General features: G+C 56.3%; 58 protein-coding genes and 1 tRNA gene (1 of these 59 only partly in view). 34 read left to right on the top strand and 25 right to left on the bottom strand.

From position 1 onward, the window contains the following. From ACT3RT_RS09970 to dkgB, 18 genes are all read left to right on the top strand, one after another. Positions 1-510, top strand: partial view of a beta-ketoacyl synthase chain length factor gene (locus tag ACT3RT_RS09970; RefSeq protein WP_485901931.1) — the 3' portion only. Its footprint begins 207 nt before the window's first position; 510 of the gene's 717 nt are visible here — the last part of the coding sequence; its start codon lies beyond the left edge, outside the window; it ends in the stop codon at positions 508-510. Further along, positions 507-1,286: a lysophospholipid acyltransferase family protein gene (locus tag ACT3RT_RS09965; RefSeq protein WP_353501109.1), complete on the top strand. Its 780-nt coding sequence runs from the start codon at positions 507-509 to the stop codon at positions 1,284-1,286. Before ACT3RT_RS09970 ends, ACT3RT_RS09965 begins: the two co-directional genes overlap by 4 nt. A 25-nt stretch (positions 1,287-1,311) precedes the next feature. After that, positions 1,312-1,569 carry a phosphopantetheine-binding protein gene (locus ACT3RT_RS09960; protein ID WP_353501110.1) on the top strand — a complete coding sequence of 86 codons (258 nt, stop codon included), beginning with the start codon at positions 1,312-1,314 and terminating at the stop codon, positions 1,567-1,569. Positions 1,570-1,578: 9 nt separating this feature from the next. Next, on the top strand, positions 1,579-1,833 hold the full coding sequence (locus ACT3RT_RS09955) for an acyl carrier protein (RefSeq protein ID WP_353501111.1): 255 nt from the start codon (positions 1,579-1,581) through the stop codon (positions 1,831-1,833). Next, positions 1,787-2,404: a hypothetical protein gene (locus tag ACT3RT_RS09950; RefSeq protein ID WP_496202910.1), complete on the top strand. Its 618-nt coding sequence runs from the start codon at positions 1,787-1,789 to the stop codon at positions 2,402-2,404. Before ACT3RT_RS09955 ends, ACT3RT_RS09950 begins: the two co-directional genes overlap by 47 nt. Further along, positions 2,371-3,759: an AMP-binding protein gene (locus ACT3RT_RS09945; RefSeq protein ID WP_496202909.1), complete on the top strand. Its 1,389-nt coding sequence runs from the start codon at positions 2,371-2,373 to the stop codon at positions 3,757-3,759. Before ACT3RT_RS09950 ends, ACT3RT_RS09945 begins: the two co-directional genes overlap by 34 nt. Next, a complete protein-coding gene (locus ACT3RT_RS09940; protein ID WP_353501114.1) occupies positions 3,756-4,097 on the top strand; it encodes an ApeI family dehydratase in 342 nt (113 codons plus the stop codon). The genes ACT3RT_RS09945 and ACT3RT_RS09940 overlap by 4 nt, the downstream gene beginning before the upstream one ends. Then, the gene (locus ACT3RT_RS09935; RefSeq protein ID WP_496202908.1) at positions 4,088-5,815 is read left to right on the top strand and encodes a glycosyltransferase family 2 protein; all 1,728 of its coding nucleotides are present in this window, start codon (positions 4,088-4,090) and stop codon (positions 5,813-5,815) included. The genes ACT3RT_RS09940 and ACT3RT_RS09935 overlap by 10 nt, the downstream gene beginning before the upstream one ends. Position 5,816: 1 nt before the next feature. Continuing rightward, complete coding sequence (locus tag ACT3RT_RS09930) at positions 5,817-6,260, top strand: acyl-CoA thioesterase (protein ID WP_496202907.1); 444 nt, start codon at positions 5,817-5,819, stop codon at positions 6,258-6,260. Continuing rightward, positions 6,257-6,862 carry an outer membrane lipoprotein carrier protein LolA gene (locus ACT3RT_RS09925; RefSeq protein ID WP_496202906.1) on the top strand — a complete coding sequence of 202 codons (606 nt, stop codon included), beginning with the start codon at positions 6,257-6,259 and terminating at the stop codon, positions 6,860-6,862. The genes ACT3RT_RS09930 and ACT3RT_RS09925 overlap by 4 nt, the downstream gene beginning before the upstream one ends. Continuing rightward, positions 6,852-9,158 (top strand): MMPL family transporter, encoded by a 2,307-nt coding sequence (locus ACT3RT_RS09920; protein WP_496202905.1) that lies wholly within the window; start codon positions 6,852-6,854, stop codon positions 9,156-9,158. Before ACT3RT_RS09925 ends, ACT3RT_RS09920 begins: the two co-directional genes overlap by 11 nt. Further along, the gene (locus ACT3RT_RS09915) at positions 9,155-9,721 is read left to right on the top strand and encodes a DUF3261 domain-containing protein (RefSeq protein WP_496202904.1); all 567 of its coding nucleotides are present in this window, start codon (positions 9,155-9,157) and stop codon (positions 9,719-9,721) included. The genes ACT3RT_RS09920 and ACT3RT_RS09915 overlap by 4 nt, the downstream gene beginning before the upstream one ends. Before the next feature lies 1 nt (position 9,722). Then, positions 9,723-10,895, top strand: coding sequence for a beta-ketoacyl-[acyl-carrier-protein] synthase family protein (locus ACT3RT_RS09910; protein ID WP_496202921.1), 1,173 nt, complete (start codon positions 9,723-9,725; stop codon positions 10,893-10,895). Then, positions 10,892-11,380: a hotdog family protein gene (locus tag ACT3RT_RS09905; RefSeq protein ID WP_485901914.1), complete on the top strand. Its 489-nt coding sequence runs from the start codon at positions 10,892-10,894 to the stop codon at positions 11,378-11,380. The genes ACT3RT_RS09910 and ACT3RT_RS09905 overlap by 4 nt, the downstream gene beginning before the upstream one ends. Next, positions 11,377-12,108 carry a 3-ketoacyl-ACP reductase FabG2 gene (locus ACT3RT_RS09900; RefSeq protein WP_496202903.1) on the top strand — a complete coding sequence of 244 codons (732 nt, stop codon included), beginning with the start codon at positions 11,377-11,379 and terminating at the stop codon, positions 12,106-12,108. The genes ACT3RT_RS09905 and ACT3RT_RS09900 overlap by 4 nt, the downstream gene beginning before the upstream one ends. Then, positions 12,105-13,334: a beta-ketoacyl-ACP synthase gene (locus tag ACT3RT_RS09895; RefSeq protein WP_353501122.1), complete on the top strand. Its 1,230-nt coding sequence runs from the start codon at positions 12,105-12,107 to the stop codon at positions 13,332-13,334. The genes ACT3RT_RS09900 and ACT3RT_RS09895 overlap by 4 nt, the downstream gene beginning before the upstream one ends. Before the next feature lie 2 nt (positions 13,335-13,336). Then, complete coding sequence (locus tag ACT3RT_RS09890; RefSeq protein ID WP_496202902.1) at positions 13,337-14,020, top strand: 4'-phosphopantetheinyl transferase family protein; 684 nt, start codon at positions 13,337-13,339, stop codon at positions 14,018-14,020. A gap of 129 nt (positions 14,021-14,149) precedes the next feature. Then, entirely contained in the window at positions 14,150-14,953 is an 804-nt protein-coding gene (gene dkgB, locus ACT3RT_RS09885) for a 2,5-didehydrogluconate reductase DkgB (protein WP_353501124.1), read from the top strand. Between the two features lie 58 nt (positions 14,954-15,011). Here the strand turns inward: dkgB and yafC are convergent, their stop codons facing one another. Further along, positions 15,012-15,911: a DNA-binding transcriptional regulator YafC gene (gene yafC, locus ACT3RT_RS09880; protein ID WP_496202901.1), complete on the bottom strand. Its 900-nt coding sequence runs from the start codon at positions 15,909-15,911 to the stop codon at positions 15,012-15,014. A gap of 106 nt (positions 15,912-16,017) precedes the next feature. Between yafC and ACT3RT_RS09875 the strand changes: the two genes are divergently transcribed. Next, entirely contained in the window at positions 16,018-17,193 is a 1,176-nt protein-coding gene (locus ACT3RT_RS09875; RefSeq protein ID WP_353501126.1) for an MFS transporter, read from the top strand. Positions 17,194-17,433: 240 nt separating this feature from the next. Further along, entirely contained in the window at positions 17,434-18,243 is an 810-nt protein-coding gene (locus ACT3RT_RS09870; protein ID WP_353501127.1) for an endonuclease/exonuclease/phosphatase family protein, read from the top strand. Between the two features lie 78 nt (positions 18,244-18,321). Here the strand turns inward: ACT3RT_RS09870 and mltD are convergent, their stop codons facing one another. After that, positions 18,322-19,707, bottom strand: coding sequence for a murein transglycosylase D (gene mltD, locus ACT3RT_RS09865; RefSeq protein WP_353501128.1), 1,386 nt, complete (start codon positions 19,705-19,707; stop codon positions 18,322-18,324). A 70-nt stretch (positions 19,708-19,777) separates the two neighbouring features. Next, positions 19,778-20,533 carry a hydroxyacylglutathione hydrolase gene (gene gloB / locus ACT3RT_RS09860; protein WP_496202900.1) on the bottom strand — a complete coding sequence of 252 codons (756 nt, stop codon included), beginning with the start codon at positions 20,531-20,533 and terminating at the stop codon, positions 19,778-19,780. A gap of 43 nt (positions 20,534-20,576) precedes the next feature. On the opposite strand from gloB, the gene ACT3RT_RS09855 reads away from it, so the two are divergent. Further along, positions 20,577-21,311 (top strand): class I SAM-dependent methyltransferase, encoded by a 735-nt coding sequence (locus ACT3RT_RS09855; protein WP_486031908.1) that lies wholly within the window; start codon positions 20,577-20,579, stop codon positions 21,309-21,311. Here the strand turns inward: ACT3RT_RS09855 and rnhA are convergent. Further along, on the bottom strand, positions 21,308-21,775 hold the full coding sequence (gene rnhA / locus ACT3RT_RS09850; RefSeq protein ID WP_437341988.1) for a ribonuclease HI: 468 nt from the start codon (positions 21,773-21,775) through the stop codon (positions 21,308-21,310). The genes ACT3RT_RS09855 and rnhA overlap by 4 nt on opposite strands. A gap of 69 nt (positions 21,776-21,844) precedes the next feature. On the opposite strand from rnhA, the gene dnaQ reads away from it, so the two are divergent. Both dnaQ and ACT3RT_RS09840 read left to right on the top strand, forming a co-directional pair. Continuing rightward, on the top strand, positions 21,845-22,594 hold the full coding sequence (dnaQ, locus tag ACT3RT_RS09845) for a DNA polymerase III subunit epsilon (RefSeq protein WP_485901898.1): 750 nt from the start codon (positions 21,845-21,847) through the stop codon (positions 22,592-22,594). A gap of 123 nt (positions 22,595-22,717) precedes the next feature. Further along, a tRNA-Asp gene (locus ACT3RT_RS09840) sits at positions 22,718-22,794 on the top strand. A 135-nt stretch (positions 22,795-22,929) separates the two neighbouring features. Here the strand turns inward: ACT3RT_RS09840 and ACT3RT_RS09835 are convergent. The 4 genes from ACT3RT_RS09835 to ACT3RT_RS09820 form a co-directional block, all read right to left on the bottom strand. After that, the gene (locus tag ACT3RT_RS09835) at positions 22,930-24,228 is read right to left on the bottom strand and encodes a c-type cytochrome (RefSeq protein ID WP_496202899.1); all 1,299 of its coding nucleotides are present in this window, start codon (positions 24,226-24,228) and stop codon (positions 22,930-22,932) included. Beyond that, a complete protein-coding gene (locus tag ACT3RT_RS09830) occupies positions 24,225-26,504 on the bottom strand; it encodes a molybdopterin cofactor-binding domain-containing protein (protein WP_496202898.1) in 2,280 nt (759 codons plus the stop codon). The genes ACT3RT_RS09835 and ACT3RT_RS09830 overlap by 4 nt, the downstream gene beginning before the upstream one ends. Beyond that, a complete protein-coding gene (locus tag ACT3RT_RS09825; RefSeq protein ID WP_353501133.1) occupies positions 26,501-26,974 on the bottom strand; it encodes a (2Fe-2S)-binding protein in 474 nt (157 codons plus the stop codon). Before ACT3RT_RS09825 ends, ACT3RT_RS09830 begins: the two co-directional genes overlap by 4 nt. Positions 26,975-27,199: 225 nt before the next feature. Then, positions 27,200-28,708, bottom strand: coding sequence for an NCS1 family nucleobase:cation symporter-1 (locus tag ACT3RT_RS09820; RefSeq protein ID WP_496202897.1), 1,509 nt, complete (start codon positions 28,706-28,708; stop codon positions 27,200-27,202). Between the two features lie 188 nt (positions 28,709-28,896). On the opposite strand from ACT3RT_RS09820, the gene ACT3RT_RS09815 reads away from it, so the two are divergent. The 3 genes from ACT3RT_RS09815 to puuE are packed head-to-tail and all read left to right on the top strand — an operon-like array spanning position 28,897 to position 31,350. Continuing rightward, on the top strand, positions 28,897-29,631 hold the full coding sequence (locus ACT3RT_RS09815) for a GntR family transcriptional regulator (RefSeq protein WP_496202896.1): 735 nt from the start codon (positions 28,897-28,899) through the stop codon (positions 29,629-29,631). After that, complete coding sequence (gene hpxA / locus ACT3RT_RS09810) at positions 29,631-30,398, top strand: allantoin racemase (protein WP_496202895.1); 768 nt, start codon at positions 29,631-29,633, stop codon at positions 30,396-30,398. Before ACT3RT_RS09815 ends, hpxA begins: the two co-directional genes overlap by 1 nt. Continuing rightward, the gene (gene puuE, locus ACT3RT_RS09805; protein WP_496202894.1) at positions 30,391-31,350 is read left to right on the top strand and encodes an allantoinase PuuE; all 960 of its coding nucleotides are present in this window, start codon (positions 30,391-30,393) and stop codon (positions 31,348-31,350) included. The genes hpxA and puuE overlap by 8 nt, the downstream gene beginning before the upstream one ends. Positions 31,351-32,020: 670 nt before the next feature. On the opposite strand, the gene hpxZ is transcribed toward puuE, so the two are convergent. Genes hpxZ through ACT3RT_RS09785 form a run of 4 tightly spaced genes read right to left on the bottom strand, consistent with a single transcriptional unit; the run spans position 32,021 to position 35,625 of the window. Beyond that, complete coding sequence (hpxZ, locus tag ACT3RT_RS09800; RefSeq protein WP_496202893.1) at positions 32,021-32,404, bottom strand: oxalurate catabolism protein HpxZ; 384 nt, start codon at positions 32,402-32,404, stop codon at positions 32,021-32,023. Between the two features lie 19 nt (positions 32,405-32,423). Next, a complete protein-coding gene (locus ACT3RT_RS09795) occupies positions 32,424-33,824 on the bottom strand; it encodes an AtzE family amidohydrolase (RefSeq protein ID WP_496202892.1) in 1,401 nt (466 codons plus the stop codon). Further along, positions 33,821-34,018, bottom strand: coding sequence for an oxalurate catabolism protein HpxX (hpxX, locus tag ACT3RT_RS09790; RefSeq protein ID WP_485901880.1), 198 nt, complete (start codon positions 34,016-34,018; stop codon positions 33,821-33,823). Before hpxX ends, ACT3RT_RS09795 begins: the two co-directional genes overlap by 4 nt. A gap of 20 nt (positions 34,019-34,038) precedes the next feature. After that, positions 34,039-35,625, bottom strand: a complete 1,587-nt coding sequence (locus tag ACT3RT_RS09785; protein ID WP_496202891.1) for a gamma-glutamyltransferase family protein — start codon at positions 35,623-35,625, stop codon at positions 34,039-34,041. 152 nt (positions 35,626-35,777) lie between these two features. Here ACT3RT_RS09785 and ACT3RT_RS09780 point away from each other — a divergent pair, with 152 nt between their 5' ends. The 7 genes from ACT3RT_RS09780 (at position 35,778) to hpxK (ending at position 42,303) form a co-directional block, all read left to right on the top strand. After that, positions 35,778-36,617 carry a MurR/RpiR family transcriptional regulator gene (locus ACT3RT_RS09780; RefSeq protein WP_496202890.1) on the top strand — a complete coding sequence of 280 codons (840 nt, stop codon included), beginning with the start codon at positions 35,778-35,780 and terminating at the stop codon, positions 36,615-36,617. Between the two features lie 282 nt (positions 36,618-36,899). Then, positions 36,900-37,691: a transporter substrate-binding domain-containing protein gene (locus tag ACT3RT_RS09775; RefSeq protein ID WP_353501143.1), complete on the top strand. Its 792-nt coding sequence runs from the start codon at positions 36,900-36,902 to the stop codon at positions 37,689-37,691. A 21-nt stretch (positions 37,692-37,712) separates the two neighbouring features. Continuing rightward, positions 37,713-38,378, top strand: coding sequence for an amino acid ABC transporter permease (locus tag ACT3RT_RS09770; protein ID WP_353501144.1), 666 nt, complete (start codon positions 37,713-37,715; stop codon positions 38,376-38,378). A gap of 2 nt (positions 38,379-38,380) precedes the next feature. Then, positions 38,381-39,031, top strand: a complete 651-nt coding sequence (locus ACT3RT_RS09765) for an amino acid ABC transporter permease (protein ID WP_154146353.1) — start codon at positions 38,381-38,383, stop codon at positions 39,029-39,031. After that, positions 39,031-39,780 (top strand): amino acid ABC transporter ATP-binding protein, encoded by a 750-nt coding sequence (locus tag ACT3RT_RS09760; protein WP_034787872.1) that lies wholly within the window; start codon positions 39,031-39,033, stop codon positions 39,778-39,780. The genes ACT3RT_RS09765 and ACT3RT_RS09760 overlap by 1 nt, the downstream gene beginning before the upstream one ends. A gap of 43 nt (positions 39,781-39,823) precedes the next feature. After that, positions 39,824-41,062: a pyridoxal-phosphate-dependent aminotransferase family protein gene (locus ACT3RT_RS09755; RefSeq protein WP_496202889.1), complete on the top strand. Its 1,239-nt coding sequence runs from the start codon at positions 39,824-39,826 to the stop codon at positions 41,060-41,062. Then, positions 41,062-42,303, top strand: coding sequence for an allantoate amidohydrolase (hpxK, locus tag ACT3RT_RS09750; protein ID WP_496202888.1), 1,242 nt, complete (start codon positions 41,062-41,064; stop codon positions 42,301-42,303). The genes ACT3RT_RS09755 and hpxK overlap by 1 nt, the downstream gene beginning before the upstream one ends. A gap of 44 nt (positions 42,304-42,347) precedes the next feature. On the opposite strand, the gene ACT3RT_RS09745 is transcribed toward hpxK, so the two are convergent. From ACT3RT_RS09745 to ACT3RT_RS09685, 13 genes are all read right to left on the bottom strand, one after another. Then, positions 42,348-43,619, bottom strand: coding sequence for a glutamine amidotransferase-related protein (locus tag ACT3RT_RS09745; protein ID WP_496202887.1), 1,272 nt, complete (start codon positions 43,617-43,619; stop codon positions 42,348-42,350). Positions 43,620-43,785: 166 nt separating this feature from the next. After that, positions 43,786-44,559 carry an amidohydrolase gene (locus ACT3RT_RS09740; protein ID WP_496202886.1) on the bottom strand — a complete coding sequence of 258 codons (774 nt, stop codon included), beginning with the start codon at positions 44,557-44,559 and terminating at the stop codon, positions 43,786-43,788. Next, positions 44,547-45,707, bottom strand: a complete 1,161-nt coding sequence (locus ACT3RT_RS09735) for a pyridoxal phosphate-dependent aminotransferase (protein WP_496202885.1) — start codon at positions 45,705-45,707, stop codon at positions 44,547-44,549. Before ACT3RT_RS09735 ends, ACT3RT_RS09740 begins: the two co-directional genes overlap by 13 nt. Positions 45,708-45,831: 124 nt before the next feature. Beyond that, positions 45,832-46,644, bottom strand: coding sequence for a prepilin peptidase (locus ACT3RT_RS09730; RefSeq protein WP_485901864.1), 813 nt, complete (start codon positions 46,642-46,644; stop codon positions 45,832-45,834). Between the two features lie 21 nt (positions 46,645-46,665). Further along, a complete protein-coding gene (locus ACT3RT_RS09725; protein WP_496202884.1) occupies positions 46,666-47,694 on the bottom strand; it encodes a type II secretion system F family protein in 1,029 nt (342 codons plus the stop codon). Continuing rightward, entirely contained in the window at positions 47,678-49,207 is a 1,530-nt protein-coding gene (locus ACT3RT_RS09720; protein WP_485901861.1) for an ATPase, T2SS/T4P/T4SS family, read from the bottom strand. The genes ACT3RT_RS09725 and ACT3RT_RS09720 overlap by 17 nt, the downstream gene beginning before the upstream one ends. After that, complete coding sequence (locus ACT3RT_RS09715; protein ID WP_496202883.1) at positions 49,204-49,698, bottom strand: hypothetical protein; 495 nt, start codon at positions 49,696-49,698, stop codon at positions 49,204-49,206. The genes ACT3RT_RS09720 and ACT3RT_RS09715 overlap by 4 nt, the downstream gene beginning before the upstream one ends. Next, complete coding sequence (locus ACT3RT_RS09710; protein WP_496202882.1) at positions 49,680-50,507, bottom strand: hypothetical protein; 828 nt, start codon at positions 50,505-50,507, stop codon at positions 49,680-49,682. The genes ACT3RT_RS09715 and ACT3RT_RS09710 overlap by 19 nt, the downstream gene beginning before the upstream one ends. A 6-nt stretch (positions 50,508-50,513) precedes the next feature. After that, positions 50,514-51,074, bottom strand: coding sequence for a hypothetical protein (locus tag ACT3RT_RS09705; RefSeq protein ID WP_496199491.1), 561 nt, complete (start codon positions 51,072-51,074; stop codon positions 50,514-50,516). Next, the gene (locus ACT3RT_RS09700) at positions 51,071-52,540 is read right to left on the bottom strand and encodes a type II and III secretion system protein (RefSeq protein ID WP_496202881.1); all 1,470 of its coding nucleotides are present in this window, start codon (positions 52,538-52,540) and stop codon (positions 51,071-51,073) included. The genes ACT3RT_RS09705 and ACT3RT_RS09700 overlap by 4 nt, the downstream gene beginning before the upstream one ends. 18 nt (positions 52,541-52,558) lie before the next feature. After that, complete coding sequence (locus ACT3RT_RS09695; protein WP_353501156.1) at positions 52,559-52,969, bottom strand: TcpQ domain-containing protein; 411 nt, start codon at positions 52,967-52,969, stop codon at positions 52,559-52,561. Between the two features lie 24 nt (positions 52,970-52,993). Further along, positions 52,994-54,565 carry a type II secretion system protein gene (locus ACT3RT_RS09690; protein WP_496202880.1) on the bottom strand — a complete coding sequence of 524 codons (1,572 nt, stop codon included), beginning with the start codon at positions 54,563-54,565 and terminating at the stop codon, positions 52,994-52,996. Positions 54,566-54,627: 62 nt separating this feature from the next. Further along, positions 54,628-55,305 (bottom strand): type IV pilus major pilin, encoded by a 678-nt coding sequence (locus ACT3RT_RS09685; RefSeq protein WP_353503910.1) that lies wholly within the window; start codon positions 55,303-55,305, stop codon positions 54,628-54,630. A 503-nt stretch (positions 55,306-55,808) separates the two neighbouring features. Between ACT3RT_RS09685 and ACT3RT_RS09680 the strand changes: the two genes are divergently transcribed. Next, positions 55,809-56,279 carry a YehS family protein gene (locus ACT3RT_RS09680; RefSeq protein WP_353501158.1) on the top strand — a complete coding sequence of 157 codons (471 nt, stop codon included), beginning with the start codon at positions 55,809-55,811 and terminating at the stop codon, positions 56,277-56,279. The last annotated feature ends 4 nt before the right edge of the window (positions 56,280-56,283 follow it).

Genomic DNA, 56,283 nt, shown 5'->3' with positions numbered 1-56,283 from the left:
ACTCATCAGGTAGATGCTGCAATTTTCACCAGCCAGCACGGTGAATTGGAGAAAACATTTAAAATTCTGCAAACCCTGTCGCGAGAAGGGGAGGTATCGCCAACCGATTTCTCCACCTCGGTTCATAATACGGCGGCAGGTTGGTTGACCATTATTAGTAAAAAAGCCTTACCTATCACTTCTCTGGCTGCCGGGCTAGATAGCTTCCAACAGGGGATGTTAGAAGCACAGGCCATGCTACTTACCGGTATGGAGCGCGTGCTGCTTATTGATTTTGACGGTCTGGTTCCTGACCTCTACTCACCGCCAAGTGGAGAGCCTTTCTATCCTTACGCCGTGGCGCTATTGCTGGCAAAGGGGGATGCTTTCAGTTGCCAATGGCAGGGGAGTGACAATGGAGATGAGGCACTGCCGCAAAGTTTGCAGTTTTTACGCTATTGGCTGCGCGATCAGAACGAATTTTGGGTTAACGCGGGCGCTCATCGCTGGGCTTGGAAGCGCCGCTCGTGAATGAAACTTATCAGAAAGCACATTGGCTAAATCGCGTTTGGCGCTGGACAGCCACCGGCTTCTTTTTTGGCATTTTCGGAATTGGCGGATTAGCACTCTCCCTAATCTGGTTTAGTCTGTTGCGGCTATTTATCCGCCAGCCTGAGAAATTGCATCGCCTGACGCTGCAGAGCATCCGCTACAGCTTCCGCTTCTTCTTGAGCGCGCTGCGTGGCGTTGGCGTGTTGGACTATCGCTTTATCGGCATTGAGAAGTTTGAGCAGGACGCCGGATGCCTAGTGGTTGCTAATCACCCCAGCCTGCTTGATTACGTGTTCCTTGCGTCCTGCATGCCGCGCTGTGATTGCATTGTGAAACAGGCTTTGTTGAGTAATCCGTTTGTTCGCGGCGTGATCCGCGCAGCTGGCTATCTGGTTAATGCCGGTTCGGAGGAGTTGATGTTAGCCTGCGAAGCGCGTTTAAAGATGGGGGGCACGCTGTTGGTGTTCCCGGAAGGGACGCGAACCGTTGTCGGGAAGCCGATGGCGTTGCAGCGAGGCGCCGCCAATATCGCGCTCAGAGCACATTGTGATATCAGGGTGGTGCGTATCTCCTGTACCCCGCCCATGCTGACCAAACAGGGCAAATGGTATAACATTCCGCCGACTAAACCGCAGTTCATTATTTCTGTAGAAAACAAGTTCAGTGCCGATAAGTTCATTGATGAACACGACCTTTCTCCTGCTTTGGCAGCGAGACGTTTGACGCACCATTTACGGTCAGAGTTGACGCGGTAGTCATTAAAATAACGAGAAATAAGTCATGGTTCCTTTAAGTAACGAAATCAAACTCCTCATTATTGAGACATTGAATCTCGAGGGGATGACCCCTGAGGAGATCGACACCGCTTCGCCGCTGTTTGGTGACGGTCTGGGACTGGACTCCATTGATGCTTTAGAACTTGGGTTAGCTTTAAAGAATAAGTATGGATTGGTTCTCTCTGCAGAGAGTCAGGAAATGCGCGCGCATTTTTATTCGGTAGAGACCCTCGCTAAATTTATTTCTGAACAGCGTGGTTGAGAGAGACGTATGCAGAAGCAAGAGATTTATCAAGAAATTAGAGTACTGCTGGTGAAACTGTTCGAGCTTGATGAAGATGATATCAAGCCAGAATCAAGACTGTATGAAGATCTGGATTTGGACAGCATCGATGCGGTCGATCTCATCGTGCATTTGCAGAAAACCACGGGTCGAAAAATCAAACCTGAGATGTTTAAGTCGGTGCGCACCGTCCAGGATGTGGTTGACGCCATCGGCCAACTGCTCGAATCAGAACCGCAGTAAGAGAGTGTCGCGACTGATTCGAGCCAGCCAGTGGCTGTTGCCGCTAGTCATTTTGGCTTATCCCTTTGCCGTTTGGTTGGGGATTAAGCACGCAGGCATAGCAGTTCTGGCCCCTATTTTAATCGTGGTTTTTATTCTGCGGCTGATCACTTTTCGCGGGAAACTGAGCCAGCTGGCGTTTTTGGGCAAAGCAATTGCGGCGGTGGGCATCCTGCTGGCGCTTTCGAGCTGGGTGCTGAATAAGAGTCAGATGCTGCTCTACTACCCGGTCGCGGTGAATGCATTACTGTTTATATTGTTTTTCTCCTCTCTGTTTTATACGCCAACAATTATCGAACGACTTGCTCGTTTGAGTGAGCCGGATTTACCGCCAAGGAGCATCGCTTATACGCGAAAAGTCACCCAGACTTGGTGTGTGTTTTTTATTTTTAACGGTGCATTCGCGCTTTATACCTGTTTGCGCGGGGACCTTGCGCTATGGACGTTTTACAACGGCGGGTTAAGTTATCTGCTGATTGGCTTATTGATGAGTGTTGAATGGATAGTCAGAAAAAGGGTGCGGCGCGACTAACTTTGCCAATATCAGGCTGGCTGTCAGCAGAGCGGCCAGATGACCAACGGGTGGCCTGGTCCAAAAGCCGCGAATGGCAGGTAAAAGATTTGCGGCTTGATGTGCTTCATCTCGTCAATCAAATCAGCACCACGACGGCGGCAAGATGGGCGCTCTGCTTTGATAGCCCTTACGCCTTTACCGCCGCTCTGCTGGCTGTGCTCTACTGCGGGCGAACGCCGATTTTACCCGGCCATTGTCGTCAGGCGGTGCTGCGCGAGATGCAGCCTGAGTTCGACGCACTGCTTACTGACCAGCCCCTCGAGCTGAATTGCCCGACGCTATACTTTCCTTTCGACTCTCAACCGCCACCATTGCCTGAACCACTCGCTCTGCCGCCGTGGCAGGAGGGGCTGTCGGTGGTGCTTTTCACCTCAGGCTCGACGGGAACGCCGCAAAAAGTGGTGAAAACCCTTGCCAGCCTTGAGCAAGAAGCTGAGTGGCTGGCTCAGTGCTGGCAAGAATTCCCGGCTAACGCTCGACTGGCCGCCACGGTGGCGCATCACCATATGTACGGGCTGACATTCAGTCTGATTCTGCCTCTGTCGCTGGGGTTGCCGATTTACGCTAGCCGAATCGAATACCACGAGCAGCTGATTGAGTTGGCCCATGGCGGCGATCTGGTGCTGATTGCCAGCCCGGCCTTCTTGCAAAGGCTTGACCCCGCGCTGCCTGCTACCCACTGCCGGCAGGTATTCTCTGCGGGTGGCCCACTGAGTTATGACGCCGCCCAGCGCGCTCTGAGCCAATGCGGCGTGCTGCCGACAGAGATTTACGGCACCACGGAAACCGGCATTCTCGCCCAGCGCCAGCAACAGGTGCCCAATTCGCCGTGGGAGCTATTTGCCGGCGTCACTCTGGTTGGCCATGATGAGGGCGGCCATTCGGCACTATCGGCATTGATCCCGCAGCCCAAAGGCGTGCGGCTGAACGATAATATTAAGCTGCTGGCCGATCCGCGCCAGTTTCACCTTGGCGATCGTCAGGATCGGGTGATTAAGATTGCCGAGCAGCGTATTTCGCTGACTGAAGTAGAGCTACGTTTGCAGGGGCTGGAGTGGCTGTCAGATGCCAGCGTGCTGGTGTTCCAGAAGCGCGGGCGGGATCACGTCGCGGCGCTGATTGTGCTGAGTTCAGCCGGGCAGCAGCAATTAGGCAGCTTGGGGCTGGCCGCATTTCAGGCTGCGCTGCATCAGCAACTGCGCGCTTGGCTTTCCCCGGTCGCCATTCCACGGCTTTGGCGAATCGCGCCTTCCATCCCGCTCAATGCCCAAGGAAAACGGGCCTATGCGGAAATACAGGAAATGTTTTTATGATGATGCCAGAGGTGCTTCACTCTCAACGCGAGGCAGATGTCCTGACCCTCACTCTGCGCCTACAGCCTGAGCTGCTGTGGTTCGAAGGTCATTTTCCCGAGTTGTCGATTCTGCCCGGCGTCGCGCAGGTGAACTGGGTGATGGCCTTTGCCCGCCAAGATTTCCCGCAGATGGGAACCTTTGGCGGCATGGAAGTACTCAAATTCCAGAAGCCGCTATTTCCTAACGAACAGGTTGAGCTGCGCATCGAATGGTTGAAAGAGAAGCAGCGTCTGGCGTTTAGCTATCAGGCTGCACAGCAGGCGGCGAGCAGCGGGAAAGTGATTTTATGTCCTTAACCGCCGCCGATTTCCGCCCCTGCATCATTATTCCCTGTTTCAATCATGGCCCGATGATGGCGGGCGTGTTGGCGCGTCTGGAGAAATTCAACCTGCCTTGTCTTATCATTGATGACGGCAGCGAACCCGCCACGGCGCTGGAGTTACGGCGTTTATCCGCCGAGCTGCCTCAGGTTTCACTAACGCGCCTGACTGAGAATCAGGGCAAGGGGGCGGCGGTCATCGCGGCGTTAAAACAGGCTTCAGCTTTGAATTACACCCACGCGGTACAGGTGGATGCCGACGGGCAGCACCAGTTGGAGGATCTCCCAACGATGCTCGCCGAGGCGCAAAAATACCCGGATACGCTTATCTCCGGCCAGCCAATCTATGATGAGTCGGTGCCGAAATCCCGTCTATACGGCCGCTATGTCACCCATGTTTGGGTATGGATTGAAACGCTGTCGCTGTCGCTGAAAGACAGCATGTGCGGCTTTCGCGTTTACCCGCTGGCCCCTTGTCTTGAGCTAATGCAGCGCCATCGGCTGGGCGAGCGAATGGATTTCGACACCGAAATCATGGTTCGGCTCTACTGGCAGGGGACGCGCAGCCGTTTCCTCCCCACCCGCGTGACTTATCCGCAGGACGGCCTTTCGCACTTTGACGCCCTGAAAGACAACCTGCGCATTTCGTGGATGCACACCCGCCTGTTCTTCGGCATGTTGCCGCGCATCCCCCGGCTACTTCGAATGCAGCGTAAAGTGACTGCTAACTCACACTGGTCGCAAACCCCCGAGCGGCAAGGGCTGTGGGGCATCCGGCTGATGCTCAAGGTCTATCAGCTGCTGGGGCGCAGAGCCTTTGAGCTGCTGCTCTATCCGGTGATTGGCTATTTCTGGCTGACCGGGCGAACCCAGCGTCAGGCCTCACAACACTACTTGCGCCGCGTGGCGCGCTATGCCGAGCTGCATCAGCACCGCTTGCCTTATCAACTGAGCAGCTTCCGCCATTTTCTGCGTTTCGGCGACGCTATGCTCAACAAGCTTGCCAGCTGGCGCGGCGATACCGTGCTCGGTCGCAACGCCGTGATGGTTAATCGTGAACTTTGCGAAGCGCAGATCGCCAGCGGGCGCGGGACGCTGATCCTCGCCTCCCACCTTGGCGACATTGAATCCTGCCGCGCGCTGGGCGAACTGAATCACAATGTGAAGATCAACGCGCTGGTGTTTACTCAGCACGCCGAGCGTTTTAATCAGATCATGAAAGAGGTCAATCCGCAGGCCAATATCAATCTGATCCAAGTCTCGACCCTTGGCCCGGATACCGCCGTGATGCTGAAAAGCAAGCTGGAAGCGGGAGAATGGGTGGCTATCGTCGGCGACCGAACCTCCGCCGGGCAGCATGCTCGCGGTGAAGCGCAGCGCGTGGTGCGCAGCCGTTTTCTTGGCGAACTCGCCACTTTCCCGCAGGGGCCGTTTATTCTGGCTTCCGCCCTGAAAGTGCCGGTGTTCCTGATGTTCGGCCTGAAGCAGAACCAGCAGCTACATATCTATTTTGAAGCCTTTGCCGACCCTCTCTTACTGCCGCGCAATGAGCGCCAGCAGAGCCTTCAGGCGGCAGTGGATCACTACGCGCAGCGGCTGGAGCACTATTGCCTGCTGGCGCCGCACGACTGGTTTAACTTTTTTGATTTTTGGCAGCCGCCGCAGGTGGATGCTGCACAACGGGACCCAGACTGATATGCCTTCGAAACTCGATCCGCGCTTTGACGACCCGCGTTTTAGCACCCGCGTAGAGATATCCATTCCTTTCCATGATGCTGATGCCATGGGCGTAGTGTGGCACGGCAACTATTTTCGCTATCTCGAAATCGCTCGCGAGCAGCTGCTGAAGCAGTTTGATTATGGCTACCGGCAGATGCAGGCTTCGGGCTATGTGTGGCCGATTGTCGACACGCGGGTGAAGTACATTGCGCCGCTGCTGTTTGAACAGCGCGTTGAGGTGCATGCTCAGCTGGAAGAGATTGAAAACCGCCTGCGCATTGGCTACCAGATTTTTGACTGCGCCACCGGCAAACGCACCACCACCGGCTACACCATTCAGGTGGCGGTAGAAGCCGAAACCAACGAGATGTGTTTCGTCTCGCCACAGGTTCTGTTCGACAAAACGGGGATCGCGCTGTGAAAACTATACTGCTTTTTTGCCTGAGCTTGTTCAGTCTGGCCTCCCACGCCGTGACCCTCGACGAGTTGCAGCAGCGTTTTATCCAGCAGCCGGTGCTGCGCGCCCAGTTTGAGCAGCAGCGCAACATTAGCGGCATGAGCCAGCCGCTAAAGTCCAGCGGCAACCTATTGATTGCGCAGAAAAATGGCCTGTGGTGGCAGCAAGAGAAGCCTTTCAGCCTGACGCTGCTGCTAACCGAAAGCCGCATGGTGCAGACCATGCAGGGCCAGCCGCCGCAGGTGGTAACGGCGGACAACAACCCGCAGATGTTCCAGTTTAACTCGCTGCTGACCGCCCTGTTCCACGCTGACCGGCAGGCTTTACAGCAGAACTTTAAACTTGATTTTAGCGATAAAGGGCAGGGCGCTTGGCAGTTGACCCTGACGCCTACCACCACGCCGCTCAATCGCCTGTTCCGCAACCTGCATCTGGAGGGCAGCGCCTTTCTGGATAATATAGAAATCAATGACATGCAGGGCGATGTCACCCGCATTCGCTTCTTCAATCAGCAAACCCAACCGGCGACGCTGACCACGGCGGAGCAGGCCCACTTTGGCGCCTAACCTTCACCGCAGGCTGGCGCAGGGCTGGCTGCTGATTTGCCTGCTGCTGGTGGCCGCGCTGGTGGTTATTCTGCCGCGCAGCCAGATTAACAGCAGCGTGCTGGCACTGCTGCCCAAGCAGCAGCTAGCGGGCGTGCCGGATGCGTTATCTCGCGGCTTTAGCCAGCGGCTGGACCGGCAGCTGGTGTGGCTGGTCAGCCCGCCGCAGACGGCCGGAACCGCGCCGTTGGATGACTGGCTGGCGCGCCTGCGTCAACTGCCCGCGCTGGGCGAGGTGCAGGGGCCGATGAGTGCCGAGCAGCAGCAAGCCTGGGGCGTGTTTTTCTACGCCCATCGCAACGCCATGCTGGACGACGCCACGCGCCAGCGGCTGACCTCTGGCGCGCAGGCCCAGAGCCAGTGGATTTTGGGGCAAGTCTATTCCGCTTTTGCCGGAGTCAGTGGCAAAGAGCTGAATCACGACCCACTGCTGTTGGTGCGCGCTTCGCAAATGGCGCAGCAGCAGAACAGCGCGGGCATGAGCCTCGACGACGGCTGGCTGGTGGCCACCGACAAACAGGGCCGCCGCTGGTATCTGTTGCACGGCGAGTTGAAAGCTTCTTCCTATGACATCACCAGCGGCAGGCAGGTGGTCGCCGCGCTGGAGGCGCAAAAGCAGGCGTTCGAGCAGCAGTGGCCGGGTGCCAAAGTGCTGGAGCGCGGCACGGTGTTCTATAGCGATTACGCCAGCCATCAGGCTGAGCGTGATATTTCCACCATTGGGCTGGCCTCGGTGATTGGCGTCTTCGCGCTGATCCTGCTGATGTTCCGTTCGATCCTGCCGATGCTGCTCAGCCTGCTGTCGATCGCCATTGGCGCGCTAAGCGGCACGGTGGTGACTCTGTGGGTGTTCGGCGAAATCCATATCATGACGCTGGTGCTGAGTGCCAGCATTGTCGGCATCTCGGCCGACTACACGCTCTATTTCCTCACCGAGCGGCGAGTGCACGGCGCGGAGAATTCGCCGCTGGAGAGCCTGAAAAAGCTCTTCCCGGCACTCTCTGCCGCCTTGCTCACCACGGTGGCGGCCTATCTGATGCTGCTGATCGCGCCATTCCCCGGTTTGCAGCAGTTGGCAGTGTTTGCCGCCGCTGGCCTGAGCGCCGCCTGCATTACCGTCATGTGCTGGTACCCCTATTTATCGCGCAATCTGCCGGTCGGCACCACGCCGGGGCTGGGGGTGATCCTGCGCTGGCTGCACGCCTGGCGCAGCCGTAAAGCTATTCGCATTGGGCTACCGCTGCTGTGTGCCGCGCTGGCGCTGGGGGGATTAGCGCGTCTGCATATCAATGATGACATTGCCGACCTGCAAGCCTTGCCCGCCGACCTGCAACAGCAGGAGCAGCAGATGGCGGCGCTGACTGGGCAAACTAACGATCAGAAATGGCTGGTGGTTTACGGTGAAAACGCCGAGCAGGCTTTACAGCGGCTGGAGAAGCTGCGCCCGGCATTGGCAAAAGCCAAAGCGCAGGGCTGGATCGACGGCTATCGCGCCATTGGTCTGCCTTCGCTGCATCAGCAACAGCAGGATTTGGATCTACTGCGCCGTCAGGCTCCGCAGATAGTAACCCAATTACAGCAGGCGGGGATCGCCGTACCGGCGGCGGATCTCAGCGATCGGTTTGTCACGCCGCAGGCGTGGCTGGACAGCGTGGTCAGCCAGGGCTGGCGGCTGTTGTGGCTGTCACTGCCCGACGGGCGCAGCGCCACGCTGGTGCCGGTCAACGGCGTGCATAACGGCGCGGCCATGGCTCAGTTGGCGAAAGAGTTTGCCGGAACCGGCTGGGTGGATCGCAAAACCGAGTTCAGCCAGCTGTTCTCCGAGTATCGCGTCTACCTCTCTTATCTGCTGGGGCTGGCGGTGCTGTTCATCGCCGCCATCTATCTGTGGCGCTATCGCCTGCCGCACGGCCTGATCTGCCTGGTGCCGACTTTGCTGTCTCTGGCGATGGGCGTCGCGGCGCTGGGCTACAGCGGCCATAGCCTGAACCTGTTCTCACTGCTGGCCTTGGTGCTGGTGCTCGGCATTGGCATCAACTACACGCTGTTCTTTACCAATCCGCGCGGCACGCCGACCACCTCCATGTTCGCCATCTTTATGGCGGTGGTTACTACGCTGCTGACTTTCGGCATGCTGGTGTTCAGCTCGACTCAGGCGATCAGCAGTTTTGGCATTGTGTTGAGCTGCGGCATTTTGACCGCCTTTCTGCTGTCGCCGCTCACCCTGCCGGTCAAAAAAAGAGGAAGAAAAAAATGAGCCGAATGCTAACGGCCTTGATGGTGCTGTTGCTCAGTGCCTGTGCCTCGCAGCCCAAACTGGATGAAACCGCGCATGCGTGGCTGAAACCCGGCGTGCGGGTAGCTCTGCCGACGCCGGAGTTTGCCAAGCCCTTCAATCAGCAGCAGTTATTGACCGCCACGGTTGACGGCAAGCAGCAATCTTTGCTGGTGCTGGTGAGCGCCGACGGCAAGTCGCTACAGATTGCCGGGCTTTCTCCTTTGGGCATCCGCCTATTTAAAGCCACCTACGACGCGCAGGGGATCCACACCGAGCAGGCAATGAAAATCGCCCAACTCCCTCCTGCTAATCAAGTTCTGGCCGATATCATGTTCTGCTACTGGCCGGTGAGCCGCTGGCAGCCGCTGCTACCGGCGGGCTGGACGCTGAAAGATCAGGGCGCGCGGCGGATTTTGGCAGACAATAAGGGTAACGAAATTACCCGCATCGACTATTTGCAGCGCGGCGCAGAGCGCCAGCCGGTGTCCATCACCCAGCGCGCTTTCCATTACCAGATAACCATTCAGAACGTGGATGACTAACATGATTTACTTCTCTGCCGTCGGGATGGTGAACGCGCTGGGTAATAATCTGCATGAGATTGCCGATAACCTCGCCCATGGCCGCGCGCCGGGCATGTTGCCTGACAGCCAGTATTTGACCAGTAAACGGCAGATCTGGCTGGGGCAGGTGACCGCCGACTTGCCGCCGGTGCCCGATGAGCTGGTCGAACACCGCAGCCGCAACAATCAGCTGCTGCTGGCCGCGCTGGCGCAGATTGAGCAGCCGGTTCACCAGGCGTTAGCCAAGTACGGCCATCAGCGCATTGCGGTGATCATGGGCACCAGCACCTCGGGCATTGCCGAAGGGGAAGTGGCAGTCAGCCACCATCAACAGACCGGCGAACTGCCTGCGGATTATCACTACCAGCAGCAGGCGTTGGGCGACCCGGCGCAGTTTTTAGCGAAGTATTTAGGCACAGAAGGCCCAGCTTATACGCTGTCGACCGCCTGCTCCTCCAGCGCGCGGGCGATCATTAGCGGCCAGCGGCTGATTGCCGCCGGTCTGGCGGATGTCGCGCTGGTGGGCGGCGCGGACAGCCTGTGCCGCATGCCGATTAACGGCTTTAATAGCCTTGAGTCCTTGTCCCACGGTCGCTGTACGCCCTTTGCCGAGGGGCGCGACGGTATTAACATTGGCGAGGCGGCGGCGCTTATTCTGCTGACCCGTGAACCGGCAGATATCGCCCTGCTGGGCTTTGGCGAGTCTTCCGACGCCTGGCACATGTCCGCGCCGCACCCGGAGGGGGAGGGCGCAGAGCGTGCAATGCTTATGGCCTTGCAGCAGGCCGGAATGACGCCGGACGACGTGGGTTACATCAATTTGCACGGCACGGCGACGCCGCTGAACGATCGGGCCGAAGCCGCCGTGACCCATCGCCTGTTCGGCGACCGCGTGCCTTGCAGCTCCAGCAAGCATCTGACCGGGCATACGCTGGGTGCCGCTGGGGCGACCGAGGCGGCGCTGAGCTGGCTGATCCTCAATCAAGATTTGCCCTTGCCGGCGCAGGATTTCTCCGTGGCGGCCCGCGATGCGTCACTGCCGGAAATCGACTTAGTGCTGGCAGAACGGCGGGCTGCCCGCCCGGTTATCTTGTCCAACTCATTTGCCTTTGGTGGCAACAATGCCTGCATTCTGATTGGGAGAGCGCCATGAGCCGTCACTACTTGCCCGCCAAGGATTATCTGCCCCACGCCGCGCCGATGGTGCTGATTGAAGAGGTGATCGACGTGGGCGAGGTCAGCGCGCATTGCCGCGTTAGGGTGTCGAAAACCGGCATTCTGGCGCCGTTTCTCACCCCAACGGGAACATTACCCGCGTGGTTTGCCATAGAGCTGATGGCGCAGACGGTGGGGGTGTGGAGCGGCTGGCACGGCAAGCAGCAAGGCACTGAGCCGAAGCTTGGCCTGTTGCTCGGCGGGCGCGGTTTGAAGTGCGCCGTGGCGGAGTTCGCCGCTGAGAGTCTGTTAGATATTCGAGTAGAAATGATGTTGCGAGATGAAAAGCTCGCCAATTTTGAATGCGCCATTACGCTGGCAGGCGGCGAAAACGGACAGCAAGAGATCGCGCACGCGAGGCTGAACACTTATCAGCCCGACGCGGATGAAATAATAAAATTAACCCAGGGGATGCAGCAATGAGTCGTTCAGTATTGATTACTGGGGCGAGCAAGGGGATTGGCAAAGCGATTGCTGGCCAGTTAGCGCGGGACGGTTTTCAGGTGGTGATCCACTACCATCGCGACCGGGCCGGGGCGGAAGATACGCTGCGACAGGCGCTGGCGGCGGGCGGCGCAGGGAGAATTGTCAGCTTTGACGTCAGCAACCGCCAGCAGTGTCGGGAAGTGATTGAAGCCGATATCGCCGCGCACGGCGCCTATTACGGCGTGGTCAATAATGCCGGTATTACCCGCGATGGCGCTTTCCCCGCGCTGACTGACGAAGATTGGGACGGCGTGATCCATACCAATCTCGACAGCTTCTACAACGTGCTGCATCCGTGCGTGATGCCGATGATTGGCCTGCGGCAGGGCGGGCGCATTATTGCGCTCTCCTCGGTTTCCGGCGTGATTGGCAACCGTGGGCAGGTGAACTATAGCGCCGCCAAGGCGGGAATTATCGGCGCGTGCAAGGCGCTCTCCCTCGAACTGGCAAAACGCAAAATCACCGTTAACTGCATCGCGCCGGGCCTGATTGAAACTGGCATCGTCGACATGGAACCGGCGGCAATGGACGTGGCGATGAGCATGATCCCGCTGAAACGCATGGGCAGCGCCGAGGAAGTCGCCGGACTGGCCAGCTATTTGATGTCGGATATCGCGGCCTACGTGACCCGCCAGGTGATTTCCATTAACGGAGGCATGGCATGAGTCATCGCGTGGTGGTAACCGGCATGCAGGGCGTGACCGCCTTTGGTAATAGCTGGAGCGAGGTTTCTGCTCGTTTGCAGCAGGGGCAAAACGCCGTGCGCCATATGGACGAATGGCTGGAGTATCAGGGGCTGAATACCCATCTTGGCGCGCCAATCGATGACTTTATTCTGCCCGCGCACTATACCCGCAAACGCATTCGCTCGATGGGGCGCGTGTCGCTGCTTTCCACCCGCGCCACTGAGCTGGCGCTGGAGCAGGCCGGGCTGCTGGACAACCCGGTGCTGACCAATGGCGACACCGGCATTGCCTATGGCTCTTCAACGGGCAGCACCAAGCCGGTGAGCGAGTTCGCCACCATGCTGACCGAAAAGCACACCAATAACATCACCGGTACTACCTATGTGCAGATGATGCCGCACACCACGGCGGTGAATACCGGGCTGTTCTTCGGCCTGCGCGGGCGGGTTATTCCAACTTCCAGCGCCTGCACCTCGGGCAGTCAGGCCATTGGCTATGCCTATGAGGCCATTAAGCACGGCTACCAGAAGGTGATGGTGGCAGGCGGCGCGGAGGAGCTTTGCCCGTCTGAGGCGGCGGTGTTCGACACGCTGTTTGCTACCAGCCAGCAAAACGACGCGCCACGGCTCTCCCCGCGTCCGTTCGACAAAGCGCGCGACGGGCTGGTGATTGGCGAAGGGGCGGGCACGCTGATTCTGGAATCGCTGGATCACGCGCTGGCCCGTGGCGCGACTATCTATGCAGAAATCATCGGCTTTGCCACTAACTGCGATGCGTCTCACATCACCCAGCCGCAAAAAGAGACCATGCAGATCTGTATGCAACAGGCATTGCAGCAGGCCGGACTGGCGGCGTCGGACATCGGCTATATCAGCGCCCACGGCACGGCCACCGAGCGCGGCGATATTGCTGAGAGTCAGGCTACGGCGGCGATCTTCGGCAATAAGACGCCGATCTCTTCGCTGAAAAGCTACTTCGGCCACACGCTGGGGGCCTGCGGATCGCTGGAAGCGTGGATGTCGCTGGAGATGATGCGCGAAGATCGCTTTGTGCCGACCATCAACCTGACTGATCCCGACCCCGAGTGCGGCGATTTGGATCACATCATGGGCGAATCGCGATATATCCAAACTGAGTTTATTCAGTCGAATAACTTTGCCTTTGGCGGCATTAACACTTCGCTGATTTTCAAACGCTGGCCTTAAACATGAGCCGCTGCCTGATTGCCACGGGTTCTCTCAGCAGCCGGTTCGCGCCGGAGCTGCTGCCAGAGTCTGTGCTACAGCAGGCCGCTGGGATGGGAGAGGCGCGGCGTCTGGCGTTTCTGGGCGCGCGCGCCTTGCTGGCGACGGTGATGCGCGACCATTTTGGCTGTGGCAGATTGCCGGACATTCAGCCCGGCGCCAATGGCAAACCGGCTTTCTGCGACCCCGCGCTTCCGCACTTCTCTTTGAGCCATAGCCATCAGCACCTGCTGGTGGCGGTGTGCCCGTCTGACGAAGTGGGGTGTGATATCGAGGCGCTGCGCCCACGCGCATCGATGGCAGAGCTGGCCCGCGAGGTTTTCAGCAACTTAGAAACCCAGTGGTTGCAAGAGCAGGGCGAACAGCTGGCGGCGGCCTTCTGGCAGCTTTGGACCTTACGCGAAGCCTGGCTCAAGCAGCAGGGTAGCAGCGTGTGGCAAATGGCATCGGTGACAATCGACCCTTTGCGGCATCAGTTTTCCGCGCCATCGGCGGCTGGCCGGTTGATGAGTTGGATGAAGGCTGATTCGGCCATCGCGCTGGCCCTGCCGCCAGCCATTGAGCAGATTGACGCCTTCTCGGCAGGCCTTTCGGGCCAGCTTGCCCCTTGTTCTCCTTCATGGCTACCTTTCTCCCGCGCCGATTGATGCGTTAAAATCAAAAGTCTTCTGACCAAGCTGTCGTTTTTATCCATGAAACGGAAGTTCATACTCTCCCTCATACGATTTACCGGCTCGCCGGACTTACTTTAAATTCAGAAAGATAGAGAGAAAAATATGAGCATCCCTGCATTTGGTCTTGGCACATTCCGTTTGAAAGATGAAGTGGTTAAAGCGTCCGTTTCTACTGCGCTGGAACTGGGCTATCGTGCTGTTGATACCGCACAAATCTACGGCAACGAAGCCGCCGTGGGCGAAGCGATTGCCGACAGCGGCGTGGCGCGTCAGGACCTGTACATCACCACCAAGATTTGGGTGGAAAATCTGGGCGCGGAGCAGGTGATCGCCAGCCTGAAAGAGAGCCTGACCAAGCTGAAAACCGACTACGTTGACCTGACGCTGATCCACTGGCCGTCTCCGGGCAACGCGGTAAGCGTGGCAGAAACCATGCACGCGCTGGTTGAAGCGAAGAAACTGGGCCTGACCCGTGAGATTGGTATCTCCAACTTCACCGTAGCGCTGATGCAAGAAGCCATTGACGCCGTTGGCGCAGAAGCCATCGCCACTAACCAAATTGAACTGTCTCCGTTCTTGCAGAACCAGACCGTGGTGGAATTTGCCCGTAAAAACGGCATTGCTATCACCTCTTACATGACGCTGGCCTACGGCGACGCGCTGAAAGACGAAACCATTATCGCGATTGCGGCGCGTCACGACGCGACCCCTGCGCAAGTGGTGCTGGCATGGGCGCTGCAACTGGGTTACGCGGTCATTCCTTCTTCTACCAAGCGTGAAAACTTGGCAAGTAACCTGCTGGCGCAACAGTTGAAACTGACTGATGCCGATATGGCTGAGATTGCCAAGCTGGAACGCAATGGCCGTCTGGTTAGCCCGGAAGGTCTGGCGCCTGAGTGGGATTAATTCCTCAAAACGGTTTTAGTGTCTGGGAAACCCATGCTTCGGCATGGGTTTTTCCGTTTTAGGCGGGAGAGGCGGGGTTGAGCTTTTCACTGAGAAAATCGATAAAGCAGCGAATGCGGGTGCTGACCGTCTGATCGCTATAATAGACCGCGTGCAGCGGCATGGAGATCCGCATGGTGTCAGGGATCAGCAGTTCTACCAAATCTCCACGGTCCACATCCGGCTGGGTCATAAAGTCCGACAGGCAGGCAATGCCGTTGCCCATCAGGCAGAGCTGGCGCAGCGTCTCACCACTTCCCGAGCTAATAAAGGGCGTGATGGTTAACTGCTGGCCATCGGCGCACAGCAGCGGCCACTTATTCAGCGCCAACACTTCGTTAAAGCCCAGACAGCGATGCTTCTTCAAGTCATCGGTGGTTTGCGGCGCCCCCCATTTATCCAGATAGGCGGGCGAGGCCAGCACCCGGCGATAGCTCAACATCAGCTTGCGGGCGCGCAGGCTGGAGTCTTCCAACTCTCCCACGCGAATGGCGACATCCACCTTTTGGTCAATCAGATTAATATTGCTCTCGGAGGAGAACAGCGCCAGCGACATCTTGGGAAAGCGTTCGGTGAATTCGGCCACCAGAGGGGACACCACGTGGAGGATCACCGGCGTGGCGGCGTCAACGCGTAGCAACCCCTGCGGGTCATCGCGATGCTCGAGCAGGTCGTCCTCGGCGGCGGCCATCTCCTGCAAAATCTTCTGCACGCGGACAAAATAGCGCTCGCCTTCGTGGGTCAGGCTTATCTGGCGGGTGGTGCGATTAAGCAGGGTGATGCCCAGCTTCTGCTCGAGGCGTTTCAGGGTGCGGCTGACCACCGAATTGTCTTGTTCGAGCTGTTCAGCGGCGCGGCTGAAACTGCCCATTTCAACCACGGTGACAAAGGTCATTAACTCTTCCGAACTGGCTTTCATTGATGTCACTCCAGCAGAAATCATTTGATACTTTGGTTATTTCTGTCATTTAAGCACAAGCAGATAATAGCCGCCATCAAATCGATATTCATTGTGGAGTAAGGTTATGCCTCTTGCATTGTTAGCGCTGACCATCAGCGCATTCGCTATAGGAACCACCGAGTTCGTGATTGTTGGGCTGATCCCAACCATCGCGGATCAACTGGGTGTTTCAGTGCCATCAGCCGGTTTGCTGGTGTCTATTTATGCCGTGGGTGTGGCCGTTGGCGCACCTGTTCTGACGGCGATGACCGGCCGCGTGCCGCGTAAAGCCCTGCTGATTGGCCTGATGGTGTTCTTCACCATCGGCAACCTGTTGGCGTGGCAGTCACCCAACTACAGCACGCTGGTGGTGGCGCGGCTCCTGACCGGGCTGGCGCACGGCGTGTTCTTCTCGATTGGTTCGACTATCGCCACCAGTCTGGTGTCGAAAGAGAAAGCGGCGTCGGCTATCGCGCTCATGTTTGGCGGGCTGACCGTGGCACTGGTGACCGGCGTGCCGCTGGGGACCTTTATCGGGCAGCATTTCGGCTGGCGAGAAACCTTCCTGGCCGTCACGCTGATTGGGGTGATTGCTATTATTGCCAGCGCGATTCTGGTGCCGAATAACATCAAAAATGGCCCTTCGGCGAAGATCGCCGATCAGCTGAAAGTGTTGATGAACCCGCGCCTGCTGCTGATTTACGCAGTCACCGCGCTGGGCTACGGTGGGGTGTTCACCACCTTCACCTTCCTCGCGCCGATGATGCAGCAGCAGGCCGGTTTCTCCGCCAGCATGGTGAGCTGGATCCTGCTGGCCTATGGCGTGTCAGTGGCTATTGGCAACATCTGGGGCGGCAAGCTGGCGGATAAACACGGCGCGGTGAAAGCCCTGAGCATCATCTTCGCGGCGCTGGCTATCATCCTGTTTGTGTTCCAGTTCACCGCCAACTTTGCAATCCCGGCACTGATCACCCTAATGGTGATGGGCATCTTCGCCTTCGGCAACGTGCCTGGTTTGCAGGTGTACGTGGTGCAGAAAGCAGAAGAAGTGACGCCGAACGCGGTAGACGTGGCTTCCGGCCTGAACATCGCCGCCTTCAACGTCGGGATTGCTATCGGTTCCGTGGTTGGCGGACAGGTAGTGTCGAGCATTGGTTTGGCGCAAACGCCGTGGATTGGCGCGGTGATTGTGCTCGGCGCACTGGCGCTGATTCGCCTGAGTGGTCATTTGGATAAGAAAAACCAGCTGGCCATGGCCTAAGGCTTTCCGGCAGTGCAACGCGCGGCTCACCCTCGGGTGGGCCGTTTTGCTTTCAAGGATTAACTCATTAACAAGGCATACCAAAAATCCTATGCTACCTTGATAACAGAACGCCGACGGTCAGGCGGGCAGGGTGTATACGATTGTAAACAGATTTGGCCTGAGCACTGACGGGCGTATACTGAAACGTCCGCTGCCTTCGAGCAGCATGATTTTTGATTGAGTGAATAGGCGATAAGCGTGCCGAAAAGAACATATGCAATGAGGTATGTTGCAGGTCAACCGGTCGAGCAGATCTTTCCAGGTGCCATGGCACATCTCAGTACTGGATTGCCTCCCGGAGCCGCGCTGCCCAATTCCAATACTCTACGCGTGATGGTGTGGAACATTTTCAAGCAACAACGGGCCGACTGGCTTTCTGTGTTGCAAGGTTTTGGCAAAGATGCCCAGCTGGTGTTGCTGCAAGAAGCGCAAACCACTCCGGAGCTGATTCGATTTGCCACCTCTCACTATTTGGCCGCCGATCAGGTTCCGGCCTATATGCTGCCTCAGCACCCCTCTGGCGTGATGACGCTCTCCGCTGCCCATCCGGTCTACTGCTGCCCCCTGCGCGAGCGTGAGCCACTGCTACGTTTGGCTAAATCTGCGTTGGTGACGGTCTACCCGCTGCTAGACGGCAGACTGCTGATGGTGGTGAACATCCACGCGGTGAATTTCAGCATCGGGGTGGATGTCTACAGTAAGCAGCTGGAGACCATCGGCGAGCAGATTGCGCACCACAAAGGGCCGGTGGTGATGGCGGGGGACTTCAACGCCTGGAGCCGTCAGCGCATCAACGCCTTGTTCGGGTTCGCCAATAACATTCGTCTGCAAGAGGTGAGGTTCCCGTCTGACTTCCGCCGTCGCGCCTTTGGCCGCCCGCTGGATTTTATCTTCTATCGGGATTTGAGCGTCACCCATGCGACGGTGATGGAAACGCAGGCGTCGGACCATAACCCGCTGCTGGTGGAGTTTCTGGCCGATCAGAGCGCGGCGAACAAAGCTCTGTAAGCCGATTCCCGCAAATTTGAGCATAAAAAAAAGCACCCGAAAGGGTGCTTTTTTGTAGGGATGACGCTGCGCATAGCATCAGGTGTCTGGCGTTAACTTATTGCTGACAAACAGAGTCAGCTTAGTGCCGGGCTGAAGGTTGTCTGTGCCAGCATTCCAGCGCATCACATCTTTGATGTTTACGCCGTGACGCTTAGCAATGCTCGACAACGAATCGCCTTTGCGAACCTGATACGTAATACTGCCGCCGTTACTGCTACTTGCCGAACTGACGCTGTTATCCGCCACTTGCAGGGTTTGCCCAACTTTTATCGCGCTCGCCGAGCGCAAATTGTTCCAACGCTGTAAATCACGGGTCTTAACGTTCAGTCTTGCTGCAATCCCTGACAAGCTATCGCCGGAGCGAACCTTGTAAGCTTTTGCGCCAGACGGAGCGTTGCTCGCTAGTCTGGTATTCTGCACGGCTTCGATGTCGCCATCGGCCAGAGAATCCTTCAACTGCGCTGCATGAGCCGTCGGTAACACAATGTAGTGCGGGCCGTTAGGCGCGGTAACATTTTGTTTGTAGCCAGTATTGTACGACTTAAGCTTAGTCAGTGACATGCCCGCCATCTCAGCCGCCTGAGTTAACTGCATCTGTTGCCCCACTTCAACACGCGCTAATGCGCGGTCTTGGCTCGGCGTCGGTAAGCTAATTCCGTACTTTTTGCTATGCTTTAAAATATCGCTCAAGGCTAACATTTTCGGGACATAAATCGACGTTTCACGAGGAAGCGCCAGTGACCAGAAATCTGTCGGACGACCTTTAGCTTTATTCGCTTTCACCGCTTGCATGACTCGGCCTTCACCGCTGTTATACGCTGCGACAGTCAATAACCAGTCACCGCCAAACATCTTGTTTAGGTTTTGCATCATATCAAGCGCAGCAGTTGTAGACGCCACAACATCGCGACGACCGTCATACCACTGGTTTTGTTTCAAACCATAGTTGCGCCCCGTTTGTGGCACGATCTGCCACAGCCCCGCAGCGTTAGCTGATGAGGTTGCTTTAGGGTCAAAAGCGCTCTCCACTATGGGTAGCAGTACCAGTTCCATCGGCATATTGCGTTTCTTAATCTGCTCGGTGATCCAGTACATGTACGGCTCTGCCCGTAATGTTACATCGTGGAGATAGCTCTTATTTTTTAAGTATTTTACTTTTTGCTCACGGATCCGGGCATTTTCCGGAACCTTCATCTTCAGCTCGTCGCCAATGAAGTTCCACAGATTCTTTTGCGCGATAGAGTCATCATTGTCCAACCATCGCGAAGAGGTTAACCGCCCCCCATCTGTGTACTCTCCTGCTTCACTTTGACTTGCTGAAGACAAACTCTGTGCATGCTGTTCTGGCACCTTCACGTCCTGTCTGGACGCTTGGCAACCCACTAGCAACACCGAGGCGAAGATTATCGCTTTTGCCTTCATGTGTGTGTCAATAGTTGCTTAAAAGACGAGCGATAATACTTTGCTTAGTCCAAAAACACAACCTTTTGCTTCAGAAGCTATCCTTGAGGCCCCTTAGATGGGCGAAAACTTGCCAAGAAGGCTTTAAGGGATCGTTAAGGTTTAATTTGTTTTGTAAATCAACATCATCGCATCGTAAAAACAGGTTAATTTTTCGTTCTAAACCTAGGGTTGTAGGCAGGGAAGGTTGCCCCTTTTTACGCATTTCCTGCACATTCTGTTCATGAGAATCAATATCAGAATCGTCTGGCAGAATTGACCGGGCAAACTTAAGATTTGAGAGAGTATATTCGTGTGCCGCGCAGACTAAAGTGTCATCTGGAAGCTGAGCTAACTGTTGAAAGGATTGATACATTTGCTCAGGCGTCCCTTCGAACAATCGGCCGCATCCGGCGGAGAACATGGTATCTCCGCAGAATAGGTAAGGGGCGCTGTAGTATGAAATATGACCTAATGTGTGCCCGGGCGTAGCAAAGATGTGCCATTTCGCCCCGCCAATTTCGACCTCATTGCCGTTTTTAAGAATTTTCTTAGCACCTTTGCTCGCCGTTTCTTCAGGGCCGTACACTTTTACCGCAGGGTAATGCGACAAAATCTCATTTACGCCGCCAACGTGATCATGATGATGATGGGTCAGCAGGATGTCAGTCGGGGTTAAATTGCGCGTTTTTAGCGCTTCCAGCACCGGGGCGGCTTCGCCGGGATCGACAATCAGACAGTGACCGTTCTGGTCATCCAATAACCAAATGTAATTGTCCTGCAAGGCGGGAATACTGATAAGATTCATAGATACCTCTCGTTGGCAAACGCTTGAAAGACGAAAATAAAATATGCTACCAGCCCGCACACGTAAAAAAATCACTGCGCCAGCTTCATGGGATTCATTCCCCTGCGGCGAGTATTACCGTGCCGCGCTTGAGCGACAACTTCAAGCATGGTGGGGCAAGTTATACGGTTTCCACCTATTAAAGATTGGCAGTTTGAGCGTTGAACTCGACACATCAGGCTGCCCCATCTCCCATCAGGTTAACGTCGCTGAGCTGGGAGAAAATCTGCATGTCCAAGGCTCGCAGTACCAATTGCCCTTCGCACACAAATCGGTGGATGCCTGCCTGCTAGCCCATACTTTAGCCTATGCCGAAGACCCTCACCGGACTTTGCGTGAAGTTGATCGCGTGCTGATTGACGACGGCTGGCTGGTGTTAAGCAGCTTTAACCCGTTGAGTTTAGTTGGAATGGCCAAGCTGGTGCCCTTGGTGCGCAAACGCCAGCCTTATGTCAGCCAGATGTTTACCCAAACGCGCCTGCTCGATTGGCTGGGCTTACTTAATTATGAAGTGATGATGAAGAGCCGTTTTCAGGTGCTGCCGTGGTGCGCTAAGGGCGGGGAGACGCTGAGTACGCATCTGCCCGCGCTGGGCTGTATGACGGTGATGGTGGCGCGTAAAAGGACGCTGCCGCTGACGCCGAGCGCCAAGAAGGTGCCGGCAAGGCGTCAGGCGATACCGCAGGCGGTGGGGGCCAGCAGCAAAAGTTATCGTAAAGATCACCAGAGTGAAGATTAACTCTCTGGTTTATAGCCCACGTCATCCAGCGTCGGATTGCCCGCCGCGTCGCGCGCCAGCACGTCACAACGTTCATTCTCCGGGTGGCCCGCATGGCCTTTGACCCACATCCAATTCAGCTTATGGCCCTGAATTGCCGCGTCCAGCCGTTGCCATAAATCGACATTCTTGACCGGCTTTTTGTCTGCCGTTTTCCAGCCGCGCTTCTTCCAGTTGTGGATCCAACTGGTGATGCCCTGACGAACATACTGGCTGTCGGTGCTTAAGGTCACTTCGCAAGGGGAGGTCAGTGCCTCAAGGGCCACAATCGCCGCCATCAGCTCCATGCGGTTATTGGTGGTTAGCCGGAAGCCGGCGCTGAACTCTTTTTCGTGTTGCTTGTAGCGCAAGATTGCGCCGAAACCACCGGGGCCGGGATTGCCAAGGCAAGAGCCGTCGGTGAAAATTTCTACCTGTTTGGTCATCTCTGGTAGACTCTTCCGCAGAAAGTAAAAGCCAAGTCTGACATAAACGAGCGCTGCGAGCACTGCAATATGATTTCTTCTCCTACCAGACAGATCGTTCTCGATACCGAAACTACCGGTATGAACAAACTCGGTGTTCACTACGAGGGGCATCGAATCATTGAAATCGGTGCGGTTGAGGTGATTAACCGTCGCCTTACCGGGCGCAATTTCCACGTCTATTTGAAGCCCGATCGTTTGGTCGATCCCGAAGCCTTTGGCGTTCACGGGATCAGTGACGAATTCCTCGCCGACAAACCCACCTTTGCCGACATCGCCGACGACTTCCTCGAGTACATTCGCGGCGGCGAGCTGGTTATCCATAACGCGACGTTCGACATCGGCTTTATGGATTACGAGTTCGGCATGCTGGGGCGTGGTATTGAGAAGACTGAAACCTTCTGCAAAATCACCGATACCCTGCAAATGGCGCGCAAGCTGTTCCCCGGCAAGCGCAACAGCCTTGATGCCCTCAGCGATCGCTATCTCATAGACAACAGCAAGCGTACTCTGCACGGCGCGTTGCTTGACTCCGAGATCCTCGCCGAAGTCTATCTGATGATGACCGGCGGTCAGACCATCATGAAATTCACCCACGAAGGCGACCAGAAAACCGGCGCGGACGGGCAGGGGATCCAGCGCATCGCCAGACCAGCTTCGGGTTTGAAAGTGATCCACGCCAGCGAGCAGGAGATGGTCTGGCACGAAGAGCGTTTAGATCTGGTGGTGAAGAAGGGGGGAAGCTGTCTTTGGCGGCCACAACCGGCGGCGGAAGAGTAAGAAATTGCCTTTAAAATGCTCGTCTTGCAGAAAAACTGCTCAGTCGAGCGAAATTGTCAGGAAAAGCATTGACGCCATGGCGGGCATTCCTTAATATCCGCTCCGTTCTTAACCGAACGGCGCGGAGCGGTAGTTCAGTTGGTTAGAATACCTGCCTGTCACGCAGGGGGTCGCGGGTTCGAGCCCCGTCCGTTCCGCCAACATTCAGAAGCCCTGAGTTAGCAATAACTCAGGGCTTCGTTGTTTCTGCTTTCTGCAAAACAAACTTCCTGTAAGCATAAAAAAACCGGCGTAAGTTGTTCCTCACGCCGGTTTGTCTTCTTCCTATTTACTGCTTATTTCACTGCGGTTTCTGCCCGTACTTCGCTGACTTTTTGCTGTAAGTCAGGCCAGGCGGCTTTCCCGGCATACTCTCCACGCAAGTAATTCAGCAAAGTGGCAATCTGCGCATCGCTCAGGTTATGGCGAAACGCGGGCATAAAGCCCAGCTCAGCCTTGGCCGGATGCTGAATACCGTCGAGCACGATGCGAATCGCATTGTCCGGCGAGTCGGTAAACAGGTTGGTGTTGAGTGCCAGAGAAGGGCGCACGCCGGTCATCTGCGGGCCTTTCTCCTGCGCGTGGCAGGCCATGCAGGAGCCGGAGAACAGCCGCGCGCCTTCCGAGGTCAGAGGCTCTACCTTGCTTTCCGCGCGTTGATTCAGTTCAGCCGCGCTGCCCTGCGGCGCGCTGTCACTCTGGAAGGACATCAGGTAGGTTGCGATGGCCTGCAGATCTTCTGGCGGCAGTTGCGACAAACCTTCTGCGACCACTGGCCTCATCGGCCCGGCGGCGACGCCGTGGTTGGCCGAATAGCCGCTGCGCATAAAGGTGACGAAATCCTCGTGAGTCCACTTCAGCGGCGCGTCGGAGTTAGCCACCAGTGACGGCGCGGTCCAGCCTTCGGCCACGCCTCCGCTCAGATGGTCCTTGCCGCCTTTCTCGCCAAACATCAGGTTGCGCGGCGAGTGGCAGGCGCTACAGTGCCCCAGCCCTTCGGTCAGATATTCCCCGCGCTGCCACTCGGCGCTCTTGCTGCTGTCAGTCTTCAACTCGCCCGGTTTGAGGAACAGCCAGTTCCAGGTCACGATGCCCTGACGAATGTTGAACGGGAAGCTCAGCGCAGTTTCCGGCGGCGAATATTTCACCGGCGGCTGCGACATCAGATAGGCATACAGCGCCTCGAGGTCAGCATCGCTGGTGCGGGTAAAGGCGGTATAAGGGAAGGCCGGATAGAGGTAATTACCCTCGCGGTCCACGCCGTGGCGCATCGCCCGCTTGAAGGCGGCGAAGGACCACGTGCCGATGCCGGTTTCGGCATCCGGCGTGATGTTGGTGGAGTAAATCGTGCCGAAGGGGATCTCCATCGCCAGCCCGCCGGTATTGCGCTCGCCGCCGGAGCGGGTGTGGCACACGGCGCAGTCGCCGAGGTCCGCCAGCTTGCGGCCTTGCTCGATTTTCTCCGGGCTGAAGGTCTGAGTGCCCGGCTGTTTCAACGGCACGATTTCCGGTTGCCAGCTGATGGTGGCGCCGCCAATCACTATCGCCAGCACCGCCACGGCGCCCCATCCGGCGACTTTCTTTATCTTACTCATGCTTTGTCTTCCTTAACCTGTGCTGCGGATTCCAGTGCTTTTAGCACGCGCTCTGGCGTAAAGGGGACTTCGCGCATTCGCACGCCCAGTGCGTCGAATAGCGCATTGCCGACCGCCGCCGCGCTTGGCACCGACGCCGATTCCCCCGCGCCCATTGGCGGCTCGTCGGGGTAGTCCAGCAGTTGAATATCCACCTGTGGCAACTCGTCAAAGCGCAGGATCGGATAGCCGCCCCATTCGAGCGAAGTGGTGCCCGCGCCGTCAAAGGTGGCGAACTCCTTCAGCACGCGGCTGGTGGACTGAATAATGTTGCCGTGAACCTGATGCTTGACCCCCGCCGGGTTGATCATCCGCCCGCAGTCGTGGGCGACGAAAATCTTGTCGATTTTGATCTGCCCGGTTTTGCGATTCACGCTCAGGTCGCAGACCCACGCGGCCCATGCCGCGCCGAAGCCGGGGAATTTACTGTGGAAGTAGCGGGCGTAGGCGAAACCGCGCCCGGTCACCACGTCCTGATTGGCCGGAGCGGGTTGGCGATGGGCCGGACCGTCTTGCCAATTGCACTGCTTTTTCAGCGCGGCGATCAGCTTAATGGCGCGGTCATCTTTCAGGTATTGCAGGCGATAGGCGATGGGATCTTGCCCCGCCAGATAGGCCATTTCATCAATCCACGACTCATGGGCGAAGACGTTCGGCAGTGCCGAGACGCCGCGCATCCACGAGGCGCGCACAATCGGCGCGGCATCCTGCGATAGCACCCGCATGTGCGGATATTCATATTGCGGAATGGCGGTACGGTCGCCCATCTGCTGCACATCGGCGGTGTTCGGCACTTTGCCGGTCAGCACCAGAGGCAGCGTCACGGCATTGTTTGACGGATAACTGGTTTTTAGCTCGTAAGCCGCCACCTGCAATTGCTTATCCAGACCACCGCGCACGCGAATCAGCTGGCCGGTGCCTTTCGGCTCCCAGCCTGACTCTTGCTCGCGCATCAGCTGCACGCGCACGGGTTTACCCACGGCTTGCGACAGCAACAGGGCATCGGCAGAGACGTCGTCGGCGCAGTTGCGGCCATAGCAGCCGGAGGCTTCCATACGGTTGATATGCACCTGCTCCGGCGCGCGATCCAGCAGCTTGGCGAGGTCTTTGCGCAGGTCATGGGGGTTCTGCGTGCCGGACCAGACTTCGGCTTTCTCCGCCGTGACGTCCGCCACTGCGCAGGATGGCCCGATAGAGGCGTGCAGGTGATAAGGCCAGACATAATCGGCGTCGGCGTGAATATGCAGACTGGATAGCGCTTCATCCGTACCGGCGTCGTTGCGCAGCATACGGTCAGTTTTTGGCGTCGCCGCCAGCGTGTCGTGCAGCTTATCCAGCGACAAGTCCGGCAGCCCGGCCCATTTTTTCCATTCGACTTTAAGCTGGCGCATGGCGGCAATCGCCTGCTCCTCGCGCTCGGCGACAATGCCGATGAAATCTTTAATGACCACCACTTCGACGATGCCCGGCAGGTGGGCGATAGAGGCTTTATCCACCGAAATCAGGCTGTCGCCCAGCGGCGCGCTGCTGTCAGCACCGGCATAGGGCGGCCTGACCACGCGGCCGTGCAGCATGCCCGGAAGGCGCATATCGTGAACATAGGTCAGCTGGCCGGTGACTTTGGCGGGAATGTCCACCCGCGCCACCGGCTTGCCGACGTACTGGCTCTCTTTGACGCTTTTAAGTTGCACGGAAGTGTCGAGCGGCAGGTTGAGATCTTGGCCTTCGGCCAATTGGGTGTAGCTCAGGCGCTTGGCCGGGTGGGCGTCGACAAACACAAAGCCCTGCTCGGCGCGAAGCTGTTCGGCGGGCAGCTTGATGGCTTTAGCGGCGAGGGCGGTGAGCATTTCGCGCACCTGCGCCGCCGCCTGACGCAGCGGTACGGCGGAGACTTGCAGCGTGCTGCTGGCGATGGTTGGCCCCTGATTCGGGGTGCGATTGGTGTCGCCGAGGATCATGGTGACATCTTCAAAGCGCACGCCGATTTCATCCGCGACGATCTGCGCCAGCGAGGTGCGCACGCCGGTGCCCAAATCGACGTGGCCGTTAAAGGCAGTGACCTTGCCGTCGGCAGACATCGCGATAAAGCTGTTCACGCGGTCCAGTGGGATATCGCCCACTTTGCTGGCGGCCGGAGTGCTGGCGAAGGCCGAAAGCGGCGAGACGAAAAGGCTGCTGACCATCACCACGCCGCCCGATTGCAGCAGGCGACGACGGGTTATTTCCAGAGTATTCATGCCTGACCTCGCTCAGCAATCAGCTGACGGGCCTTTTCGGCGGCGCGCAGGATTTCGAGATGGGTGCCGCAGCGGCACAGGTTATAGGCCAGTTCGTTTTTGATTTCGTCTTCGCTGGCCTGCGGGTTTCTATCAAACAGGGCGACCAGCGTCATGATCATGCCGTTGGCGCAATAGCCGCACTGCGCGGCCTGCTCGTCGATAAAGCCTTGCTGCACCGGGTGCAATTGGCCTTCGTCACCCAGCCCTTCCAGCGTGGTGATGGCTTTGCCCTGCACACCCGAAAGGGGGATGGAGCACGAGCGCGCGGCGACGCCGTCGATAAGCACGGTGCAGGCTCCGCACTCGCCAAGGCCGCAGCCATATTTCGGCCCATTCAGGCCCAGATCGTTGCGTAGGATATAAAGCAGAGGGGTGTCGGCACTGACATTGCTCAACGGCAGCATTTTGCCGTTAACATTAATTTCCATTGAAAAAACTCCATGTCGGGGCAGGCAATCCAAAAGCACGCCTGCCGCTGATGCGTTATATAATTATGTTTATCACGCTAATAATTAGCCTGTATTACCATGTGAATGGTATGTGAATTGGCGATGGGATTCATTAACAAAAGAAGGCAAAAAAGGGGTAGAGGCGCGGGGAAGGGGAGGAAAAACACCGCCGGAAAGGCCTCCGGCGGTGGTGAGATGAAGGCGTTACTCTTTGCCCATTTCTACTTTCGAGAAGTCAATTGACGGGCTGGCAGCGCGCTCGTGGCGAGCAATAACGCGGTAGGCGACGCCGGACAGGAACGCGCCGATAAACCAGCTAAAGTTGGCCACCTGGTGCAGGCTCGGGGTAAAGCTGATGAACAGGCCAATCGCCACGGCAGGAAGCAGCGCCATGATAGCTTTCGGGTTGAAACCGTTGCGATACCAGTAGCGGCCGGACGGCGTGGCGTTGAACAGGGCGTCCACGTCCAGATGCCCGCGTTTAATCAGGTAGTAGTCCGCCAGCAGGATGCCGAACAGTGGCCCAATAAAGGCACCCAGCACGTCCAGCGTATAGTGGATAAGCTCCGGCGACTGGAACAGGTTCCACGGCGTTAACAGCACTGAGCCGACGGCGGCAATCATCCCACCGGTGCGGAAGCTGATTTTTTGCGGCGCGCAGTTGGAGAAGTCGAAGGCCGGAGAGACGAAGTTCGCCACGATATTAATGCCGATGGTGGCGATGATCATGGTCAGCAGGCCGAGCGCCACCGCCACGCTGTTACCTACGCGGCTGACGGTTTCGATGGGGTCAGTGATCATCTGGCCGAACAGCGACTGGGTGCCGGAGACAATCACCACGGTCACAATCGAGAACAGCAGGAAGTTAAACGGCAAGCCCCAGCGGTTGCCGCGACGGATCTCACCCATGTTTTTGGCGTAACGCGAGAAGTCACCAAAGTTGAGCAGCGGGCCTGAGAAGTAGGAGACAACCAGCGCGGTGGCGGTCAGCATCTCCCAGCTCTGTTGGCCGACGGTCAGGGTTTTGCTAGCCAAGGTGAAAGAGATATTGCTAAAGCCGGTCTTGTAGACAATCCACCCCGCCAGCATCAGCATCACTACATACACCGCAGGCCCGGCGATATCGATAAAGCGCTTGATGGCGCTCATCCCGTGCCAGAACACCATCGCCTGCAGCAGCCACATCACGCCGAAGCAGATCCAGCCCATTGCCGACAGCCCCAGCCAGTGCGGCACGATCAGCGGATTGAGCGACGGGAAGAACTTCAGCAGCACCAGCATCAGGGCGCTGGCTGCCAGATAAGTTTGAATGCCGTACCACGCGAAGGCGATCAGCCCACGGATCACCGCTGGAATGTTTGCGCCGAATACGCCAAACGCCTGACGGCAAACCACCGCGTAAGGCACCCCTGCCTGTTGGCTAGGTTTGGCCACCAGATTGGCAAAAATCTGCACGATGCAAATCCCACACAGCAGGCACAGCAGCACCTGCCAGCTGGAAAGCCCCAGCGTGAAGAAGCTGGCCGCCACCACGTAGCCGCCCATGCTGTGTACGTCCGACATCCAGAAAGAGAAGATGTTGTACCAGCTCCAGTTCTGATCGCGAGTCGGTGCTAAGTCGTCATTGCACAGCCGTGGGCTGTAGTGCGGTTTGATGATCCCCGCGCTCAATTCCGGCGAGGCGCTGGCGGAAGAGATTTCGTGATTTGGCATAAATCGTGCTCCTGTCATAAACACCGTGTCGAAGTGGGCACCGCAAGGTTGGCGGACCCAAAATTAAAGTCGTCACGAAGGCATTTGCAGGAAACAGGCCATATTTGATTTTTTGTATACAATATTTATTTTTTCTGTATACGATTAGCACATAAAATGGCGCATCATCGAACAGCGGAGTGGGTGCAATGACCAGTTGGAGCGGGCTGAATACGGCCTATTTTACCGAGGATAAGGACGACCACATTTATAACGCGTTGGTGAAATCGATCGTCGAACACCAGCTGCTGCCGGGCAATAAATTACCCGAAGAAGCCTTGGCTCAGGCTTTTTCCGTCAGTCGTACGGGCATTCGCCGGGTGCTACAGCGCCTTGCCGCAGTGCAATTAGTGACGCTGTTGCCCAAGCGTGGTGCACACGTCACCTCGCCGGATGCCGATGAGTCGCGCGATGTTCTCACCACGCGCAAAATTCTTGAGTGCGCCAACCTGCCGCAGGTGGTGGCGCACTGTCAGTCCACCCACATCGCCGCGCTGAAGAAACTGTTGGAAGAGGAGAAACTGGCCCACGAGGCGCGTAACGGCCCGGCAGCGATCCGCCTCTCCGCCGCGTTCCACGTCCAGCTACAGGCGATTTCTGGCAATAAAGTGCTGACCGAAGCCGTATCGCAACTGACCCTCCGCTCCTCGCTGGCAATCGCCGTGTGGGGCGCGCCGTGGCAGCAGGGGTGCCGTTGTACCGATCACGACGATCTGCTGGATCTGCTGAAAAACCGCGACGCCAAAGGTCTGGCTGACAGCATGGCGCACCACTTCGACCACATTGTTGCCAGCCTGCGGTTTGAGTCTCATCAGGATTCCGCGCCTGACTTTATGCAACTGTTCGCCGCCGACGCGGTAAAAGCCGACAAGGAGGCGCAGTGATGTCCACCGCCACGGGTAAACTTTGTATACAACTGATCAATCCGAACACCAGTTTGGGCATGACCGAGGTGATGGCCGCCACGGCGCGTCAGGTCGCGGCACCGGGTACTGAGATTTGGGCGGTTTGCCCGGAAGAGGGCGCGCCGTCGATTGAAGGACATTTTGACGAAGCGATTGCCGCGATTGGCGTGTTGCAACAGGTGAAAGCGGGCCGCGCGGCGGGCGTTGACGGGCATATCATCGCCTGCTTCGGCGACCCCGGCCTGCTGGCAGCCCGCGAACTGGCACAGGCACCGGTGATTGGCATCGCCGAGGCCGCCATGCACATGGCGACCCTGCTGGCGACGCGGTTTTCCATCGTCACCACCTTGCCGCGCACTTTAACCATTGCCCGCCATTTACTGCATCTGTACGGTTTTGAGCGCCACTGCGCCGCGCTTCACGCCATCGATTTGCCGGTGTTATCTCTGGATGACGGCAGCGGCCTGGCGCAGCAGAAGGTGCGCGAGCAGTGTATCGCCGCCAAGAAGTCAGACGGCAGCGGAGCGATCGTGCTTGGCTGCGGCGGCATGGCGGATCTGGCGCAGGAGCTGACTCTAGAGTTGGGGATCCCGGTGATCGACGGCGTGAGCGCGGCGGTCAAAATGATTGAATCACTGGCGGCGCTGCGCCTGAGCACCAGCAAGCACGGTGATTTGGATTACCCGATTGAGAAGCCCCTTTCAGGCCGTTTCGCCGGATTGAATCTGGGAGGCGGCAATGTCTGATATCGATTACTGCTTCACCGAGAATTACCCGCGCGACCTGATTGGCTATGCCGGTCGCCCGCCCCACGCCAACTGGCCGGGCAACGCGCGGATCGCGGTGCAGTTCGTGCTGAATTATGAAGAGGGTGCTGAGAATAACGTGCTGCACGGCGACGCGGGTTCTGAGCAGTTCCTGTCAGATATCATCGGCGCAGCCAGCTTCCCCGACCGCCATATGTCGATGGACTCTCTGTACGAATATGGCTCTCGCGCCGGTTTTTGGCGTATTCATAATGAGTTTCAGAAACGCGGCCTGCCGTTAACGGTTTTCGGCGTGGCGATGGCGCTGGCGCGCAATCCGGAAATTGTCGCCGCCATCAAGCAGGCAGATTATGACGTGGTAAGCCACGGCTGGCGCTGGATCTACTATCAGGACATGAGCAAGGCGCAAGAAGCCGAGCATATGCACAAGGCGGTCAGCGTGCTGAAAGACCTGTTCGGCAGCGCACCGCTGGGCTGGTACACCGGCCGAGACAGCCCCAACACCCGCCAGCTGGTGGCCGAATACGGCGGTTTTCAATATGACAGCGACTACTACGGCGACGACCTGCCGTTCTGGACACCGGTCAAGCTGGACAGCGGCGAGGTGAAGCAGCACCTAGTCATCCCTTACACCTTAGAAACCAACGACATGCGTTTCGCTTCTCCTCAAGGTTTCAACACCGGCGAGCAGTTTTTCACCTATCTGAAAGACACCTTCGACGTGCTGTATGAAGAGGGGGAAACCAGCCCGAAAATGATGTCGATTGGCATGCACTGCCGAATACTAGGCCGCCCGGGGCGGTTCAGGGCTATGCAGCGGTTTCTTGATTACGTTCAGGGACATGACCATGTGTGGGTGTGTAAGAGGGGGGAGATTGCTGAGCACTGGGTTAAAGAGCATCCTGCTGGGGGTAAACGTTTCGACGTTTAATCTCGATTTAAAATCAAGGTCAAGGTCGTGCGCTGCCGCCACACCGGCCTCAAGGGGCGCCTATCGCCGCGCCCCTTGAGAATCCCCGGCTCTTTACTGCGCGCTTTGCTCGTGGGGCGGACGTGTTTCAGGGGCTTCCGTTATCTACCGCAAAATGTCGCAGCTTAGGCGGTGCCTTCGCTTCAGGCTTCGAGCCTAAGGTCTCGAACCATTCGCTCAGCGCCATTTTTGACTGCGGTTTTGAGGCATTTAGACCGTGCCGTTTCAGTGATGTTTGTCATGATCCTGATTGGGTTTGCTCCTTCTCCTCTGAGAGGAGAAGTAGCAAACCCAAACCCTCACTGAAACGGCACGGTTGGAATGCCAGTAGGTCGCGTTCAGAAGTGACGCCGAGCAAGAGGTGGAAAACCGCGAGTCTTTTTTCGCGGGTTGGAATCCCGCAGCGAGGGAACCGCCTAAGCGGCGGCACTTCGCGACGATCATCTTGGTCGCTGAAACATGTCCATTCCAACCCTGCGCAGCCTCGATCTCACAACAGAAAAAACGCGGGATTGCACAAGGGGGCGCGTTTACGCCCCCTTTGCCCGGTGTGGGCCGGCGCCCACGGTTTTGAATTTGAAGTTAAGAAAGTTTCCTCAGCTTTCCAAAAGCTGAACCGCCCATGGTTCGGTCAAACCATCAAACTGACATGCGCCGCTACGATCTTCCAGCCGCTCGGCATCTTCACCCATGTCTGCTGCTGGCGGCCGATTTTGTCGCTGCCTGCGCGACGGAATTCGGTGCTGGCGACCGCCATATCGTCGCCGAAGGTGGTAATGGTGGTGTTCACCAAATCACGATCCAAACCCTGTGAAGGGCGGGAGGCGCGGAACTCGCGGATGGCTTCGATGCCGTACAGATTCTCGCCTGCGCCGAGGCGCACAGTGCGCGGGTCGTGCCAGAACAGCTCGTCGAGCACGTCAATATCATTGCTGATCAACGCCTGCTCATAACGATAAAACGCCGCGTTCATTTCGGCCAAAATCGCCGGGCGGTCAATATTGTCAGTTTTCATTTTTTCTTCTCTGGTCAAATTATTCAGTTACCGGTGAGGTCAACACCTTCACCACGCCCTGCTGCTCAAGCGCCCACGCCGCGCGCAGACAGAGGTCTTCCCGCCACGGTGGGGCAATCAGCTGTAAGCCAATCGGCAGGCCGCTGGCGGTTTGCACTGGTACCGAAACCACTGGCAAACCAAGGAAGGAGATGGGCTGAGTCAACATGCCCATGCTGGCGCGGGTTGGCAGGTCGGTGCCGTTAATATGAATCGTTTCCTGACCAATCAGCGTGGCGCTGCACGGCGTCGAAGGGGCGATCAAGATGTCCCAGTGCTCGAACAGCGGCAGAATTTTCTGCTGGAACTGATGGCGGAAACGCTGGGCCTGAACATACCACGCGGCGGGGATCATCGCCCCGGCTAATAAACGTTCGCGGGATAAGGGTTCGAACTGTTCTGGAATGGCGCGCAGCAGCGGCAAATACTGGTTGCCGCCTTCGGAAGCGGTGATCAGGAATGCCGCCGAGCGCGCCAGTTCGGCCTGCGGCATCTCCACCTCTTCTTGAGCTTCCAGCGCCTTCGCGACTTGCTTCACGGCGGCTTTGGCGTCGTCGTCACACCAAGTTGAGAAATAACCGCCGAGCACCGCCGTGCGAAGGCCCTGCTGCCCGCGGGTCAGGCGGCTGAAGGTTTCAGTGTTGGGTTTGTCGGCCTGAAAAGCATCCTGCGGGTCGGTGCCTTGCATGGCGTCATACACTTGAGACAGGTCAGAGGCGCAGCGGGCCAGTGGGCCGATATGGTCGAGGCTGGCGACAAACGGCTGGCTACCGCTGCGGGAGATGCGGCCGAAAGTGGGTTTCAACCCCAGAATACCGGAGAGAGAAGAGGGCACGCGGATGGAGCCGTTGGTGTCACTGCCGAGGCTGAAATGCACCAAGCCCGCAGCCACGGCTGCGGCGGACCCGCCGGAAGAGCCGCCCGCAATGCGTGAAGTGTCTCGAGGGTTGCGGGTCACGCCGTAGTGGCTGTTCTCGGTGGTGAAGCCGTAGGCGTAGGCATCCATATTCAGCATGCCGGAGAGCAGCGCGCCTTGGCTGGCAAGGCGTGAAACCGTCCACGCATCCTGTTTGGCGACCGGATTATTGCTGTTGAGGCTGGCTCCCGCCAGCGTTACCTGCCCGGTGACGTCGAGCAGGTTTTTCACCGCATAGGGCACGGCGGCCAGCGGTGGTAAAGTGCCGCCGCTGGCACGCAGTTTGTCGACTTTCGCCGCTTCGCTCAGCATGCGATCGCCGGTGACGTGGGTAAAAGCGTTGAGCGTCGGGTCACTCTTCTCAATATTATCCAAGGTGGCGCTGGCGATGTCAGTGGCCGATAGGTCGCCGCTTTGCAGCGCGTGGTGCAGCTGGCTGATGGTCAACTCTTCATAGGTTTTCATGCGCGATAAACCCCGGCAATCTCCAGACGCGGGTCGAGCGGCAGGTCCATCAGCGGCTGCGCCATCTGCGCGATGCGGCTGAACTGTGCCAATAATTCCTGACGACGGGCGTCGTCGAGTTCCAGCGCCAGCACGCACTCCATCTGGCTGATGTAGGCGGCCCAGTCGGCTGGGCGCGATGTTGTTTTGCTCATAGTGTTTCCCCTGTCAAAAATTAGAATCCGGCGGCGCTGCCGTTGCTGCGTGGGTCAAACGCGCCTTCAAACATGCCGTTGGTGTGGCGCACAATCGCCCCCGCGTGCCCGACCGCCTCGCTGTAATCCGCCAGCAGTTCTACTTCGTGGCCGCGCTGGCGCAGACCGGCTAGCGTGGCGTGTTCGAAACGCCCCTCCAGCTTTAATGAGTCCGAGCTTTCGCCCCAGGTGCGGCCCAGCAGCCAGCGCGGGCCGCTGATCGCCTGCTGCAATGACTGGCCTTGCACCACGTGGCGGATAAACACCGCCGCCTGGGTCTGCGGCTGGCCGTCGCCGCCCATTGCGCCGTAAACCATGGTGCGCCCGTCATACAGGCGCGCGGCGGCGGGGTTGAGGGTGTGGAAGGGCTGCTTGCCCGGCGCCAGCGCCAGCAGGTGGTCGGCGTCGAGGCTGAACGAGGCGCCGCGGTTCTGCCACAGCACGCCGCTCTCCGGCAGCACCACGCCGCTACCAAATTCGTGATAAATGCTCTGGATGAAGGAAACCGACAGCCCGCTGCTGTCCATCACGCCCATCCATACCGTGTCGCCCGGCCCTTTGCCTTTGCCCCAGTCGGCGGCGCAGTGCGGGTTAATGCGCGTGGCGAGGGCGTCGAGGTAGTCGGGTGCCAGCAGGCTTTGGGCGTCCTGAGTCATCATTTTTGGGTCGGTGATGTAGCGATCGCGCAGGCCGAAGGCCAGCTTGGTGGCTTCCACCACGCTATGAATGGTCGCGCCTTCATCCATGGTTTCCAGCGGCAGGCGGTCAGTCAGGCCGAGGATCGCCAGCGACACCAAACCCTGCGTCGGCGGCGTCAGGTTGAAGATTTCCCCTTTGCTGTGTTTGAGGCGCAGCGGATTACGACGCTGCGGGCGATAGGCGGCTAAGTCGTCACGGGTCAGCGGCATGCCCAATTTCTGCATGTCGGCGGCAAGGCTGTCTGCCAGTTCGCCGCGATAGAAGCTGTCCAGCCCGTCTTCGCACAGCATGGAAAGCGTCGAGGCCAGCTGCGGCTGGGTGAAGCGCGTACCGGCGCGCGGGATCTCGCCATAGGGCAGGAAGATGTCGGCGAAGGAGCGGATGTCGCGCAGCTCGTGATGCTTGGCGCGCGTGGCTGCCTCCTGCGAGGCGGTCACCGGAATGCCGTCGGCGGCGTAGCGGATGGCATCACCCAGCAGGCGCGACAGCGGCTTTTGCTCGCCCCCCAGCTCAGCAGAAACCTTTAGGGCTTCGTGCCAACCGCCGACGGTGCCCGCCACGGTCAGGGCGGCTTTCGGGCCGCGATGGGGGATGTGCGTCTCACCGGCGTAGAAATCCAGCGTGGCGTGCGTTCCTGCTGCGCCGCTGGCGTCGATGGCAATCGGGTTGCCCTGCGGCGGCACAATCAGCCAAAAACCGTCGCCACCCAGCCCGTTCATATGCGGGTAAACCACCGCGATAGTCGCGGCGGCGGCGACCATGGCTTCAATGGCGTTCCCCCCTTCGCGCAGCACCGCGAGCGCACTTTGGCTGGCGAGATGATGAGGCGTGACCGCCATACCGAGCGGCGAACTATTACTGTTGATCATGCGGGGTCCTTGGCTTGTTTTTCTGCTAAATAACAAGCAAGAGATGTTCCACATCGGCAGGAATTCACTACTTTGGTGAATAATTTATGTTGCAAGGATAGATGCCGCGCATGATATGTTCGCCCTGAAACGAGAGTTGCGTAGGAGCAACAATGAAACAAATCGATGAGCGGCTGCGCGAGCACTATCCCGAGCTAACGCCGCAGGAGCAGCGGGTGGCGGACTTTATCTTCGCCAACATTGATGACCTGATGAGCTACAACAGCGCCGAGCTGGCGCGGCTGAGCGACGTATCGAAAGCCACGGTCAGCCGCCTGTTCAAGCGCCTGGGTTATCCGAGCTACCGCGATATGCGCGACGAAGTGCGCACCCTGCGCCAGAGCGGCATGCCGCTGACCGACAGCCGCGACGCCGTGCAGGGTAACACCCTGTTATCGCGCCACTATAAGCAGGAAATGGCCAATCTGACCCAGTGGATGAACCAGATTGATGACCAGCAATTCACCGCGGTAATTGCTGCGCTGAGCAAGGCGCGGCAGGTGCGTTTACTGGGATTCCGCAACAGTTATCCGGTGGCGCTGCACCTGCGCCAGCAGCTGGTGCAGGTGCGTCAAGGCGTGATGATGATGCCGCAGCCGGGGCAAACGCTGGCGGAAGAGCTGGTGGATTTAACCGAGCAGGACGTGGTGATTTTCGTGGCGTTTCGCCGCAGGCCGCGCGCGGCGAGGGCTATCCTCAGCCAGCTGCAGACTTTGAATGTGCCGGTATTGCTGATTTGTGAACCTCAGGCGCAGTCCCTGTTACCCATGGCGCGCTGGCATTTGGCGGCTTCCCTCGACAGCGTGTCAGCTTTTGACTCCTACTCGGCGGCGATGAGTTTGGCGAATCTGCTGAGCAATGCTTTGCTGCATGAAATGCTGGCTTCAGGCAGACAAAGAATCCATCAAATCAGCGACCTTTATAGCGATCTCGACGAGCTAGAACAGCGCTAAACCCTGCCTCTTTTTTCTCTGCTTCACCGTTGTGCATCATTTCAGGCGCTTTTTTGGTGCCTGCGCACAACGGTAGTGCAACAACTCACCCACTTCGTTTACCTCATTGCCCCGTGACGAGGCAACCGACTTCGCCAACTCTCCTTTTCTAGCAGGCTTTTCCCCGCCTGAGGGGCGGCCGTGGCGCTATTTCACCAGACTCATCTCTTTTGGCACATTAGTTGCAAAACACATTTTATAAGAATCTAACGTTTCACAAATTTAATCACCGGAGATAATCTAATGAAAATGAACAAACGGTTGTTGGCTTGGGTTGGTGCAGCAATGTTGGTTTTCCAGGCGTCGAGCGTGATGGCCGATCAGCTGCAAGATATTCAAAAGCGCGGCGTGCTGCGGGTTGCGGTGCCACAGGACTTCCCGCCGTTTGGTTCAGTGGGCAAAGATTTGCAGCCTGAAGGTTATGACATCGACATGGCGCATTACCTCGCCGACAAGATGAAACTTAAGTTGCAACTGGTTCCGGTGAGCAGCGCCAACCGCGTGCCTTACCTGCAAACGGATAAAGTGGACTTGGTTATCTCAAGTCTGGGTAAGAACGCCGAACGTGAAAAAGTGATCGACTTCAGCAATGCCTACGCGCCTTTCTTCCTCGGCGTATTTGGTGCGAAGGGCGATAACGTGACTGACCTGAATGGTCTGGCGAACAAAACCGTTGGCGTGACGCGCGGTGCGGTTGAAGACCTGGCCCTGACCGCCGTGGCACCAAAAGACACCAAAATTCAGCGTTACGAAGACAACAACACCACGCTGTCGGCTTACCTGTCTGGTCAGGTGGAACTTATCGCCACGGGTAACTTAGTGGTGGCGGCGATTGCTCGCCAAAACCCGGAAAAAGCGCCGGTTTCTAAAGTGTTGCTGAAGGATTCGCCATGCTTCGTCGGCCTGCGTAAAGACGAGCCGGCGCTGAAAGACAAAGTGAACGCGCTGATTGCTCAAGCCGTGGCTGACAAGACCCTGAACGCGCTTTCCGAAAAATGGATGAAAGCACCGCTGCCTGCGAATCTGGGTTCCTGAGCAGGATAGGGGAGAAAGAGCATGACCTATCAGCTGAATTTTCTTGCGCTGTGGCCGTATATGCCGGAGCTGTTGTCCGGCCTGTGGACCACTATCCAGCTGACAGTCATGGCGACGGTTGGCGGTATCGCAATCGGTATCTGCGGGGCCGCCATCCGTTGCGGCAGTAACAAAACGCTGCGCGCGGTGTGGGGCATTTATGTCGAAATCATCCGTAATACGCCGTTCGTGGTGCAGCTGTTCTTCATCGTGTTTGGTCTGCCGGGCATTGGCCTGAAAATGACCGCCGGTGAGGCGGCGCTGCTGGCGATGCTGATTAATCTGGGTGCTTACAGCACGGAGATCATCCGCGCCGGGATTCAGGTGACGCCGAAAGGCCAGTGGGAAGCCGGGCGGGTGCTGGGGTTGACCCGCAGTCAGACCTTTTTGCGGGTGGTGCTACCGCCGTCGCTGAAGCGGATTTATCCGGCGCTGGTCAGTCAGTGCATCATTGTGATGCTCGGCTCGTCGGTGGTGTCGCAGGTGTCGTATGAGGAATTGACCTTCGCGGCCAACTTAATTCAGTCGCGCACCTTCCTGAGTTTTGAGGTGTATTTGGTGACAACGCTGTTCTACCTGCTGTTGTCGGTGGCGATGCGTCAGCTGCTGTTGTTTGCAGGCCGCCGCTTCTTTGGGAGTTACAGCTGATGATGACCTTTACCGATTGGGACATCGTGCGCAACCTGCTGTTGGCGGCGCGCTGGACCATTTTGCTGTCGCTGACGGCGTTTATCGGCGGCACATTAGTGACTTTGCCGCTGTTGTTGATTCGCCTGACCAAGCGCAGCTGGCCGACCCGCGCGGTGCGTTTGTACTCAGAGCTGTTTCAGGGAACGCCGCTGCTGATGCAGCTGTTTTTGGCCTTCTTCGGACTGGGGCTGTTTGGCATTGATGTCAGCCCATGGACCGCCGCCGCGCTGGCGCTGACCCTTTATACCAGCGCCTACTTGGTTGACATCTGGAGTGGCAGTATTGAAGCGTTGCCGAAGGGACAATGGGAAGCCTGCCGCTGTCTGGGGCTGAGTTTCAGCCAGACCCTGTGGCGAGTCATTGCCCCGCAGGCGCTACGGATTGCGATTGCGCCGACGGTGGGGTTCTCGGTGCAGGTGATTAAAGGTACGGCGCTGGCGTCAATCATCGGTTTTGTCGAGCTGACCAAGGCCGGCACCATGTTGACCAACGTGACTTATCAGCCGTTCAAAGTGTTTGGATTAGTGGCGCTGGGCTACTTCCTGATGTGTTATCCGCTGTCGATGTACAGCCACTATCTTGAAAAATCGCTGCGTGGAGAGAACAAATAATGCCGCTGATCACGATTAACCAAGTGCAAAAATATTACGGTCAGAACCACGTATTGAAAGGCGTGGATCTGGACATCGACGGTGGTGAAGTTATCTCGATTATCGGCCGCAGCGGGTCAGGGAAAAGCACCTTGCTGCGCTGCATTAACGGGCTGGAAGGTTATCAGGACGGCAGCATCAAGTTGGGCGGCATGACCATCACCAACCGCGATTCCCAAGCGCGTGAAATCAGCCGCTCGGTGGGCATGGTATTCCAAAACTTCAACCTGTTCCCACACATGACCGCGCTGGAAAACGTCATGCTGGCTCCCCGCCGCGTGCTGGGGAAATCAGCCGCCGAGTGCCGCGAGCTGGCGGCACAGATGCTGGCGAAAGTGGGGCTGGCGGACCGGATGGACTATTACCCTTCCAACCTGTCTGGCGGCCAGCAGCAGCGCGTGGCCATTGCCCGCGCGCTGGCGATGAACCCAAAAGTGCTGCTGTGTGACGAAATCACCTCGGCGCTGGATCCCGAGCTGGTGGGCGAAGTGCTGAAAGTGCTGGAGCAGCTGGCAAAAGAGGGCATGACGCTGGTGCTGGTGACGCACGAAATGAATTTTGCCCGCGAAGTGGGCGACCGCGTGGTGTTTATGCATCAAGGCACCGTGTGGGAACAAGGCGAAAGCCGGGCGTTGTTTGCCAATCCGCAAACCGCTGAACTTAAACAATTTATCGCGTCAGTGCGCGGCTTAAACGAGGCTGCCGTCTGATGAAAACAACTCAACCCTACTCAACGACTTTAAAGGACTAACCATGTTGGATATTCAGAAATTTGGCCAAATCAATCCGCCAACTCGCCTGCTGATGGGGCCGGGGCCGATCAACGCCGATCCGCGCGTGCTGCGGGCGATGAGCAGCCAGTTAATCGGCCAGTACGATCCGGTGATGACGGGCTACATGAATGAAGTGATGGCGCTGTACCGCGCGCTGTATAAAACCGAGAACCAGTGGACTTTCCTGATCGACGGCACCTCGCGCGCGGGCATTGAAGCCATTCTGCTGTCGGGCATTCGCCCCGGCGATAAAGTGTTAGTGCCGGTGTTTGGCCGTTTCGGCCATCTGCTGTGTGAAATTGCCCGTCGCTGCCGCGCCGAAGTCCATACCATTGAGGCGCCGTGGGGCGAAGTGTTCGACCCGCAGCAGATTGAAGATGCCATCAAGTCAGTGAAACCGCGCTGGTTGCTGACCGTACAGGGCGACACTTCAACCACCATGTTGCAGCCGCTGGAGCAGCTCGGCGAGATCTGCCGCCGCCACGGCGTGCTGTTCTACTCTGACGCCACCGCCTCCTTCGGCGGCAACCCGCTGGAAACCGATGCCTGGGGCTTAGACGCCGTGTCTGCCGGATTGCAAAAATGCCTCGGCGGCCCGTCAGGTAGCGCGCCGGTAACGATCAGCCCGCGCTTTGAAGAGCAGATCCGCCGCCGCAAGTGTGTCGAGGAGGGGATTCGCACCGCCGAGCACGCCGACGGTGAAGAAGAGATGATCTACTCCAACTATTTTGATCTCGGCATGATCATGGATTACTGGGGCCCGGAGCGTCTCAACCACCACACCGAAGCGACCAGCATGCTGTTCGCTGCCCGCGAATGCGCCCGCATCATTCTTGAAGAAGGTTTGGATAACAGCATTGCGCGCCACAAGTTGCACGGCGATGCGCTGCTGGCCGGGATTCAGGGCATGGGTCTGGAAGTGTTCGGCGACCTGAACAACCGCATGAATAACGTGCTGGGGGTGGTTATCCCGCAGGGCATTCCGGGCGAGCAGGTGCGCCAGATGATGCTCAACGATTTCTCGATTGAAATCGGCACCTCGTTTGGCCCGCTGGCCGGCAAGATCTGGCGCATCGGCACCATGGGCTATAACGCCCGTAAAGACTGCGTGATGCAGACGCTGGTGGCGCTGGAAGCCGTGCTCAATCGTCTCGGTTTTGCGTCGAAATACGGCGCGGGTTCACAGGCCGCGTGGGACAGCTACGCGGGAGGTCAGTAATGGTTGCAGCTTCTACGCTGCTGGCCGCGCAGCGCGTGATGTCGCGCTGCGATGCTCTGGCAGAAATCACTGAAACGCCGGGTCAGCTGACCCGCGTTTACCTTTCGTCGGAGCATCTGCGGGCTAACCAATTAGTGGCCGAATGGATGCAGGCGGTAGGCATGAGCACCTGGACCGACAGCGTCGGCAATATTTGTGGCCGCTATGAAGGGCTGAACCCTGACGCACCCGCGCTGCTGCTGGGTTCACACCTCGACAGCGTGCGCAATGCCGGTCGCTACGACGGCCCGCTGGGGGTGCTCACCGCCATTGAAACCGTGGCTTATCTGCATCAAAACGCCATTCGCCTGCCGATGGCGGTAGAAGTGGTGGGCTTTGCTGATGAAGAGGGCACTAGATTTGGCATTACGCTGCTCGGCAGCCGTGGGCTGACCGGCACCTGGCCGGAAGGCTGGCTGGAGCGCACTGACGCGCAGGGCGTGTCCGTTGCCAACGCGATGCGCCAGATTGGGCTAGACCCGCAGAATATCTTGGCTGCGCGCCGTGCGCCGCAGGATTTTTGCGCCTATCTCGAGCTGCATATTGAGCAAGGCCCGTGCCTGCAATCGGCGGATTTACCTCTCGGCGTGGTGACGGCGATCAACGGCGCGCGCCGCCTGAACTGCCGTTTTATCGGCTATGCCGGACACGCGGGAACCGTGCCGATGGGTCAGCGTCAGGACGCCCTGACCGCCGCCGCAGAATGGACCTTAGCCATTGAAGCTATCACTTCGGCGAAAGGCGGGGATTTGGTGGCGACCGTTGGGCATATCGAAGCCTTGCCGGGCGCGGTCAATGTGATTCCAGGGCAGGTGAATCTGTCGCTGGACGTGCGCGGCCCGCAGGATGCCCCTCTCAACGCCTTGCTGGCGGAATTGCTGGCGAAAGCCCAAGAAATCGCCGCACGGCGCGGGCTGACCTTCGACGCCGAGCAGTTTTACAGCATCGACGCTACTGCCTGTGACGCTGAATTACAGCAGCGTTTGGGCCACAGCGTGGCAAATCTGCAAGGCCAGTCGCTGTTCCTGCCAAGCGGCGCGGGGCACGACGCCATTGCCATCGCCGAGTGCTGGCCGGTCGCCATGCTGTTCGTACGCTGCAAAGACGGCGTCAGCCATCACCCCGATGAATCCGTCACCGTCGAGGATGTCGCGGTGGCGACTCAGGCTTACATTGATACTTTGCTGAGCTTCGCGGAGTAATCCCTTCCTCAAACCCTCTGCCTAACACCAGAGGGTTTATTCAACTATCCCATCGAGAAATAGGACTGCTTGAGGCGCACGCTTTTGCTTAGGGTGGCGTGGCTGATGTCCCGTTGTCGATTGTTGTTGCGGATCTCTTGCAGGAAGGCCATTAGCAGTGAACTGGCGCGCTCGCGGCGAGATTGCAGCTCAGGATGGCCCTGAATGCCGACGAAGAAAGGATGATCGCGTAGTTCAACGGCGGCGATACCCCGGCCTTTTTCGCCAGTGGCGCTGACGTCAAGGCCCGCGCCCTGCAGTTCATCCACCAGTTCCGGGTTGAGACTCCAGCGCTGGTTGTAACGCTGGGTCGATTCACGGCCGAGGATCTGCGCCATGCGACTGCCGGGCTGGCTGTAAATTTGCTGATTGCCCATGCTGCGCGCCGAGTTTTGCGGTACCGGCAGGCAGGTTTGTAAGGCATTGAGGGTGGCTGGCCCGTGCATCACCACGCGTTCGCGGCCGAGCGTTTTTTGGCCGAGAGCCGCCACCATGTGATGCATTCCCTGATTAATTCCCAGTGCGGGCAGACGATTATCCAAAGCCCAAGTGGCGATAGCCAGCAGGCCATTTTGCGGGTTTTCCCCCTGCGCGGGCAGCAGGCCAGGTAACAAAACGCCATCAATATCAAACAGCGTGCTATCGAGCTGGCTGCCCGACAGCGTTGGCGCTACGCCGACCACCTCAATGTTCAATGCCAGTGCATCGGCGGCGTCTCCTAGTGCAGCGAGCAGCGCCGGATAACTCTCCCGGTGCTCGCTCATTTCGCCCACTATTGCGACGCGTAATTTCTGCCCCGCACGCATCACCGGCTGTAAAACCGAGCCAAAAGCCCAACGACCGAAGATGTCCCTTGCCCAGCCGTTGCTGCGCATTTTTCCTGTATCGACATCCTCTAAATGGAACTTTTCCTGCTGTTTAACCACTTGTAATGATTCAACCTCGATGCCGTTTTCGGCGGCTCTTAGCGCCAGCTCGCGGTCCAGCGGTTGAATGGACGGAATAACGATATCTTCACGCAGGGCGCGGGTTATCAGGCTATCGAAGTCCATCTCTGCGCCGGGACTGCGCCCGGTCAGGCGCTCCAGCCACACCAGCCCGCTGGTCACTTGCTGCCCCTGTGCGGTGACGTGTTGGCGCGCATTAGTGAAGCGTTTAGCATCGTGAGTGACGGGCAAGTGACACAGCGGTAACGCGCGCAGTTCAGCAAGTATCGCGGCCATCGCGCCGTACAACGCAGGTTCGGGCGTGGAGTGTGCAATAAAGGTGATAGTCATCAGTAAGCCTCTGTCAGATGTTTTCGCGGATTAAAGGGATGCAAGAAGCGATCCACGTTAGAGAACCCTAAACAGCAGGAAGGGGATGACGCGCGACCAATCGTGGTGAAAATGCGAACCAGTTCGGCAGTAAGAGATCCCGGCCATCTCTGGCCGGAATAGATATTTACTCGTGACGTAAGAAGGTATCGGCGTCGCGCCACGCCGGGAAGGCTTCGCGGTAGTCTTGCAGCGCCTCCAGCGACAACTCGGCGCTGAGAATAAGGGCGGCACCCGGCTCGGCGCGGGTCAAATCTTCCCCCTGCGGGTTGATGATCACGCTGTCGCCGCTGTAGTGATGGCCGTAATCGTCATCCCCCACGCGGTTGCAACCGGCAACGTAAGCCTGATTTTCAATAGCGCGGGCGGTCAACAATGCCGACCAATGGCGGCTGCGCGGCGCAGGCCAGTTAGCCACATACAGCGCCAAATCATAATCTTGCTGATTGCGCGACCAGACCGGGAATCTCAGGTCGTAGCACACCTGCGGCAGAATTCGCCAGCCGCGCCATTCGACGATTTCACGCTTTTTCCCCGCCACATAGTAGTTGTGCTCACCGGCCATGCGGAACAGGTGGCGCTTGTCATAGAAGTGAACTCTGCCCTGCGGCTCAACCAGCAGGAAACGGTTTACCGCGCCTTTCTCGGTGTTCAGCGCGACGCTGCCGCCAATCATGGCATTCAGGGTTTTCGCCCACTTTTGCAGCCACTCCACCACGCGAACTTCCGGCAGTGCGCGGTCGGGAGCCTGCATCGCGAAACCGGTGGTGAACATCTCCGGCAGCACAATCAGGTCGCGGTCGGTTAAAGGCGCAAGCAGTGCGTCGAAGTGGGCGAGGTTGGCTTCGCCGTCCAGCCAGACCAGGGGTTGTTGCAGTAATGAGAGTTTTAAAGTTGACACAGTCGCTCCGCAGCAGCGTCCAGCGTGGTTTCTTGTTTGGCGAAACACAGCCGGATCAGTTTGTGTGGGAAAGGCGCGGCGCAGAACACCGACATCGGGATCGCCGCGACACCAACATGTTCGGTCAGCCAGTGGCAGAATGCAACGTCATCTAAATCAGAGACATCGCTGTAATCGACCAGCAGGAAATAGGTGCCTTGGCTCGGCAGCACTTTCAGGCGGCTGTTCGTCAGGCCCTTGGCTAAACGATCGCGCTTGGCCTGATAAAACGCGGGCAGCGCCTGCCAGTGTTGCGGCTCTTGACGCAGCATGTCGGCCAGCGCCAGCTGCACCGGGGTGGTGATGGAGAAGGTCAGGTACTGATGCACTTTACGCAATTCGGCAGTGATGATCGCGGGGGCAATGCAGTAGCCGACGCGCCAGCCGGTCATATGGAAAGTCTTGCCGAAGGAGGAGACGGCAATCGCGCGCTGGCGCAGCTCAGGGTGGCGCAGCACGCTGGCGTGGCCTTCGGGCGCGAAGCAGATGTGCTCGTACACTTCGTCGCTGAGCACAAAGATGTCGTGCTCGGCAATATGCTGCCAAAGCTGCTCGATATCCTGATGACTTAGCGTCGTTGCCGAAGGGTTATGCGGCGTGTTGATAATAACCAGCTTAGTGCGACTGCTAATTTGGTCGGCAAAGGCCGCCCAGTCGATGCTAAATTCCGGCGGCTGGAGCTGAATGCGTTTCATCACCCCGCCCGCCAGTTCAACGGCTGGCGCATAGCTGTCATAGCTTGGGTCGAAGGCAATCACCTCGTCACCTTCGCGGATCAGTGCGGTGATGGCGATATATAAGGCTTCCGTGGCCCCGGCGGTGATGGTGATGTCGCTGGCGGCGTCCGGCGCGTAGCCATAAATCTGCGCCGTTTTCTCGGCAATAGCTTCGCGCAGCGCGGCGGTACCGGTCATCGGCGCGTACTGGTTGGCACCCTGACTGACGTGATGCGCAAGGCGCTGCTTGAGGTAGTCCGGGCCGTCAAAATCGGGAAAACCTTGTGACAGATTAATGGCATTGTGCTGCTGGGCGAGGGCACTCATCTGGGTAAAAATGGTCGTGCCCAAGGCCGGAAGTTTACTTTGTGGGATCAGCGCTGCTTTACTCATGGCGTGCCTGCATTAGGGTCTTAAGTTTCCCCGATGATAACACGCTGTTTTCATATGGCAATCAAGACGCTTAGATGGCTAAATGCCAATTTCATCTAGCCCAGCGCTAAACTGTCTATGCCCGTCACGACAGATTTAGATGGAACAGCAGCAGGGTCGCCAAGGCAATGGACGGCCCAAAAGGGAAGTAGGGCGGCTCTGACCCGGTGGGCTGTTTAAGGCGACGTCGGCGCATTACTGACAGAATATGTGCCACGATGCCAAACAGCGCCGAGGCCAGAATCAGCTGCGGCAGGGCCTGCAGGCCACACCACGCGGAGCCCGCAGCGAAGAGTTTGATGTCGCCCCACCCCAAGCCTTCCATCCGACGGGCTTTCTGATATCCCCAACCCAGCGCGCTAAGTACGCCCCAGCTCACTATCACGCCCAGCACGGCATCGGCCAGCGGCAGGGGCAGATAGCCCATTGCCGACGCGCCAAGGCCACTCCACAGCAGCAGAAACACCAGCGGATCGGGCAGCAGCAGATGGTGAAAATCAATCACCGACAGGCAGAGCAAAATGGCGAACATCAGGGCAAACAGGCCCAGTTGCACTTCACTGTAGGCTGGCACGTAGCGGAGTGCTAACAGCAGGAAAGCCAGTCCGGTGAGGGCTTCAATCAGCGGATATTGTACGGATATCGGCATGTGGCAGTGACGGCAGCGGCCGCGCAGCAGTAGCCAACTCAGCACGGGAATATTGTCGCGCTTCGCCACCTTTTTCTGACAGTTCGGGCAGTGCGAGGCGGGCCAGCTTAGGTTTATGGCAGGCGCGGCGGCGTCGTCGCGGTACAGCATCAGCGGCAGTCGGTAGATCACCACATTTAAAAAACTGCCAATGATCAAGCCAATCAGGCACATCAGCGGGGGGTAAAACAGGCGCAAAAATTCGGTCACGGGCGTAGTCCAGACAGGTGGTTAGAAGGAGGTCATTTGGGAGATGGTGTCCGACAGGGCGAACAGCGAGACAAAGACCCAAATCACGCAGCCGCCGAGCACCAGCGTGGCGAGGGATTTCAGCAATCCGGACAATTTATGAATATATCCCTGAATCTTGTCCCGCGAGCGGCTGGAAACTGAGTTAAGCACCTGATTAAAAGAGGGAAGTCCGGCGTACAGGCTGATGTTTAACAGCTCCTCATGCCCAAACAGGCCGCTATCGAGGGCTTCCCCGTAGTTTTGGCCGTGGGACATCTTATACAGCATGCTATCGATATGGTGTCTGAGCCAGCGATTGGAGTTTAACTTGATGATTTCCAAAGCATCGTTAATGGGAATGCCGTTTTTCAGCATCAGCGCCATATTGTTAAGAAATACCGATGCGCCAATCTGTTTATAGGTGGAGAAGGGCAGGATTTTATCCAGACAGCGATCGCGGAAGAAGCCCGTCAGGTTGCCCATGGTAAAGCGAATCAGGAAAACGCCAGCGATGACGCCCACGACGATTTTTAGCCATAAGCCTTCAACCAGCGCCTTGCCGAAGTGGTACAACGCCTGCGTCACGCCCGGCCAACTGTTGATGGGCACCACCGCTTCAAAGGCTGGAAACACCTTGACGGCGTAACCCGCGATCACGATAAACGCCAGCACCAGCATGATGATCGGGAAGATCACCGCCGAAATAAGTTTTTTACTCAGTTCGGCGTTGTAGCGAATGACGTTAACCAGCGTCAGAAAGCCGTCGGCGAGGCTGCCACTGCGCTCGGCGGCGTGAATAACGCTGAGCTCATCGCGCGGGATAAGTTCTTCAAAAACCGCGGATATCGAGGTGCTCTCCCGCATTCTGTCGGTAATGTTTTTGAGCTTATGGCTGAAGCCTTTGCCCAGCAATTTTGCCCCTTCTTGCTGGAGTTTGAGCAGCGTGTCATAGAGCGGCAGCTCGGCATGGATCATGTCGGCGCAAAATTGGTACAGATACAGACGCTGCGATTTAGCTAATTTTCTCAAGCAGAACCTCCATGTCCTCTTCAAGCAGGGTGCCAAACTCCATGGCAAACCAGTTGGCGCAGACGCGTCCTTCCAGCACGGCGGCCAACACTTTCTCTTTGATTTCAAAACCCTCGGTGAGTGAGGTCGAAAGGGCGCGTTTGTTGCGCCACAGGCCATAGACTTTGAGCCACTGCTCTTTGGCGATACATTCCAGCTCGGCGTGGGTCGGCAACATGTATTCCACCACCAATTGTCGCCCCGCCACGCCGGTATGCTTGCAGGCGTCGCAGCCATCGCTATTCCGGGCAAATAGGGCATAGGCCTTGCCGTAGTCGGTGGCGCAGGTGGATTTTTTGCAGGCGTTACACAAGATAGGGACCAGCTTTTGGCACTGGAGTCCGGCAATAAAGCCGGGCGTCGAGAGCTTATCGCTGGTGATGCCCATGGCGCACAGGCGCTGCAATAGCGAAACAATATTGCCGGCGTGGACCGTGGTGAAGCAGTAGTGACCACTTTCGACGGCTCCGGCCAGCGCGTTGGCGGAGATGCTGTCGCGGATTTCCCCCACCATTAGCACGTCCGGGTCGCGGCGCAGCGCGGATTTGATGGCGACGTGAAAACCGCCGTCTTCGGCATTCAGCACCGAGCTTTGCTTCGCGCCGTAGATTTGATACTCCACCGGATCTTCGACGGTGAGGAAGCAGCCTTTGTCGCCATAGCGATTGATCTGCAACCACTCCATCAGATTCTTTAAGGTGGTCGATTTCCCCGATCCCGTGGTGCCCGAGATGATGTAGGCGCCGTACGGGTTGCGCAGGATTTTTTTCAGGTCGTCCAATTCGGCATGGCTGATCCCCAGCTTATCCAGGCTGGCGACCACGGTTTTTGACACGCCGGAGGGGATGATGCGCAGCACGGCGTGGTAGCAGCCATCCTCTTCGCCAAAAATCGGAAAGTGGGCATAGCGAAAGCGATAACTCTTCTTGTTCAGCATGTAGAGAATGTTGGCGCTCTGCGGAATGTTGCGATTCCAGGTGGTGTCTTTGGTGCTGGCCTCCACGTTGTAGAGCACGAAGACCAGCTCATCGCATTTCTGCGATTTCATCTGCATGTAGAGGGTCAGCACGCCATTGATGCGCAGCTCAATGATCGCCACCACTTCATTGCGGGTGATATGCAAATCGCTGGCGCCGGAGTCCACGGCGTAGAGCAGGATCTGCTCCAGCGTTTTTTGGGTTGAGCTGGTGCCCAGCGCGGCTAACTGGCGATTCTGCGAGGATAGCTCTTCAAGGATTTCGTAATACGCGCCGTCGCTGACCTGCACGATGCCGCTGATGTTCGGCGACTGGGCTTTGCTCAGCCGCCAGAGATCAAATTGGATCAGCGGCAGATACTCCAGCAGCGGGCGCGGGCAAATCAGGTAGTGCTTATCTGCCAAAGAGGCCGTGAGCAGGTGCTCATCATATTCTTTAAACAGCCAGCCGCTGCCGGTGATATCGGGAGACTCAAGTTTCAGGTATTCAAAGCTCACGGCGTGACTTCCTTAATGGTCACTAACCCATCCGTAGCGCCGGGGAACAGCCTGTACGCCTTGCCATTGGCGTGAAAAACGTCGTTGAGGCGCATCATTTTGACCTGTTTTCCTGTCGACACGGCTACGCGCTGAACCCCGGCGATATTAGAAACCAGCAGGACTTTAGGTTCGCTGGAGAAGGGCATTTGGGCGCTGCTGGCCTGACTGTAGGAGGGCGATGACGATGACTCATCGTCTTGAAAGGGCGCATTTTTAAGCTTATGCAGCTTGCTTCTTAGCTCTTCCAGCGCCAGCTCGTTAGCCAGCTTTCTATGCTCCGTTTCAAAGAAGAAGTTATCTTCCATCATGCTGGCAATGTGATCCTGCTCGGGCGCCTCTGCCGGAATTTCAACATTAGGCTTTGCCAGAGGCGGGAAGATATTTTCGGCCTGCGCACTCAGGGCAGCGGGGAATAGCAACAGCGATGCTATCAATGTCCATTTTTGCATAACAATCCTCCTGATATTTTTGTCCCTTTTTTACTCACGACGACCTCTTTAATAAAGAAGGCATCCGGATAGGCGAGCGTGGTGAAATATTGCATCACATAAATAGACGCCCTCGGAAGTTCTATCTCCCATGTGGCATTTAATATGTTGTACCGCCGGGCAAGGCGCGCGCCGATCTCTTGCTCTAGGGGCGCAACTGAAGACTCCGGCGCGGTAAGGAGGTTTAATTTCTCTTTATTCGCCACGGTGGTGTTGTGGGAGTGAATATAACTCAATAAATTGACGCATTGCGGCAATGTAATAGCGTCGCCAGATTGATATTTTTGCAGCAAAGGATGATTTTCCAGCTTTGATGGCACTCCTTGATAGTTGATTTCGCTCGCAGCAAAGCTGGCCATAAAATAGTGATGCCAAAATTTCTTTAGCTGTAAGCTAAATATCGCATGATCTTTCAATAGATATTGGAAATCACAACGGGTGGTGTCGCAGGTAATATTCTCTTCCCGATAGCCCGCCATTTCCAATGGAACCCGGCTGCGGGCGATCTCGGTCAGCAGCCTGTTGAGGCTACTGATATGCCCGCCGGTAAAGCTGTCGAGATAATATTGTTTGACCTGTTGTACCTTCTGCTCAATCTCTTGTTGGGCAATCTGCTCCTGCGCCAGCCGCTCTTTTTTAGGGACATAAAGCAGGAAATAGGCTCCGCTGATCGACAGTAGAATAAAAATCACCAAAACCATGACGATAATAATCGGCAGCCTGCGAGCGGAGAGGGTGATGTCTTTCCAGATATAGTCTTTATTCAGCATGGTTATTTATCCGGAGAAAAAGAAGTCCAACAGCACCAGGGTTAAACCCAATATGCCAATGCCAGCCAGCAGCAGGGCGCTATAGAAAAAGACGCGCTGTTTGCGCAGCCTTTTCTTGCGTTTTTCACACAATAAAACAACGGTTTCAATATGCTTATCTTGCAAGGGAATAATCTCTAAATGGCAATAAGCAGAGGTCGGCACCAGCCGTATCACCTCATTAAAAAAAGCTTTGCTCATTAACCGGTCCGTCCCGCTCATAATCTGGCCGTTATTAATGATTAATAAATAATAGTGATCCTCCGCGGTGGCGGCGTAATAAATGCCGTCGCCAAACTGCGTGTTGATATAGGTAGCGAAAGGATCATGTTGTAAAACCGGTTTATCCGTATAGCCATAGTGATTTTTATTTTGCTTATCAGCATAGACCACCTGATGATGGCTTTTTTTTGTGGCTTCTATCCATTGGCGATACCCCTTGGCGTTGCTCTCTGAGTTGGAATTCTCCCAGATTAACCCCGTCACGATATTGTTCTTGGTGAGTTGTTCAATAAAGTTATTTTTCATTTGTAGGTATAGGGCGCCTGATGATAATCAATACCCACCACCATCACGACGGTGACATCTGACTGGTTGCTCTCGCCGCCCGCACCTAACAGCATGGCGCGCTGGCCGTCTGACGTCTCCGTGGCTTCATATTTGCTCACCATTAATAATGTGCCCGCCGTAACGGTGGAAACATTAAAGGTTTCAGTGGTGGTAACCACCGGAAGCTGAATCAAATCAAAGGTATCCAGACCATTTAAAAAACGTTTGGTAAAACCACTGGAGACTTCTATTCTCCCGTCGGACAGAACTCGTGGGGTAATAATAAAGCTGGTGCCCGTAATGATTTTGTCGGTGGTAATTTCAATGGTTTCGCGGTTAGTCGTTTCATTAATGGTTCTGGTGCGGCCGGAAACATAATTTTGTCTCTTGGTCATATTTAACGGGATCGGCACATTATTGCGAGTGACGAAGGTGCCGCTCTGCAAAACCCGTGATCCAGAAAGCTCATATAACGCGTCAAGCTGGGCATTAATATTCAGCATGCGCCCGGAGTCGGGCGTGTAGAACTGGCGCGATGCTTTAAGACTACCCTCTGCCGATTTCATCATCGCCGTGGAGAGGTTAATTCCCGTGCCACCGTTAACAAAGGCGAGGTTCAACGCGGCACCGGCTTTTTTAATTTTCCGCTTATCCAGCACAAAGACTTTATAACTCACAATAAATTGTCGGCTATTGTCCGTCTGGTATTTTTTCAATATAGCGCTCAGCGTCTTATATTCAGAAGGTCTGGCGGTAAAGGTTAAAATAGAGGCATCTTTGAAAATGCTATACACGCCGCTGGAAACATACTTCTCCGCCATATCTTTAACGTCTTCCCAGAAGGAGGATTCAAACTTGGTTTCTGACTTGGCAACTAAGCCGCCTTCTGAGCTGACCTCATTACTCGACAGGTCGAGTGACGTTTCGGATTTATTATTTTGCCCATAGAAATCGAGTTTGATGGCATAGGTTTCATACAGCTTGGTGGTCAAAACATTATTGTGATCGAGACTGGCTGCTACATCATAAAGCGATGAGATGTAACGCATAAACTCTTCGAATGTGCCCTTAAAACTGATGCTGTGTGCCTGATATTCAGGCCCTTGGTTGCTCATCTTGTCGCTATTGGGAAGCGAATCATTGATGCGATAACTTATCCCCGCCTGGGCGGCGACGGTATCAAGCAAGGTCTGGAGATCGATAGGCTCATAGGATTCAATATTGATATTTTGACTCAATAGCTGCTGTTTTTTGGCGCTATATTCAACACGCTTGCCGAGGAAGGCCGTGTTGTATTTTTGATAGGGGCGCGTTTTAGTATCATCTGCCTCGACCACCTGCGGCAGCTTATTAGCTTCGCTATCCAAATCATATTTTTGGTCAAAGTAGTGAGTGCAGCCCGGTAACATGGCGGACAAGCAAAGTATCCATAATTTATTATTCATCACTGTTTCCCTATCAGATCACTGCCCATCAACGATTAATACTTTATTTTTGCTGTAAAACTTAATCACCAGGCCATAGTTTTCTGAGGCAAACATATTCCCCAGGTCAGTAAGTATTTCATCATTGTTTTTGCCTGATATCACCGTATCGGTAAATATCATGTAATCACTGTCGCTATTCCACAGCAGTTTGTAGCCGACTTTATTCGCCCAAGTTTTAATTTCCTGACTTAATAGCCGGTTCTCATGCAGCACCAGAATTTGGTTCTGAATCGTCACTTCGGCATGCAGCAGTGGTTTATTTAATAGCGAGCCAGATAACGTCGCGTTATCGTTTTTTACCGAGTGACTATCGCTATGCAGCGACGCGTAAGGCATTGAGCTAATCAAAAAAATGAGTGCAGATAGCGTTTTAAATATCCCTTTCATAATCACATCCTGAAGTTGCACTGATTAATTAGGTTGTCCAAATGGGTTTCTGAAATAACTACGTGAATAATCAACTTCAATCGTGCTGCACCATCTGGTGATCACCACAGATACGGAGCTTGGGTTACGGTAGCTAAAGGTTTTTTCATAGGCCCGGTTATAAGCCGCCACGGTGGAGGTCACGACCCATATCTTTCCGTAACGGTTAACCTGAATTTCAACTTTACTAAAATCAGAAGATATGGAGCTTGGAGCAATGGAACGAGTTAATGCCGGATTGGAATAATCTCTAAGGTGTGTCGCCACATTCTGTTTCGAGTTATAGGAAACATCGGACGATACGGAAGAAATGGCTGCCGCAATTCGCGGATAAAGCTGGCGATTATTTGGGCCAAGGGGGCAGCGCTGGACGGGCAGGGTGATTCTGCCCCCTTCTTCTAGCAGCGGTCCCATGTAATCTTGGTCATATCTGGCTCCCGCTAAAGGGGGAACATCGGTATTCATGCTATTACCGAAGGCGGCATAGCTGATCAGCGGAATGGTGGTTAGTTCCGGCTTAGAATGGGTATATCTGCCCGGGCTTTCGAGGATCACGTTTGAAAGCAGGGTGCCCACCGTCTTGGTACCGTCGGGATTTTCTGCTTGCAAAACCAGCAGTTGGTTATCGGAATGGTTATAGCCTTGCCCGTCTGCACTTGAGAGGCAGAGCGTTGATTTTGATTTGGTGCCATCCCAGCAGAGCTTGTCAGCCCCGTTTTTACCTGTGTGCTCGTTTTTCGTGCTAACGGAGAAACGAATACCAAATTGCTGTTGCAGATGGCTTTCGGCGCTGGCGATATAGCGACTCATGTCGCCAAAATTCACCGGCTCTCTCTTACTGCCGCTACCCGTCATCAGCAGCGTCCAGGCTGAATTCGTCGAGCTACCCAGAGGGCGAACCAGAATATGGGCGTGTGAATAGCTCAGTCCCGTACTCTCAAACGCCTGATTAAAAGCCTGAAGGTAGCTATCGAACTTCAGCTTATCCTCTGCTTTTTGGGTCAAAGGAGTGTAGCTGATAATAAAATCTACCCGATCGATATCCAAACGTGAGGGATCGCCGACAAAATCAACGCGGACAATATTTAATACATCATTCTTAAGCTGGCTAGGGTAGGCGCAAGGAAGGTACTCTTTCTCGAAATGGTAGGGCGTATTTAGTGATTCAGGCCCGCAGCTATTGCTGGTGAAATAGCTCCTTTGGCTTACAGAACTGTGCCATTCAAAGAATTTGGCGGTTTGCAGGGGATCCGCAAATTTATAATTAGTGACTCTTTTGCTGTAAATATCTTTTCTGGCTCCGGTTAATGTTAAGTCATAAAGCGGATTGGTTTTTAAATGATTCCCTTTACCGTTTTCAATAACAGAAATCTTACCTTGCTGAATAAAGTCAATCAGGCCGCGTATCTCACCGGTTATCAGTTTTGCCGTCTGTCGTTGTTTAATTTCTTCAACTTTCTTTTGCTTTAAATCCATTGTAAAAGCCATGCCAAGGCCGATGATTGCCAGCACAACTAACATTTCAAGCAATGTGAAACCGCGAGAGAATTTATACACGATGAGGCCAATGTTATGGTCAGCAAAGAGATCCCTTCTCCCGCAGGAGAAGGGGGCGAGGCTTAGCGACTGCCTAAAACAATGGCGTTATTGGCGTTGGCAGAACAAACGCCCAAGGTTGCCGCAGGGGTGATAGTGATGTTGCCGTTAGAATGCAGGCTTCTCAACACGGCAGGGCCCGGTGCGACATCAAGAGAGGCTGGCGCGGCGGCATCAACACCCGGCGCGGCGGACACCACGCCAACGTAGTCCCACTGATTACCGATTTGGGTAATGATGTTACGACACTGGGTTTGATCTAAACCGTTTACAGTCAGGAAGAAGCCTTTCAATCCTGCGGTGGCGACGGTGCTGATTCTGGTACCGCCCATATGGAAGTAGTCGCCAGAAATGCCGTTTTTCGCTTCGGATTCAGACAGCTTGCCTAACTGCACTAATGCCGCGATCATCACTTTCGAGTTAGTAGTGTTGAGGATAGTGGTTGGCGTCATGTTAACCCCGGCGGTTGCTGAAGGAACCGGGTAGCTGGTATTTCGATAGGCTTCCTGTGCAGCCAAACGGATGCTGTTGGTGTTACTCACCAATTTAGTGATGGACTGGCTGCTGAAGGCGCGCTGTGCAAGCACCACCACACCTGCGGCAATCGTCCCGACAATACCCAGAACGATAATGACTTCGAGTAATGACATCCCTCGCTGTTTTCTAAATTTTTTATACGCGTTAGCTTTATTCTTAAGCATATTAATTTGTTCTTTCACGACACATTCCTTATGTATGCTAATGGCGATTTGGAAAGACTGTAATTTTTGGCATTAAATAGATAATAAATAACCCCTGGTGCAGTGATTATTTAATCGCAGATATCTAATGGCAGAGAGATTGTTATGTATGCGCGAGATAAAATGCAATGGTTTTTTTGTCGAGAGTTAATGCTCTTATAATATTTTAATGATTTTTATTCTGAGGCTTATTATCTGTTGTTTTTATTTGTTCGATTAATTAATTCTATTTTTTGTTTTTGATTTATAAAATGAAATTAACAGGGGGCGAGTTTATTATGATGGGATATATCGATTAGCTGTTTAGATTAGTCATCTCAGAGGCTTTTTTTTTGTATAGATGCCGGACGTGAACGTCAGTTCAGCGAAGCGCGCCAGTTTCTTGTATAATCTGCCGCTTCGAGGTGCGAAGGGGTGAACCCAGTGGCATTTCCTCGGTTTACTCCATACAGGAATACAGAATTATGATGCATAACGACGTCTTGCGCAGCGTGCGCCACATGCTTGATTTAAGCGAAGGCAGACTGATTGAGATCCTCAAAACGACCGGCGTGCCCGTCAGCCCGGAAGTGATGTCCCGCTATCTGAAAAAAGAGGACGAAGAGGGCTATATGGAAGTACCTGACGAAGTCATGGCTAACTTCCTCAACGGTTTGATCACCTTCAAACGTGGTAAAGACGACCGTTTCCCGGTGCCAGAAGTAGAAAAACGCGTTACCAACAACATCATGTTGAAGAAGCTGCGCGTGGCTTTTGAATTGAAAACCGAAGACATGCTGAGCGTGTTGGCCGCCGCCGATTTCAAAATGTCCGAAGGCGAACTGAGCGCGTTCTTCCGCAAAGAAGGCCACAAGAACTACCGTCCTTGCGGCGATCAGGTTCTGCGCTACTTCCTGAAAGGTTTGACCGCACGAGTCCGTCCGTCTAAAGCCTAAAGCC

The sequence above is a fragment of the Ewingella sp. AOP9-I1-14 genome (genome assembly GCF_052375995.1).
GTDB classification, from domain to species: Bacteria; Pseudomonadota; Gammaproteobacteria; order Enterobacterales; family Enterobacteriaceae; genus Ewingella; species Ewingella allii.
This window is presented reverse-complemented; position numbering and strand designations above follow the sequence as displayed.

Coding starts and splice junctions, on each gene's coding strand:
- ACT3RT_RS09890 (WP_496202902.1), top strand. CDS start 13,337: ATGAGCCGCTGCCTGATTGCCACGGGTTCTCTCAGCAGCCGGTTCGCG.
- ACT3RT_RS09685 (WP_353503910.1), bottom strand. CDS start 55,305: ATGCTTAAGAATAAAGCTAACGCGTATAAAAAATTTAGAAAACAGCGA.
- ACT3RT_RS09700 (WP_496202881.1), bottom strand. CDS start 52,540: ATGAATAATAAATTATGGATACTTTGCTTGTCCGCCATGTTACCGGGC.
- ACT3RT_RS09905 (WP_485901914.1), top strand. CDS start 10,892: ATGAGCCGTCACTACTTGCCCGCCAAGGATTATCTGCCCCACGCCGCG.
- ACT3RT_RS09945 (WP_496202909.1), top strand. CDS start 2,371: ATGGATAGTCAGAAAAAGGGTGCGGCGCGACTAACTTTGCCAATATCA.
- ACT3RT_RS09815 (WP_496202896.1), top strand. CDS start 28,897: ATGACCAGTTGGAGCGGGCTGAATACGGCCTATTTTACCGAGGATAAG.
- ACT3RT_RS09745 (WP_496202887.1), bottom strand. CDS start 43,619: ATGACTATCACCTTTATTGCACACTCCACGCCCGAACCTGCGTTGTAC.
- ACT3RT_RS09875 (WP_353501126.1), top strand. CDS start 16,018: ATGCCTCTTGCATTGTTAGCGCTGACCATCAGCGCATTCGCTATAGGA.
- ACT3RT_RS09755 (WP_496202889.1), top strand. CDS start 39,824: ATGTTGGATATTCAGAAATTTGGCCAAATCAATCCGCCAACTCGCCTG.
- ACT3RT_RS09900 (WP_496202903.1), top strand. CDS start 11,377: ATGAGTCGTTCAGTATTGATTACTGGGGCGAGCAAGGGGATTGGCAAA.
- mltD (WP_353501128.1), bottom strand. CDS start 19,707: ATGAAGGCAAAAGCGATAATCTTCGCCTCGGTGTTGCTAGTGGGTTGC.
- ACT3RT_RS09855 (WP_486031908.1), top strand. CDS start 20,577: ATGCTACCAGCCCGCACACGTAAAAAAATCACTGCGCCAGCTTCATGG.
- ACT3RT_RS09820 (WP_496202897.1), bottom strand. CDS start 28,708: ATGCCAAATCACGAAATCTCTTCCGCCAGCGCCTCGCCGGAATTGAGC.
- ACT3RT_RS09765 (WP_154146353.1), top strand. CDS start 38,381: ATGACCTTTACCGATTGGGACATCGTGCGCAACCTGCTGTTGGCGGCG.
- ACT3RT_RS09950 (WP_496202910.1), top strand. CDS start 1,787: ATGTGGTTGACGCCATCGGCCAACTGCTCGAATCAGAACCGCAGTAAG.
- ACT3RT_RS09830 (WP_496202898.1), bottom strand. CDS start 26,504: ATGAATACTCTGGAAATAACCCGTCGTCGCCTGCTGCAATCGGGCGGC.
- ACT3RT_RS09930 (WP_496202907.1), top strand. CDS start 5,817: ATGCCTTCGAAACTCGATCCGCGCTTTGACGACCCGCGTTTTAGCACC.
- hpxZ (WP_496202893.1), bottom strand. CDS start 32,404: ATGAAAACTGACAATATTGACCGCCCGGCGATTTTGGCCGAAATGAAC.
- dnaQ (WP_485901898.1), top strand. CDS start 21,845: ATGATTTCTTCTCCTACCAGACAGATCGTTCTCGATACCGAAACTACC.
- ACT3RT_RS09770 (WP_353501144.1), top strand. CDS start 37,713: ATGACCTATCAGCTGAATTTTCTTGCGCTGTGGCCGTATATGCCGGAG.
- ACT3RT_RS09760 (WP_034787872.1), top strand. CDS start 39,031: ATGCCGCTGATCACGATTAACCAAGTGCAAAAATATTACGGTCAGAAC.
- ACT3RT_RS09775 (WP_353501143.1), top strand. CDS start 36,900: ATGAAAATGAACAAACGGTTGTTGGCTTGGGTTGGTGCAGCAATGTTG.
- dkgB (WP_353501124.1), top strand. CDS start 14,150: ATGAGCATCCCTGCATTTGGTCTTGGCACATTCCGTTTGAAAGATGAA.
- gloB (WP_496202900.1), bottom strand. CDS start 20,533: ATGAATCTTATCAGTATTCCCGCCTTGCAGGACAATTACATTTGGTTA.
- ACT3RT_RS09695 (WP_353501156.1), bottom strand. CDS start 52,969: ATGAAAGGGATATTTAAAACGCTATCTGCACTCATTTTTTTGATTAGC.
- ACT3RT_RS09795 (WP_496202892.1), bottom strand. CDS start 33,824: ATGAAAACCTATGAAGAGTTGACCATCAGCCAGCTGCACCACGCGCTG.
- ACT3RT_RS09910 (WP_496202921.1), top strand. CDS start 9,723: ATGATTTACTTCTCTGCCGTCGGGATGGTGAACGCGCTGGGTAATAAT.
- ACT3RT_RS09705 (WP_496199491.1), bottom strand. CDS start 51,074: ATGAAAAATAACTTTATTGAACAACTCACCAAGAACAATATCGTGACG.
- ACT3RT_RS09935 (WP_496202908.1), top strand. CDS start 4,088: ATGTCCTTAACCGCCGCCGATTTCCGCCCCTGCATCATTATTCCCTGT.
- ACT3RT_RS09785 (WP_496202891.1), bottom strand. CDS start 35,625: ATGATCAACAGTAATAGTTCGCCGCTCGGTATGGCGGTCACGCCTCAT.
- ACT3RT_RS09835 (WP_496202899.1), bottom strand. CDS start 24,228: ATGAGTAAGATAAAGAAAGTCGCCGGATGGGGCGCCGTGGCGGTGCTG.
- ACT3RT_RS09715 (WP_496202883.1), bottom strand. CDS start 49,698: ATGCAAAAATGGACATTGATAGCATCGCTGTTGCTATTCCCCGCTGCC.
- ACT3RT_RS09710 (WP_496202882.1), bottom strand. CDS start 50,507: ATGCTGAATAAAGACTATATCTGGAAAGACATCACCCTCTCCGCTCGC.
- hpxK (WP_496202888.1), top strand. CDS start 41,062: ATGGTTGCAGCTTCTACGCTGCTGGCCGCGCAGCGCGTGATGTCGCGC.
- rnhA (WP_437341988.1), bottom strand. CDS start 21,775: ATGACCAAACAGGTAGAAATTTTCACCGACGGCTCTTGCCTTGGCAAT.
- ACT3RT_RS09825 (WP_353501133.1), bottom strand. CDS start 26,974: ATGGAAATTAATGTTAACGGCAAAATGCTGCCGTTGAGCAATGTCAGT.
- ACT3RT_RS09940 (WP_353501114.1), top strand. CDS start 3,756: ATGATGATGCCAGAGGTGCTTCACTCTCAACGCGAGGCAGATGTCCTG.
- ACT3RT_RS09955 (WP_353501111.1), top strand. CDS start 1,579: ATGCAGAAGCAAGAGATTTATCAAGAAATTAGAGTACTGCTGGTGAAA.
- ACT3RT_RS09960 (WP_353501110.1), top strand. CDS start 1,312: ATGGTTCCTTTAAGTAACGAAATCAAACTCCTCATTATTGAGACATTG.
- ACT3RT_RS09680 (WP_353501158.1), top strand. CDS start 55,809: ATGATGCATAACGACGTCTTGCGCAGCGTGCGCCACATGCTTGATTTA.
- ACT3RT_RS09895 (WP_353501122.1), top strand. CDS start 12,105: ATGAGTCATCGCGTGGTGGTAACCGGCATGCAGGGCGTGACCGCCTTT.
- ACT3RT_RS09735 (WP_496202885.1), bottom strand. CDS start 45,707: ATGAGTAAAGCAGCGCTGATCCCACAAAGTAAACTTCCGGCCTTGGGC.
- ACT3RT_RS09780 (WP_496202890.1), top strand. CDS start 35,778: ATGAAACAAATCGATGAGCGGCTGCGCGAGCACTATCCCGAGCTAACG.
- puuE (WP_496202894.1), top strand. CDS start 30,391: ATGTCTGATATCGATTACTGCTTCACCGAGAATTACCCGCGCGACCTG.
- yafC (WP_496202901.1), bottom strand. CDS start 15,911: ATGAAAGCCAGTTCGGAAGAGTTAATGACCTTTGTCACCGTGGTTGAA.
- ACT3RT_RS09915 (WP_496202904.1), top strand. CDS start 9,155: ATGAGCCGAATGCTAACGGCCTTGATGGTGCTGTTGCTCAGTGCCTGT.
- hpxX (WP_485901880.1), bottom strand. CDS start 34,018: ATGAGCAAAACAACATCGCGCCCAGCCGACTGGGCCGCCTACATCAGC.
- hpxA (WP_496202895.1), top strand. CDS start 29,631: ATGTCCACCGCCACGGGTAAACTTTGTATACAACTGATCAATCCGAAC.